Below are 55,016 nucleotides of genomic sequence, written 5' to 3'. Positions count from 1 at the left end.
CGGCTCACCCACGGCCGGCTCGCGGCCGCCGGGGTGCCGGTCCCGGAGTCGCCGACCTCGGGCCCCGGCGGGGCGCCGGTGCGGGGCTGGGACGAGCTGGTGGCGCTGATGGCCGCGACCGGGCTGCGCCGGGTCTTCGTCAAGCCGGCCCACGGCTCCTCCGCCTCGGGGGTGCTCGCCGTGGAGACGGCCGGCGCGGGCCGGGTGCAGGCCGCCACCTCGGTCGAGCGGGACGACGCCGGACGGCTCTTCAACTCGCTGCGGGTGCGCCGCTACACGGGCGAGCGGGAGGTCGGCGCCCTGGTCGACGCGCTCGCGCCGGACGGGCTGCACGTGGAGCGCTGGCTGCCGAAGGCGGTCCAGGGCGGCCGGGCGGCCGACCTGCGGGTGGTGGTGACCGGCGGGCGCGCCACGCACGCCGTCGTCCGCACCAGCCGCTCGCCGCTGACCAATCTGCACCTCGGCGGGGCCCGGGGCGACCTCGCCGCCGCGCGCACCGCGATCACCGCCGCCGGAAGCCGCTGGGAGGACGTCCTCGCCGTGTGCGAGCGGGCGGCGGCGGCCTTTCCCGGCACCCGCTGCGTCGGGGTGGACCTGCTGCCGGGCGCCGGCTGGCGCCGCTTCGCGGTCGGCGAGGTCAACGCCTTCGGGGACCTGCTGCCCGGCCTCACCGGCCTCCCGGGCAGCGGCGCCGAGGGCCTGGACACGTACGGCGCCCAGGTCGCCGACCTGCTGCGGAACCCGCCCGCGCCCGCCCCCGCCCCCACGGGCGCCCCCCGCACAGGCACACGCACCACAGGAACGAGCACCCTTCCGTGAACCGGCCCGACGAGAACCCGCCCCACATGAACGCCCCCGACGAGAACCCGCCCGACGTGAACCCGCCCGACATGAACGCGATCGTCGGCAGCCACGACCTGCTCCTGCTCACCCTCGACACCCTCCGGTACGACGTGGCCGCCGAGCTGGCCGCCGCCGGCCGCATCCCGAACCTGGCCCGCCACCTCCCGGACGGCCGCTGGGAGCGGCGGCACGCCCCCGGCAGCTTCACCTACGCCTCCCACCAGGCGATCTTCGCGGGCTTCCTGCCGACGCCGGCCGCGCCGGGGCCGCACCCGCGGCTCTTCGCGGCCCGGTTCGCGGGCAGCGAGACCACCGCCGGCGGGACCTACGTGTACGACGCCCCGGACCTGGTGTCGGCGCTCGCCGCCGACGGCTACCGGACGGTGTGCGTCGGCGGCGTCGGCTTCTTCAACCGGCAGCCGCCGCTCGGCTCGGTGCTGCCCGGCCTCTTCCAGGAGAGCCACTGGGAGCCGTCCTTCGGGGTCGCCTCGCCGACCTCCTTCGAGGCGCAGGTGGCGCGGGCCGAGGAGGTGGTGGCCGCGCTCCCGGCCGGCCGCCGGCTCTTCCTCTTCGTGAACGTGGCCGCCCTGCACCAGCCCAACTGGTTCCACCTGCCGGGCGCGACCCGCGAGGCGGGCGACTCCCGGGCCAGCCACGCGGCGGCCCTGGAGTACGTGGACCGGCACGTCGGCCGCCTCTTCGCGGCGATGAGCAGCCGCCGGCCCTGCTTCGCGATCGTCTGCTCGGACCACGGCACGGCGTACGGGGAGGACGGCTTCACGGGCCACCGGCTCGGCCACGAGGTGGTCTGGACGGTGCCGTACGCGCAGTTCGTCCTGGACGGCCCGGCGGCGGCACCGTCCACGCCTGCGGTCCCCCGGGAAGGAGCCGCCGCGTGACCGGCGCCCCGCTCCCCCGCCCGTACGGCGCGTACGTGTACGCCTACCCGCACAAGACGGCCTACCGCCCGCTGCCGGACCGGCCAGAGCTGGCCGCGCTCTGGGCGGACGAGCCGAAGGACGCCCTCTCGCTCTACGCGCACGTCCCGTTCTGCGAGGTCCGCTGCGGCTTCTGCAACCTCTTCACCCGGATCGGCGCCCCCGACGGGCTGACGACCCGCTACCTCGACGCGCTCGACCGGCAGGCCGCGGCCGTCCGGGAGGCGCTGGGCGACGCGGCGCCGGTGCGGTTCGCGGCCGCGGCCTTCGGCGGCGGCACCCCGACCTTCCTCACCGCCGCCGAGCTGGAGCGGCTCTGCGACATCGCCGAGCACCGCATGGGCGCGGACCTGCGGGCGGTGCCGCTCTCGGTGGAGACCTCGCCGGCCACCGCCACCGCCGACCGCCTCGCGGTCCTCGCCGCGCGGGGCGCGACCCGGCTCAGCATCGGGGTGCAGAGCTTCGTGGACGCCGAGGCGCGGGCGGCGGTCCGGCCGCAGCGCCGGGCGGACGTGGAGGCGGCGCTCGGCCGGATCCGGGACGCGGGCGTCCCGGTGCTCAACATCGACCTCATCTACGGCATCGACGGGCAGACCGAGGAGTCCTGGCGGTACTCGCTGGACGCGGCGCTCGCCTGGCGGCCCGAGGAGCTGTACCTGTACCCGCTGTACGTGCGGCCGCTGACCGGGCTCGGCCGCTCGGGCCCCGCCGAGTCGGACCGGGAGTGGGACGCGCGGCGGCTGCGGCTCTACCGGCTCGGCCGCGACCACCTCCTCGGGGCGGGGTACGAGCAGGTGTCGATGCGGATGTTCCGGCGGTCCGGCGCGGCCCCGGCCGGTCCGGACGACCACGCCTGCCAGACGGACGGCATGATCGGCCTGGGCTGCGGCGCCCGCTCGTACACGGCCGCGCTGCACTACTCCTTCGACTACGCGGTCGACATGCGGGAGATCCGGTCGATCGTCGACGCCTACACGGAGACCCGGGACTTCTCCCGGGCCGAGGTGGGCCGGTGGGTGGACGGGTCGGAGGCGCGCCGCCGCCACCTCCTCCAGTCGCTGCTCCAGGCGGAGGGCATGGAACTCGCCGGGTACGAGGAGCGGTTCGGGTCCTCGGCGCACGAGGACTTCGGCGCGGAGCTCGGCCGGTTCGCGGAGCGCGGCTGGCTGGACGCGACGGCGCCGGAGGGACTGCTGAGGCTGTCGGCGGAGGGGCTCGCGCACTCGGACGGGCTCGGTCCCGAGCTGTTCTCCCCGGCCGTGCGGGCCGCGATGGCCGCGTACGAGCCGAAGTAGGGGCGGGCCGTGGACCTGACGCTGCTGTACCGGGGGCCGCTCGCGTCCTGCGACTACGACTGCCCGTACTGCCCCTTCGCCAAGCGCCGGGACTCCCCGGAGACGCTGCGCGCGGACCGGGCGGCGCTGGAGCGGTTCGCCGGCTGGGCGGCGGGGCGGACCGGGGACCGGCTGCGGATCCTCTTCACCCCCTGGGGCGAGGGCCTGGTCCGCTCCTGGTACCGGCGGGCGCTGGTGGAGCTGTCGCGGCTGCCGCACGTGGAGCGGGTGGCGATCCAGACCAACCTGAGCTGCCGGACCTCGTGGCTGGACGGGGCGGACCTCGGATCGCTGGCCCTGTGGTGCACGTACCACCCCGGCCAGACGCCGTACGACCGCTTCCTCGGCAAGGCGCTCGACCTGGCGGCCCGGGGCGTCCGGTTCAGCGTGGGCGTGGTGGGCCTGCCCGAGCACCACGGGGAGGCGGTGCGGCTGCGGGCGGCGCTGCCGGACCACGTCTACCTGTGGGTGAACGCCGCCGAGGGGCACGCGTACACCGACGCGGAGGCGGCGGCCTGGACGGAGATCGACCCGCTCTTCGGCTACAGCCGGCATCCGCACCGCTCGGCGGGGCTGCCCTGCCGGACCGGCGAGTCGGTGGTGTCGGTGGACGGCGCCGGGACGGTGCGCCGCTGCCACTTCGTCCGGACCGAGCTGGGCAACCTGTACGACGGTTCGTACCGTGCCGCGCTGCGGCCGCGGGCCTGCCCGCTCGCCGTCTGCGACTGCCACATCGGCTACGTCCATCTGGAGACGCTGCCGCTGTACGACGTCTTCGCCGGCGGGGTCCTGGAGCGGATCCCCGCCGGCCGGACGGGTGCTACAGGGGCATGAGGTCGGGGCGCTTGGCCTCGACGTGGTCGCCGGAGCTCTCGCCGCGCAGCCGCCGCCCGATCCACGGCACCAGGTACTCGCGCGCCCAGTGGATGTCGTCGCGGCGGACCTCCAGCGGACCGCGGGCGGGCAGCGGGGGCCACGCCTGGTCCGGGTCGGCCGGCACCGGGAGGCCGAGGACCTGGGCGGCGCGCAGCGCGACCCGGGTGTGGCCCTCGGGCGAGAGGTGCAGCCGGTCGTCGTCCCAGGCGCGCCGGTCCTGGACGGACCGCAGCGACCACAGGTCGAGGACCGGGCAGTCGTAGCGGTCGGCGATGGCGCGGACGTGGGCCGTGTAGGTGGCGATCTTGCCGCGCAGGTGCTTGAGCACGGGCACGTCGCGCGTGTCGAAGCCGGTGGTCACCATGACGGTGCCGACGGCGGAGGTGAGGTCCCGCACGGCCCGCTCGAAGCGCTCGGCGACGTCGTCGGGGTCGGTGCCGGGGCGGATGATGTCGTTGCCGCCCGCGCAGAAGGTGACCAGGTCGGGGGCGAGCTCCTTCGCCCGGGGGACCTGCTCGGCCACGATCTGGTCGAGGAGGCGGCCGCGGACCGCCAGGTTGGCGTAGCGGAACTCCTCGTGGTCCGGCAGCTGGTCGGCGAGGAGCACCGCGAAGCGGTCCGCCCAGCCGACGTAGGTCCCGTCCGGTCCCGGGTCGCCGACGCCCTCGGTGAAGCTGTCACCGATCGCCGCGTACGACCCGAATCCCCCGACCGCCCCGAACACGTTCTTTTCTGTTGCTCTCGAATCGTCTGCCACGGAAGCACATCCTTCCTTTTCGGATGTGACCTACGCGACCGTAAGGAGGGGTTGACGGCGGGTGATATATGCCACCGATAAAGAGTTTGCCAAGCCGGAATAGGGCGAAGGCCCGGCACGGTGTGCCGGGCCTTCGCCCCGGGGCGTTACGCCGGACGGATCAGATCGAGACGCCGTGCTGGCGCAGGTAGGCCAGCGGGTCGACGTCCGAGCCGTAGCTCGGCGAGGTGCGGATCTCGAAGTGCAGGTGCGGGCCGGTCGAGTTGCCGGTGGAGCCGGAGAGGCCGATCTGCTGGCCGCCGCTCACCGACTGGCCGGCGGAGACGGCGAGGGAGGAGAGGTGGGCGTACTGCGAGTAGTTGCCGTCGGCGTGCTTGATGACGACCTCGTTGCCGTAGGCGCCGCTCCAGCCGGCGGAGACGACCGTGCCGGCGCCGACGGCGCGGACGGTGGTGCCGGAGGAGGCGATGAAGTCGGTGCCGGTGTGGTAGCCGGAGGACCACATGGCGCCGGCGGTGCGGTACGAGGTGGAGATGCCGCCGGCGACCGGGGCGACCCAGCCGGAGGAGGCGGCCTGCGCGGAGGAGCCGGAGGACTGGGCGGCGGCCGGGGCCGCGGCGCGCTCGGCGGAGCGCGAGGCGCGGGTCTGCTCACCGGCGGGCGCGGCCTTCTTCGTGGCCTTCGCCTTGGCCTTGGGGGCGGTCTGGGCGGGGGCGGCGGCCTTGGGGGCGGCCTTGGCGGTGTTCTTGCCGCCGAGGGTGAGCTTCATGCCCGGGAGGATGAGCGAGGGGTCCTCGCCCACGACCTGGCGGTTGTCGGCGTAGAGCTTCTGCCAGCCGCCGTCGACGTCGTGGTCGGCGGCGATCTTGGACAGGTAGTCGCCGGCGACGACGGAGTACGTCGTCGGGGCGGCGGTCTGCGCGGCCGGGGCGGCGGCGGCCTGGGCCCGGACCTGCGAGGCGGCGGTCACCACGGCGCCGGAGGCGGCGGCCGGGGCGGCCTGCTCGGCGGCGTGGGCGCCGGTGGCGCCGATGAGCGGCAGGGCGACGACGGCGCCACCGGTGCCGGCGGCGACGAGGCCACGGGTGAGGAAGGTGGACTTCTTGCGGCGGTGCTTACCGTTCGCGGGCATGGCGAATTCCTCTCCGGCGCCTGCGAGGTGAGCTGTCGGGTTCGGACTGGAGATGTCCGGCCGCGTTCTCACGCGGCTTCACCCCTAGCCGTCCTGCGTCGCGGGACCGGCGTACTTCCCTGGGTCCCCCGCTCCTGCCACGTCGGGATGGGATCGAATTCCGGGCGGTGGCAGGACTAGGCGGTCCGACCGGATTGACGGCGACGCTAGACGAGCGGGGTCGGCGCGAACAAGCCGCGGAATTCCCCGGGCATTCCGGGGCGATCTTCGGGCCCGGAATTCCGGTCACCCTCCGTCGATGACGGACCCTCGAATCCCTTTTCGGGGAGGGGGATTGGACCGGGCGGTCGGGCACGATCCGTCACTTCTATGACCCTGCTCACGCGGAGAATCCCATCTCCCCCTCAACCAGGGCGGCTTACGCCAAGTCACTCCAATACGGACAGATCGCCCATTACCGGTCAGGGGGGTGCGCCGCGCCCCGCGCGCCGGGATGATTGCGAGGGGAACCGATCCCGTCCCGGCCCCCCGAACGCCTACCCCCAGGAGCATCCGTGACGCAGCAGTTGCCGCAGGTCCAGCCCCTCGAACCCGGCGAGCCCGAGCTCGCGGAGGTCCGCAACTTCCGGGACGTGGGCGGCCTGCCGACGACCGACGGGCGGACGGTCCGGCCCGGCACCCTCTTCCGCAGCGGCCACCTCGCCGACGCCACCGAGTCCGACGCGGCCTTCCTCGCCGGCCTCGGCCTGCACACGATCTTCGACTTCCGCAACGCGGCGGACGCCAAGGTGGAGGGGCCGGACGTCGAGCTCCCGGGCGTGCGGAACGTGAACATACCCCTGAGCGACCCGGCCGACGGCAAGGAGTTCTGGCGGATGGTCCGCGAGGGCGACCTCGACACGCTGCGGGGCCTGCTGGGCGACGGCAGGGCGGCGGAGCGGATGACCTCCTCGTACCGCCGGATGGTCGTGGAGCGGACCGCCGAGCACAGCCGGGTCCTGCACGCGCTCGCCGAGGACTCCGTCCCGGCCCTTATGCACTGCGCGGCCGGCAAGGACCGCGCCGGGCTCTCCATCGCGATCACCCTGCTCGCGCTCGGCGTGGAGCGCGGCGCCATCGAGGCGGACTACGTGAAGTCCGACGCGCCGCACCGCCGCTACAAGGTGCGCCGCAGCTCCACCGCCCGGGACGCGATGGCGCCCGAGGTGATGGAGCTGCTGAGCCCGCTCTTCGACGCGCGGGTGGAGTACCTGCGGGCCGCCTTCGAGACGATCGACGCGACCTGGGGCTCCGTGGACGTCTACCTCGCGGAGGGGCTGAAGCTGGCGCCCGGCACCCGCGAGCGCCTGCGGGAGCGGTTCCTCACCGAGGGGTGAGCCCGCGCGTCCCGGCCGCGGCGGCTACTGGTTCTGGCCGCCGAGCATGAAGAGCAGGTAGAGGAACCCGGCGAAGAGGTGACCGGCGATCAGGTAGGCGAAGAGGCGGAGCACCAGCCCCTTGGGGAACTTCCCCTCGCCGCGCTCCTCGCCGGTGACCGGGGCGGACTTCTCGGACTTGACTGACTTCTCGGACATCTCGGCCAACCCTTCGGGGCTCAGCGGGAGTGCGGGGCGCCGCCGCCCAGGCACAGCTCGGCGGCGGGGCTCTGCAGGAGCGTGTGGACGAACAGCACCTCGGCGCCGGCGCGGCCGGCCGCGCCGATCCGGTGCGGGGTGAGGGAGTCGAAGTGCGCGCTGTCCCCCGGGTCGAGGAGGTGCACGGTCTCGCCGAGGGCGAGCCGGACCTGCCCTTCGAGGACGTGCAGCCACTCCTCGCCGGGGTGGACGCGCACGATGTCGGCCCGGGTGGCGTACGGCACGTGGACGCGCAGGCACTGCATGGCCCGGCCGGCGCCGCCGGCCTGCCGGTAGATCCAGCCGTCGGCCTCGACCGGGTCGGAGCGGTCGGCCCGGATCACCGGGTCGCGTTCGAGCGGGGTCTCCCCCAGCAGCTCGGCGACCGTCGTACCGTAGATGCGGGCGAGGGCCAGCAGCATCGGCAGCGAGGGCTGCCGGTTGCCGGTCTCCAGGCGCGAGAGGTGCGCCGGGGAGAGCCCGGCCCGCTGGGCGGCCGCCTCCAGGGTGAGCCCCCGGCGCCGGCGCAGGGCCCGCAGCTGCGGGGCGACGTCCGGCACGATGTCGGGAGCGGCGGTTTCCGGGGTGGAGCCCCGGGGGACGTGGTCCATGCGTCCATTCCGCCAGGAACGTGCCTCTGAGGCAAGTTTCTTGCCCCAGAGGCAAAACCCGCGGCGGCGCGACGGCTCAGCGCTGGGCGACCGCCTGCTTGACCAGCGTCTTCCCGAAGTCCCACAGCAGCCCGCCGCCGCCGTGGGCGTCCTCCATGACCGCCGTGAAGGCGGTGACGAAGCGGTCCACGTCCGCCTCGTCGATCACCAGCGGCGGGATCAGCTTGATCACCTCCAGGTGGTCCCCGGAGACCTGGGTGAGGATCCGGTGCCGCTGGAGCAGCGGGACCACCACCATCTGGGCGAAGAGCCCCTTGCGGGCCGCCTGGAGCATCGCCCACCGCCCGCGCAGCCCCAGCGAGCTGGGCCGGCCGAACTCGATGCCGATCATCAGCCCCCGGCCGCGGACCTCGTGCAGCAGCTCGTAGCGGGGCACCAGCGCCTCCAGGCGCCCCTTCAGGAGCCCGCCGACCCGCCGCACGTGCGCGACGGTCCCCTCGGACTCCATCACCGACAGCACCGCGAGCCCCGCCGCCATCGCCTGGGCGTTGGCCCCGAAGCTGGCCGAGTGGACCAGGACCCGGTCCATGGAGGAGTAGACCTTCTTGAAGATCCAGTCCTTGCCGAGGGTGGCGCCGACCGGCACGTAGCCGCCGGAGAGCGCCTTCGCCACGCACACCAGGTCCGGCTCGACGCCCTCCTCGTGCTGGTACGCGTAGAAGTCGCCGGTCCGGCCGAGGCCGGTCTGCACCTCGTCGGCGATCAGCAGCGCCCCGTGCCGGTGCAGCAGCTCCTGCGCGGCGGCGAGGAAGCCGGGCGGCGCCTCCCGCACGCCCTTGCCCTGGATCGGTTCGACCACGAAGGCGGCCACGTCGCCCCCGCGGAGCTCGCGCTCCAGCGCGTCGAGGTCGCCGAGCGCGATCGGCGTGTCCGGCAGCAGCGGGTCGAAGCCCGCCCGGAAGCCCTTCTCGCCGTTGACGGAGAGGGCGCCGGTGGTGAGCCCGTGGAAGGCGTGGTCGCAGTAGACGACCCTCGGCCGGCCGGTGGCGTACCGGGCGAACTTCAGCGCGGTCTCGACGGCCTCGGTGCCGCTGTTGCCGAAGAAGACCCGGTCGAGGTGGGGGCTGTGGGCAAGCAGCCGCTCGGCGAGGAGGCCGGGCAGCGGCGGGCAGTCGAAGCGGGTGAGGTCGGGGAGGTCCGCGTCGAGGACGTCGTGCAGGGCCTTGCGGACGACGGGGTGGTGCCGGCCGAGGCCCATGACGCCGAAGCCGGCGAGCATGTCGAGGTGGTCGTTGCCCTCGGCGTCCCAGAAGTGGGCGCCCTCGGCCCGCTCGTAGACCTTGTCGAAGCCGATGGTGTGCAGCATCCGCGGCAGCTGCGGGTTGAGGTGGCGCTCGTGCAGCCCGTACCGCTCGCCGCCGCGCTCGGCGAGCAGTGCCCGCAGGTCGAAGCCGTCGGTCATGGCCCGTCCCTCAGCTCCCCTGGACGGTCTCGCGGACCGCCCGCAGCGACTCCTTGAGCGAGCCCATGGTGGCGAGCACGGCGGTCGGTTCGTAGCCGCAGTGCGCCATGCAGTTGGCGCAGCGCGGGTCCTTGCCGCGGCCGTACTTGTCCCAGTCGGTCTCCTCGACGAGTTCCCGGTAGGTGGGGACGTAGCCGTCGCTCATCAGATAGCAGGGGCGCTGCCACCCGAAGAGGGAGTAGTTGGGGATCGCCCAGGCGGTGCAGGGGAAGTCGGCCTTTCCTTCGAGGAAGTCGAGGAAGAGCGGCGAGTGGTTGAGCCGCCAGCGGCGCCTGTTCCCGCCGGCGAAGGCCTTCTTGAAGAGTTCCCTGGTCTGTTCGACGCCGAGGAAGTGCTCCTGGTCGGGGGCCTTCTCGTAGGCGTAGGCGGGCGAGATCATCATCTCGTCGACCTGGAGGTCGTCGTTGAGGAAGTTCAGCACCTCGATGATGGTCTGCGGGGTGTCGGTGTTGAAGAAGGTCGAATTGGTGGTGACCCGGAATCCGCGCCGCTTGGCCTCCTTGATCGCCGCCACGGCCTCGTCGAACACGCCCTCCTTCGCCACCGATTCGTCGTGGCGTTCGCGCAGTCCGTCGATGTGGACGGCGAAGGCGAAATAGGGGGACGGGGTGAAGTCGCCGAGCTTCTTGCGGAGCAGCATCGCGTTGGTGCAGAGGAAGACGTACTTCCGGCGGGCGACCAGCTGGCGCACGATCTCGTGGATCTGGGGGTGCATCAGGGGTTCGCCGCCGGCGATGGAGACCATCGGGGCGCCGGACTCCAGGACGGCGCCGACCGCCTGGGCGACCGGCATGCGCTGCTTGAGGACGCCGGCCGGGTGCTGGATCTTGCCGCAGCCCTCGCACTTGAGGTTGCAGGCGTAGAGCGGCTCCAGTTCGACGATGAGGGGGAACTTGTCCCGCTTGCGGAGCTTCTGTTCGAAGAGATAGGTCCCGACCCGGACGGACTGACGGAGCGGCATGGCCATGACCGGCTCACCTCCTGGGGAGCAGCAGAGAACGGTGCCATTCGAAGAAAGCGGGAAGGACGGCACGAAGGACGCGGAAGGCCGATATTCCCCCGCGTACGGTGCCGATCCGGACGAGTTCGTGTTCGGGGGCGTCCACGACCACCCGTACGGCCGCAAGCGGGCGGGATCCGGCCGCCCGTGCGGTACGGAGGGTGGCGGCGGACTCCATGTCGACGGCGATCGCCCCGCCGGCGGCCAGCGCGGCCCGCTCGGGGCCCCGCACCACGTGGTCGGATCCGGTCAGCGGGCCGGTGTGGACGGTCCGGCCGGGCACCGCCCTGGCCAGCGCCTCGACGAGGAGCTCGGTGCCGTCACAGGCGATCGGGCCGCCGGGGTCCCTGGTCTCCCCGGCGACGACCAGGTCGCCGGGGTGCATGCCGGGGGCGAGTCCGGCGCAGAAGCCGGAGGCGATGACGGCGGCGCCGCCCCAGCCCTCGCGGGCCAGCGCCCGGGCCACCCCGCGGGCCGCGTGGGCGGGCCCCATGCCGGTGCGCACCACCCGGACCGGCCCCGGGGCCCCGCCGCGCTCGCCGCCGCGCAGGGCGAGGCGCTCGATGCCGAGGGCGCAGGCGACGAGGAGCGGCGGCACGGACTCCCCCGGCGGGCGGTCGCGGTCCATCACGGTCTCCGGCCGGGGACGGGCTCGCCGTGCACGTACCGGCCGAGCGCGGTGAGCGGGAAGACCTGCCGGTAGAGGTGGTAGTTGATGGAGAAGTCCCAGGGGAAGCCGGTGCCGGTGAAGTACGGCTCGTCCCAGGAGCCGTCCTCGCGCTGGGTCTCCACCAGCCAGGCCACGCCTCGCCGGGTGGTCTCGGAGTCGCGTTCCCCGGCGGCGATGAGCGCGATGAGGGCCCAGGCGGTCTGCGAGGCGGTGGAGGCGCCCCGGCCGATCCAGGAGCGGTCGTCGTACGAGCGGAGGTCCTCGCCCCAGCCGCCGTCCGGGTTCTGCGCGGCGGCGAGCCAGGCGACGGCGCGGCGGATCGCGGGGTGGGCGGTGGGGAGGCCGGCGGCGGTGAGGGCGGGGACCACCGAGCCGGTGCCGTAGACGTAGTTGACGCCCCAGCGTCCGAACCAGGCGCCGTTCGGATCCTGTTCGGCGAGGAGCCAGTCGATGCCCCGGAGGGTGCGCGGGTCTCGGGACCGGCCCTCGTGGGCGAGCATCTCGACCACGTGGGCGGTGACGTCGGCGGAGGGCGGGTCGATGACCTCGCCGAAGTCGCAGAAGGGCAGTTTGTTCGGCAGGACGCTGGTGTTGTCGGCGTCGAAGGCGGCCCAGGCGCCGTTGCCGGACTGCATCCCGGCGGTCCAGCGGACGGCCCGGGCGACGGCCGCGTCGACCCGGGCGGGGTCGGGGTGGCGGACCCGGCGCAGGGCGAGGACCACCTCGGCGGTGTCGTCGATGTCCGGGTAGTTGTCGTTGTGGAACTCGAAGGCCCAGCCGCCGGGCGGGAGTCCGGGTCGCCGGACCGCCCAGTCGCCGGCCTTGGTGATCTCCTCGTCGAGCATCCAGTCCACGGCCTTCACCAGCGCCGGGTGGTCGGCGGGCAGGCCGCCGTCGGCCAGGGCGATGGTGGCGAGGCAGGTGTCCCAGACGGGCGACTGGCAGGCCTCGACCATGCGGACCGGACCGTCGGGCTCCTCGCGCCAGACGGCGAAGCGGTCCAGGGACTCCAGGCCGGCCCGCATGACGGGGTGCTCCAGGTCGTAGCCGAGGAGGTGGAGGGCGATCACCGAGTAGACGGCCGGCGGCTGGATGCCGCCCCAGCAGCCGTCGTTCTCCTGCCGTTCGACGATCCAGCGGGCGGCGGTGTTCATGGCCGTCCGGCGCAGCCCGCGCGGGGCGACGCGGTGGTAGAGGTGGAGGGCCTTGTCGAGGCGCTGGAAGAGTCCGTCCCAGCCGGTGAGCGGGGCGAGCGGACGCCTGGGCGCCGGGCGGGCGGGGTCGGTGTGGAGTTCGTCGAGGGGGAAGGGCGCGGGGCGGACCGGGCGCTTGGCGGAGACGACGGTGAGCGGCACGATCGTCTGCCGGGCCCAGCAGCCGAAGTCGTAGATGTTCAGCGGGAACCACTTCGGCAGGAAGATCAGCTCGGGCGGCAGCTCGGGCAGGTCCTCCCACCGCCACCAGCCGAAGAGGGCCAGCCAGATGCGGGTGAAGACGCGGGCGGAGGCGATCCCGCCGGCGGCCCGGACGAAGGAGGCGGCGCGGGCCATGTGCGGGGCCTCGGGCCGGTCCCCGGCGAGCCGGAGCGCGACGTAGGCCTCGACGGTGGCGGAGAGGTCGCCGGGGCCGCCGTGGAAGGTGGGCCAGGCGCCCTCCTCGTACTGCCGGCTCCGGATGTGCCGGGCGGCGGCGGCGAGGGTGTCGGGGTCGAGGATGCCGAGGAACTGGCGGAGCAGGAGGTCCTCGGCGTCCATGGTGACGTTGGTCTCCAGGTCGCCCTTCCACCAGCCCTCGGGGGCCTGGCGGGCGAGGAGGTAGTCGGCGGCCCGGCGGGCGGCGCGGGCGGCGGCCTCGTCGAGGCGGGTGGGGACGGTCGTGGCGTGCTGTGGAGTGGTGCTGGCCGCGGGCGCGAGGGGGCCGAGAGCCCCGGCGTTTCCGTCGGTCGTCGCTGTCATGGCTTCCCCTTCGTGGCAGTCGGTTCCTTCTGCTCCTGCGGGTCTGCCGTCGGCCGGCGCCGGGTGGCACCGGCCGGCGACTGCGCACTCATATCTGGCTGTGGATGATCATTTCTTCCGTACGACGACGAAGTCGGCGAGGGCGATCAGCTGGTCGCGCACCCGGGCGGGCATGTCGACCTCGTGCAGGGCGCGGAGGGCCTTCCCGTGCTGACGGCGGGCCTCCTCGGCGGTCCACTCGCGACCGCCGGCCTCCTCGATGAGGGCGGCGCGGTAGGCGAAGTCCTCCTCGGAGAAGGAGTCGAAGGCGGTGGACTTGGCGTCCTCGGCGAGCAGCCGGCCGAGCCGCTCGGACGCCTCCCCGCCGGCCGCGAGGGCGGCGACGACCGGCAGCGACTTCTTCCGCTGCCGCAGGTCGCTCCAGGTCTGCTTGCCGGTGGCGTCCGGGTCGCCCCAGATGCCGAGGAGGTCGTCGACGGCCTGGAAGGCGAGGCCCAGGTGGTGGCCGTACTCCTCCAGCTTGTCGGCGGTGCGGTCGTCGGCCCCGCCGAGGACGGCGCCGATGGAGACGGCGCAGGCGAGGAGGGCGCCGGTCTTGTTGCCCTCCATCTCCAGGCACTCCTCGACGGTGACCCGCTCGCGGTGCTCGTAGGAGATGTCCTGGGCCTGGCCGTCGATGAGCTTGCGGTTGGCGGTGGTCAGCCGGCGGGTGGCGCGGCCGGCCTCGACGGTGCCGAGCTCCAGGAGGATCTCGTTGGCGAGGGCGGAGAGCGCGTCGCCGACCAGGATCGCCTGGGCGGGGCCGAACACCTTCCACACGGTGTCGCGGTGGCGGCGCTGCTCGTCGCCGTCCATCAGGTCGTCGTGGAGGAGCGAGAAGTTGTGCACGAGTTCGACGGCGACGGCGCCGGGGACGCCGACCTCGGGCGCGGCCCCGGCGGCCTCGGCGGAGAGCAGGGCGAGCGCGGGGCGCACGGCCTTCCCGCTGTCGGCGTCGGTGGGGTTGCCCTGGGCGTCGATCCAGCCGAAGTGGTAGGCGGCCACGGTGTCCATGGGCGGTGCGAGCCGGGCGACGGCCGCCCGCATGACGGGGGTGGACAGGGTCCGGCCCCTCTCCAGCAGGGCGGTCACGTCCGCGGTGTCGACGGCCGGGGTCCCCGGGGGCACGGTCGGCACGGTCTCTCCTCTAGTTCCTGTGATCACACTCATGCCGCCTCCTGCAGCGGGTGGTCGTGGCGGCGGCCGAAGGCGGAGAGCGCGGCGCCGGCGGCGCTGAAGCCGCTTCGGACGGCACCCTCCATGGTCGCGGGCCAGCCGGTGGCGGTCCAGGCGCCGGCCAGGTAGAGGCCGGGCGCACGGGTGCGGGCGCCGGGGCGCAGGCGCCCCACTCCCGGTGTGGGGGCGAAGGTCGCGGTCCGCTCGCGGGTGACGAAGAAGTCGCGCACCCCGGCGCCGCGGGCGGCGGGCAACAGCCGCTCCAGCTCCGGAAGGTAGCGCGCGCGGAGCGCGGCGACGGGCTCGTCGATCTCGTCCTGGGCGGCGGACTGCGAGACGGCCAGGTACTGGCCGCCGCCGGTGAGTCCCGAGGACTCCGTGCGGTCGAAGACCCATTGGACCGGGGAGCCGAGGGCGGTGAAGAAGGGCCGCCTCAGCACCTTGCGGTCGTAGACGACGTGCAGGTCGAGGATGGGCGCGGTGCCGATGTCGAGGAGCCGGTCGGCGTCGTCGAGGGCGCCCTCGGGGAGCAGGCCGTGGGTCTCGGTCTGCGGCACGGCGAGGACGACGGCGTCGGCGTCGAGGGTCTCGCCGGGCACCTCGACGGTCCAGCGGCCGTCGTCGGCGCGGGAGATCCGCTCGGCCTTGGTGCGCAGCAGGGTCCGTACGCCGAGCCCGTCGAGGGCCTTGCCGGCGAGGGTGTCGTGGAGGTGGCCGAGCGGCACGTGGGCCCAGCCGATGTCGGCGGCGCCGGGGTCGGTGAGCAGCCCGGTCTTGAAGACCATGGCGGCGAGCCCCATGGAGGCGTCCGGGGCGGGGGCGTTGAGGGTGGGGATGCCGACCAGGTCCCACAGGGCCTCGATGGCGCGGGGGGACTGGCCGTGCCGGCCGAGCCAGGTGGCGAAGTCGATGCCGTCGAGGGCCGGGTCGGCGGGGTCGAGCTTCTTGAGGGCGAGGGCGGCGCGGCCGACGGAGGCCCGCTCGGCGAGGGAGAGGTGGGGGTACGTGGCGAGGCTGCGGGCCAGGTGGAAGGGGACCGGCAGCGGGTCGCGGCGGATCCGGCCGAGGCGGGGGCCGCGGGGGTGAGCGACGTCGAGGACGGGCACGTCGAGCCGGTCCTGGAGGGGGGCGAGGCGGGCGCCGTCGACGCGGTCGAGGAACCAGCGGTAGGCGGTGCAGCAGCGCAGGTAGACGTGCTGGCCGTTGTCGACGGTGAGGTCGCCGCGCCGGAAGGAGAAGGCGAGGCCGCCGAGCCGGGGCCGTCCTTCGAGGAGCGTGACGGCGACGCCGGCGTCGGCGAGCCGGAGCGCGGCGGTGATGCCGGCGAGCCCGCCCCCGACGACGACGGCGTGCGGGCGCGCGCCGCCGGGGCCCCGGCCGTCGTCCCGCCCGGGCCGCGTGCCCGGCCGGGCCGCGCCGGCGGGCGGCGCGGCGGCCTCCGGAGCGGCGCCGTCCGCGCCCGGGCGGGTGCTCCCGGCGCCCTCGTGCGGGCCTGCGGGGGGCATCAGCCCTGCCTCCTGACGGTGTGGCGGGCGATGTGGCGGGCGTCGAAGCCGGAGAGGCCGCGGACGGCGACGTACGCCTTCTCGGGGCCGGGGAGCGAGACCCGGCCGCGGAGCACGGCTCCGGGGTCGCGCTCGATGCGGTCGAGGAGCCGGCGGTAGATGCCGGCCATGGCGGCGACGCAGGCGCCGCTGCGCCGGTCGAGCATCGGCAGCAGGCGGTAGCCCTCGGCGAAGAGGGCGCGGGCCCGGCGGACCTCGAAGTGGACGAGGCCGGCGAAGTCGGCGCCGGGCGCGGGGGCGGCCGAGCGGAAGCCGTCCTGGCAGCCGAAGCGGGCGAGGTCCTCGGCGGGCAGGTAGGTGCGGCCGTTGCCGGCGTCCTCGCGGACGTCGCGGAGGATGTTGGTGAGCTGGAGCGCGAGGCCGAGGGTGTCGGCGTACTCGGCGGCGCGTTCGGACCCGGCGGCGCCGGGCTGGGTGCCGAAGACGCCGAGGGAGAGCCGGCCGATGGCGCCGGCGACGCAGCGGCAGTAGACCTTGAGGTCGTCCCAGGTGCGGTAGGTGGCGCCGCGGACGTCCATGAGGACGCCGTCGATCAGCTCGTCGAGCCCTTCGAGCGGGATCGGGAAGCGGCGGGCGGAGTCGGCGAGGGCGACCGCGACGGGGTCGGTGTCGTCCTCGGCGACGTCGCCCTTGCGGACCCGGTCGAGCAGGGCCCGGGTGGTCTCCAGGCGCTCGTGCTTCTCCTCGGGGGCGAGGGTGCCGTCGCCGATGTCGTCGACCCGCCGGGAGAAGGCGTACAGGGCCGACATGGCCTGGCGCTTGTCGGCGGGCAGCAGGCGGATGCCGTAGGCGAAGTTGCGGGCCTGCTGTCCGGTGACGGCCTCGCAGTAGCTGTACGCGGCCTGTACCGGCGCGGACGGCCGGGTCAGTTCCTCCACGGTCACGTTCCCCCCTCTCCGCGCGCCCGGAGCAGGACCGCTCCCGCCCGGCGCGCCAGACTCGGCTTGGTGGGCTTCGGCGGTCCGGCGAGGACGTCGAAGCCGGCGGCGGCGATGGCGTCGAGCGCGGAGAGTCCGCCGCCGGCGAAGCCGGCCAGGAGCAGGCGCAGGCGGCCGTGGACGCTGCCGACGAGCGGCAGGCCGGCGTGGAGCAGGGCGCGGGCGCGCTCGGCCTGGAAGGCGACGAGGGAGCGGACGGCGGCGCCGGCGGTGGGCCGGGCGAGCTCCTCCTCGGTGACGTGGAAGCGCTTGAGGTCCTCGGCCGGGAGGTAGATCCGGTCGCGGGCGAGGTCCTCGGCAACGTCCTGGAGGTGCTCGACGATCTGGAGGGCGGTGCAGATCTCGTCGGAGCGGCGGATCCGCTCGGGGGTGGCGGTGCCGGTGATGCCGAGGACGAGCCGGCCGACGGGGTTGGCGGAGAGCTCGCAGTAGGCGAGGAGGTCGTCGTACGTCTCGTACCGGCTGACCAGCTGGTCCTGGCGGTTGGCCTGGATCAGGCCGAGGAACGGGCCGGGGGTGAGACCGCGGCGCCGGACGGTGGGCCGGAGGGCGCGCAGCAGCGGGTGGCGGGGGGTGCCGTCGAAGACCCGGTGGAGGTCCTCCTCCAGGGCGTCGAGGAGGGGGAGCGGGCCGGCGCCGGGCCCGAGGCCGAAGGCGTCGGCGCCGCCGGGGGCGAGGTCTCCGTCGCCGATGTCGTCGACGAGGCGGGCGTAGCCGTAGACGGCCATGAGGTCCTCGCGCCAGTCACGGGGCAGGAAGAAGGGGGCCACGGGGAAGTTCTCGTCCGCGGCCTTGCCGAGTGTGGTGCGCGAGGGTTCGTCGGCGCGCACGTGCCGGGGAGCCGTCACCGGGCGGCACCCGGCGCGGGGACGGCGACACCCACGTGAAGCTGGAGATTCTGCGTCATGGCCGTCATATCTCCCGTTCTACACTGCCGATCCAATCCATCCTATTTCGGACACGCCGCCGCGCACGGAGCACGCGCCCGCCGGGCACTCCCGGGGGCGCTGGGGACGGTGTTGATCAGACCGGTACAGCTTACGTTGTACGAGGGATGTCGCCATTCGGGGGGTCTGCTGCCGGGTCGGGCCGCCGGGGCGGGGCTGACCAGTGGCGATGCGGGGACCGCCGCGGGGTCACCGGGTGCGGGCCCCGGAGACGACCATGGCGAGGGTGGTCTCGACGACGTCGTCGCGCCGCCGCGCGGAGAGCCGGCGCAGCGGGCCTTCCAGGAGGAGCAGCGAGAGGCCGTGCACGGCCGACCAGGCGGCGGCCCCGGCGGCGGGCCGGCGGCCGCCGGTCCGGTCCAGCGCCTCCAGGCTCTCCCTCAGGAGGGTGAAGGCCCGGATCTCGGGCTCCGGGGGCGCGGGGACGAGGGCGGGCGGCTCCCCCGGGGCGGGCCGACCGGCGCAGAAGGCGGCGCGGTAGAGGCCGGGGTGCTCGACGGCGAAGCCGACGTAGCCGCGGCAGAGGGCGGCGAGGCGGCGCTCGGCGGCGAGTGCGGGGTCGTCGGCGCCCGGCTCGCGGGCGGCGGCCCGCTCCATGGCCTCGGCGAGCCGGGCCCGGGCGTGGGCGCGGACGGTGCGGAGCAGTTCGCCGCGTCCGTCGAAGTGCCGGTAGGCCGCGGTGGGCGAGACGCCGACGCGGCGGGCCGCCTCGCGCAGGACGACCCGCTCGGGACCGCCTTCGGTGGCGAGGTCGACGGCCGCGCGGATCAGGGCGTTGCGCAGGTCGCCGTGGTGGTAGTTCTTTCCGCCCGAGATCCCTGCCATGGGCTCATCCTGCCCGATGTTGACCGCATGAACATTCCGCGTCCGGTCCCGACCGGCGAAAACCGGAAGCGCCCCCGCCGGTGGGGGGGGGGCGCTGCGGCGGGGGTGCGGCGCGGAACTCAGCGGGCGGTCTCGCGCTCGTACGCCTTGAGGACCTCGTCGGTCGGGCCGTCCATCAGGAGCTGGCCCTTCTCCAGCCAGAGCACCCGGTCGCAGGTGTCCCGGATGGACTTGTTGCTGTGGCTGACCAGGAAGACCGTGCCGGCCTCCTTGCGCAGCTCGCGGATGCGCGCCTCGGACCGGATCTGGAACTTGCGGTCGCCGGTGGCGAGCGCCTCGTCGATGAGGAGCACGTCGTGGTTCTTGGCGGCGGCGATGGCGAAGCGGAGCCGGGCGCCCATGCCGGAGGAGTAGGTCCGCATGGGCAGGCTGATGAAGTCGCCCTTGTCGTTGATCCCGGAGAAGTCGACGATGTCCTGATACCGCGTCTGGACCTCCTCGCGGCTCATGCCCATGGCGAGGCCGCCGAGGATGACGTTGCGCTCGCCGGTGAGGTCGTTCATCAGGGCCGCGTTGACGCCGAGGAGCGAGGGCTGGCCGTCGGTGTAGACCTTGCCGCTCTCGGTGGGGAGCAGGCCGGCGATGGCGCGCAGCAGGGTGGACTTGCCCGAGCCGTTGGTGCCGATCAGGCCGATGGCCTCGCCCCGGTAGGCGGTGAAGGTGACGCCGCGGACCGCGTGCACCTTGCGCACGCCCCGGGTGACCTCGGCCTTGCCCTTGCCGATGATCCGGCTGAGGGCCGCGGTGGCGCTGCCCTTGCCGCCGCCGCCGGCGTTGACCCGGTAGACGATGTGGACGTCGTCGCAGATGACGGTGGGCGCCAGCGGGTTCTGGGAGGTGTCAGCCACGTCCGTACCTCTCCTCGGCCTTCCAGAAGTAGACGAAGCCGCCGATGCCGAAGAGCAGCGCCCAGCCGAGGGCGGTGGCCCAGACGTGGGCGGGCAGGTTCGAGGCGGCGTAGCCGTCGATGAGGGCGAAGCGCACGAGGTCCATGTAGACCGCCGCCGGGTTGTACATGAGGATGTCCGCGATCCAGGCCGGCTTGTCCTCCAGCATCACGGGGATCGAGAACATGACGCCCGAGGCGTACATCCAGGTCCGCATGACGAAGGGCATCAGCTGGGCGAGGTCGGGGGTCTTGGAGCCCGCCCGGGCCATGACCATCGCGAGGCCGACGTTGAAGACGAACTGGAGGAGGAGCGCCGGGACCAGCAGCAGCCAGCTGAGCGAGGGGTAGCTGCCGAAGGCGATCGCGACCGCGGCGAGCACGATCATCGAGAAGAGCAGCTGCTGGAGCTGCTGGAGCGAGAAGCTGATCGGGAGGGTGGCGCGCGGGAAGTGCAGGGCCCGGACGAGGCCGAGGTTGCCGGAGATCGCGCGGACGCCCGCCATGACCGAGTTCTGGGTGAAGGTGAAGACGAAGATGCCGGTCACGAGGAAGGGGATGTAGACCTCCTTGCTCATGCCGCGGCCCGCGCCCAGGATCAGCCCGAAGATCAGGTAGTAGACCAGGGCGTTGAGCAGCGGGGTCGCCACCTGCCAGATCTGGCCGAGCTTGGCCTGGCTGTACTGGGCGGTCAGCTTCGCCGAGGAGAACGCCAGGATGAAGTGGCGTCGGCTCCACAGCTCGCGGACGTACTCGAACAGTCCGGGCCGGGCGCCGCTGACGGACAGGCCGTACTTGGCGGCGAGGTCGCCCGGGGCCAGGCCCTCGTCGACGGAGGACGGGGGCGCGCTCATCGCGACCGCCCCGCCCTGGTGAATGTCACTCACAGTCGAAACTTTCGTGTTCAAGATGTGCGGCACGTCGGATTACCACGATGTCGGACGGCCGGCGGGCGACCGATCGGGTCGCCACACCGTACGCCATCCCGGTGACCGGCCGGTGACGCGGGAGCCACGGCCGGCCCTCCTCACTTCAGTCTGCTGGACGCCAGGATCGAGACGAGGTGCAGGACGGTCTGGAGCAGGGCGATGCCCGCGAGGACCGCGACGCCGAGCCGGGAGGCGAAGAGGTCGCCCCGCGCCTGGTCGACGAAGGCCAGCACCAGGATCAGCAGGGAGGCCTCGATGCCGAGGATCAGCCGGTGGAACTTGAGCGCTCCGGCGGCCCGGCGGGCCAGCGCCATGCCGGAGGAGCGCGGCTCCGAGGCCGCCTCCTTGACCGGGGGCATCCCGTTCTGGTGGCGGGCGACGCCGACCAGGTCGGTCTCGGCCTTGATCAGGATGGCGCCGAGCGCGGCCAGGGTGCCGAGGAAGGCCCACAGCCAGTCGATCCGGCCCTCGCCCCAGAGGTCGGCGGCGCGCAGGCCGAAGCCGACGAGCACGGCCGCGTCGCACAGGTAGGCGCCGACCCGGTCCAGGTAGACGCCGGCCAGCGAGTACTGCTTCTTCCAGCGGGCCAGCTCGCCGTCGACGCAGTCGAGCAGCAGGTACATCTGCACGGCGACGACGCCGAGGACCGCGCCCCAGACCCCCGGCACGAGGAGCGCCGGGGCGGCGAGCACGCCGAAGAGCGTCATCAGGTAGGTCAGCTGGTTGGGCGTGACCCTGGTGTTCGCCAGCTGGCGGGTGATGCGGAGCGAGATCTCCCGCATGTAGAGGCGGCCGCCCCAGTGCTCGCCGCTCCGCCGGTCCTTGACGCCCGGCGGGTGGACGACGGGGCGGAGTTCAGCTACCGATGGCTTGGGCATAGTCGGCGTACGCGTCCCTGATCTGGTCGGTGGAGAGGTCGAGGTGTTCCAGGATGGTGAAGCGGCCGGGCCGGGTCTGCGGGGCGAAGTCGACCGCCCGCACGAACTCGTCGACCGTGAAGCCCATCTCCTCCGGCCGCACGGGCAGGCCGTGCCGGCGCAGGGTCTCCACGATCGCGCCGGACTCCTCGCGGGCACCGCGCAGGTGCATCGCGAAGGCCGCGCCGAGCCCGCACTGCTCGCCGTGGCTGGCGGCGCGGGCCGGGTAGAGCAGGTCGAAGGCGTGGCTGATCTCGTGGCAGGCGCCCGAGGAGGGCCGGGTGTCGCCGCTGATCGACATGGCGATGCCGGACATCACCAGGCCTTCGGAGAGGGTGACGAGGAAGTCGTCGTCGCCGACGCCGCCGGGGTGCCGGAGCACCGCCTCGCCCGCGCTGCGGGCCATGGCGGCGGCGAGGCCGTCGATCTTCTCGCCGGTCTCCCGGTGGGAGAGCTCCCAGTCCGCGAGGGCGGAGAGGTTGGAGACCGCGTCGCCGATGCCGGAGCGGACGAAGCGGACCGGGGCGTCCCGGATCACGTCGAGGTCGATGACCAGCGCGATCGGGGTGGGCACCCCGTAGGAGCCGCGCCCGTTGTCGTTGTCCAGGGTGGACACCGGCGAGCACAGGCCGTCGTGCGAGAGGTTGGTGGCGATGGCGACCAGCGGCAGGCCGACCCGGGCCGCCGCGTACTTCGTCACGTCGATGATCTTGCCGCCGCCGAGCGCGACCACGGCGTCGTACCGCTTGCCGCGCATGGCGTCGGCCAGCCGCACGGCGGCGTCGATGGTGCCGCCGTCGACGGTGTACCAGTCGGCGCCCGGCAGCTCGTCGGCGAACCGGTCGCGCAGCTTGAGCCCGGACCCGCCGCTGATCGCGACGGCGATCTTGCCGTTGCTGGAGATCCTCTCGTCCGCCATGAGCGCGGAGAGTCCCTCCAGCGCGCCCCGGCGGATGTCGACGACGACCGGCGACGGGATCAGTCGGGTCAGTACCGGCACGCGATCTCCCGGCCCTTGGCGAGGTCGTCGTGGTTGTCGATCTCGACCCAGGAGACCTCGCCGATGGGCTCGACGTCGACGGTGAAGCCGCGGTTCACGAGCTCCTGGTAGCCGTCCTCGTAGTAGAGGTCGGGGTCGCGCTCGAAGGTGGCCTTCAGTGCGTCGGCGAGCTCCTCGGCGGCCTCGGCCTCGATGAGGGTGACGCCGATGTACTCGCCGGTCGCGTCGGCCGGGTCCATCAGCTTCGTGATCTTCCGGACGCCGGCGGCTCCGTCGGCGACGACCTTCATCTCCTCGTCGGCGAGCGACTTCACCGTGTCGAGGGCGAGGATGATCCGCTTGCCCTCGCCGCGGGCGGCGAGCAGCGTCTTCTCGACGGAGACCGGGTGCACGGTGTCGCCGTTGGCGAGGATCACCCCGCGCTTCAGGACCTCGCGGGCGCACCACAGGGAGTAGGCGTTGTTCCACTCCTCGGCCTTGTCGTTGTCGATCAGGGTGAGGGAGAGGCCGTACGTCGCCTCCAGCTCGGCCTTGCGGGCGTAGACGGCCTCCTTGCGGTAGCCGACGACGATCGCGGCCTCGGTGAGGCCGACCTCGGCGAAGTTCTTCAGCGTGAGGTCGAGGACGGTGGTGTCGCCGTCCACGGGCACGAGGGCCTTCGGGAGGGTGTCGGTGTAGGGGCGCAGTCGCCGTCCGGCACCGGCTGCCAGAACGAGGCCGATCATGCTGTTTCTCCTTCGTCATGAACAGCGGGCGCTCCGGAGGAGACCCAGAAGCGGATGGACTCCACGAGCACCACGAGGGCGAGCGCGCCGGCCAGGGCCGTCAGCGCCGTGGTGAAGTCGTCGCCGCGGTCCGCCAGGAGGGCGGCGAGGACGGTCACCAGGAGCGTGCGCCCCTCGTGTCCGCCGGTGATCCGCACCAGCCAGGCGGGCGGCGCGCCGGTGCCGCCGCGAATGCGGTACACCGTGTCGTAGTGATGGTAGGCGACCGCCGCGACCAGGCCGAACGCCGCGGGGACGGCCTGCGGCACGTCCGAGCGGGCGGCCAGCAGCAGCACGGTGGTGTACTCGGCGGCGCGGAAGAGCGGCGGGACGAACCAGTCGAGGGGGCCCTTGAGGGGGCGGGCGACGGCGATCCCGGCGAGGGCCGCGTAACCGCCCGCGGCGCCGACGGTGGCCCAGCTCCCGACCGGGGCGGTGGCCGCGACGGAGATCATCAGGGCGGCGCCGAGGAGGGCCGCGAGCGGGGCGGGCGCGGGGAGGCGGCGGGTGATCCGGGCGACCAGGAGCGCGAGCGGGCCGGAGTCCGCGAGCTCGGCCAGGGCCCGGGCGGCGCGGTCGGTGCGCGGGCCGCGCCGCTTCACCGAGCGCAGCACCCGGCCGGCGGTGGTGTAGCAGGCGGCGAAGGAGCAGCCGGCGATCAGTGCCCAGAAGACGGTCCGGGGGCTGGTGGCGGCGGTGAGGACGGCGATCATCGCCCAGCGCTCGCCGATCGGCAGGATGATCATGCGCCGGGCCCAGACGGTCCAGCCGACGCCGTCGAGCCTGCTGGAGAGGGCCAGGCTGGTCTTCGCGGTGGAGCCCGCCGCCGCGGTGTCGGCGACGTTCGACTCGTTGAAGGAGAAGTCCACGACGTGCCGGCAGGTCATGACGACCATGGCGGCGAGCGCGAGGGTCCAGACGTCGTCGCCGTCGCGGGCCGCGCCGAGGGCGAGGCCGGCGTAGAAGGCGTACTCCTTGGCCCGGTCGAAGGTGGCGTCGAGCCAGGCGCCCATCGTCGAGTACTTGAGCGCGTACCGGGCGAGCTGCCCGTCGGTGCAGTCCAGGACGAAGGAGACGAGCAGGAGGACGCCGGCGGCGATGTAGCCGCCGCGTTCGCCGGTGGCCGCGCAGCCGGCCGCGATCAGGGCGGTGAGCAGCGAGGCGGTGGTGACCTGGTTGGGGGTGAGGCCCCGGCGGGCGCACCAGCGGGCGATGTACCGCGAGTAGGGGCTGATGAAGAAGGTGGTGAAGAAGCCGTCGTGGGCCTTCACCGCGGAGCGGAGGCGGACGGCCTCGTCGTCGACGGCGGCGACGGCGGCACGGGCCTCGTGGGCGGCCGCGGCGTCGGCGGGGACGGCGGCGACGAGGGTGCCGAGGGCGGGCCGGTGCACGGCGACGCCGTCGGCGTCGAGGGCGTCGGCGAGGGTTCCGGCGAGGCCGTCGGCGGACTCGGGGGCGCCCGGGGCGGCGGTCAGCGCGCGGGCGAGGGCCGGGCGGGCCTCGGGCTGCGCGGCGAGCGCGCCGGGCACGGCCGCGGCCGGGAAGCGGGGGTCGGTCAGCGCGAGCCGCAGGGCGTGCCGGTGGCCGACGAAGCGGGAGTCGACGAGGGCGACGCGCTCGCCCGCGGGGACCGCGTCCAGGAGGGCGCGGGCCTCCTCGGCGCCGGTGGCCCAGCGGACGTGGAAGCCGAGCGACCGCAGATCACCGTCGAGCGAGGATCCGGGTGCCGGCGGGCCGGTGAGGATGGCGGTCGACAGACGAACTCACTCCTTGGGACGGGCAGGGGGGCCGGCGGGGCCTGACGGTCCCGGGCGCGACGGTGCGGCCCGGCACCGGGCGGCGGCACGTCGGCTGAGGCTATCGGATGGACGGAGCGCGAGTTCACCGAGGCTTCGCGCACCGGACTCCCCCCGGTCCGCCCCTCGCCGCCGGGGTGGGCGGGGCTCCGCGTGATCATCATCGGTGATCGGCGGCCCGGCCTCCAAACCGGTGCCCGCAAGGGCTCGGAGGGCATTCCGGCAGGTGATCGCACGAATGGCGGCACGCAGGGCATCGTCGCAGGTCAGAGCAATGACAACGGTGTTCAGTACCGTGTTGCACATACCCCCCACCCGTAGTTCACTGACGTCTCGGGGCACCGACGGAACAGGACTTGGGAGGCCATGTCATGGGGGCTGGACACGACCACGGGCACAGCCACGGGGGGACGCCGCCGACCGGCACCGCGGGGGCCGCGTACCGGAGCCGGTTGCGGATCGCGCTCGGGATCACGCTCTCCGTGATGGTGGTCGAGATCGTCGGCGGCCTCGTCGCGGACTCGCTCGCGCTGATCGCCGACGCGGCGCACATGGCGACCGACGCGATCGGCCTGGCGATGGCGCTGCTCGCGATCCACTTCGCCAACCGGCCGCCGTCCGGGAACCGCACCTTCGGCTTCGCCCGGGCGGAGATCCTGGCGGCGCTCGCCAACTGCCTGCTGCTCCTCGGCGTCGGCGGGTACGTGCTGTACGAGGCGGTCCAGCGGTTCATGGAGCCGGCCGAGACCAAGGGCGGGCTCGCCATCGCCTTCGCGGTGGTCGGCCTGGTGGCGAACGTCGTCTCGCTGTCGCTGCTCATGCGGGGCCAGAAGGAGAGCCTGAACGTCCGCGGCGCCTATCTGGAGGTGATGGCCGACGCGCTCGGCTCGGTGACCGTGATCGTCTCCGCCGCGATCATCCTGGCGACCGGCTGGCAGTACGCCGACCCGATCGCCTCCCTGGTCATCGGCCTGATGATCGTGCCGCGCACGGTGAAGCTGCTGCGCGAGACGCTGGACGTGCTCCTGGAGGCGGCGCCGAAGGGCGTGGACATGGCGGAGGTGCGGGCGCACATCCTGGCCCTGCCGGGCGTCGAGGACGTGCACGACCTGCACGCCTGGACGATCACCTCGGGGATGCCGGTGCTCTCCGCCCACGTGGTGGTGGACGCGGGGGCGCTGGACTCGGTCGGCCACGAGAAGATGCTCCACGACCTCCAGGGCTGCCTGGGCGACCACTTCGACGTGGAGCACTGCACCTTCCAGCTGGAGCCGGCCGGGCACGCCGAGCACGAGGCCAAGCTCTGCCTGTGAGCGCCGCCCGGCCGGGACGGCCGGGCCCCGGCTGCTAGGCTCGCCGTACGAACACGTGCGTGAGAGGAGCTGAGGTAGATGACCGTCGCGAAGGAGGCCGCCCCGCGCGGCCGCACCCGGTCCAGCCTCAGCTCCCGGGTCTCCGGCTGACCTGATCCCGGTTCTCCCACCGGTCCGTCACGTCGTCGGCCGGGACCCTTTCACACCAAGGGTTTCCACGTTGTCCGACAACGACATCCAGAACGCCTCCGCGTCCCACGACGCCTTCTTCGCCCTGCACCACGGCCTGCCGCGGCAGGGCCCGGGCTCCGACGACACCACCCGCCGGCTCCTCGCGCTCGCGGGCCGGCTCCCCGCGCGTCCGCGCGTGCTCGACCTGGGCTGCGGCCCGGGCCGCTCCGCGCTGCTCCTGGCCGCCGAGGCGGGCGCCGAGGTGACCGCCGTCGACACCCACGAGCCGTTCCTCGACGAGCTGCGGGCGGCGGCCGCCGCGCGCGGTCTCGGCGACGCGGTCCGCGCGGTCCGCGGCGACATGGGCGCACTGCCCTTCCCCGACGGCTCCTTCGACCTGGTCTGGGCCGAGAGCTCGGTCTTCGTGATCGGCTTCGACCGGGCGCTCGCCGAGTGGCGCCGGCTGCTGGCGCCGGGGGGCACCCTGGTCCTCACCGAGTGCGTGTGGACCACCGGCACGCCCTCCGGGGAGGCCCGCGCCTTCTGGGACGAGCACTATCCGCTGCGCACCGTCCCGGAGCTGTCCGCCGCCGCGGTCGGCGCCGGGTACCACGTGCTGGGCACCTTCACCCAGCCCGACGGCGACTGGGACGAGTACTACGTCCCGCTCGCCGCGCACGCCGACGCCGCCGACACCTCGGCGCCGGGCATGGCCGAGGCCGTGGCGGCCGCCCGGGCCGAGATCACGCTGCGCCGCGCCCACGGCGGCGACTACGGCTACGCGGGCCTGGTGCTCCGCCCGGCCGACCCCCGCTGGCCCACCCGCGCCGAGCGGGAGGGCGACCGCGCGGCGGTCCGCCGGCTGACCGGGGCGGCCTTCGGGTCGCCGGCCGAGGCGGACCTGGTCGACGCCCTGCGCACCGACCCGGACGCCTGGCTGCCGGGGCTCTCGGTGGTCGCCGAGGCCCCGGACGGCTCGGTCGCCGCGCACGCGCTGATCACCCGCTGCCGGGTGGCCGGAGCGCCGGCGGCGGCGCTCGCGCCGGTGTCGGTGGCGCCGGAGCACCAGCGGACGGGCGCCGGTCAGGCCGTCACCCGGGCGGTGCTCGACGCGGCGCGGCTGGCCGGCGAGCGGCTGGTCCTCGTGCTGGGCCATCCGGAGTACTACCCCCGGTTCGGCTTCGTACGGGCGTCCGAGTATGGAATCAAGCCAGGTTTCGAGGTTCCGGACGACGCGATGATGGCCCTCGTCCTGGACGGTTCCGGGCCGGTGCCGTCGGGGACCATCGCCTATCCGGCGGCTTTCGGGGTCTGACCTGCCCCTGACGGCCCTCCCCCGGCCCCGCCGCTCCCCCGCGCCGGTGTACTCCGGTGCGGTGGGAGCGGCGGGCTCCGGCCGACGAAGTGCGGACAAGCCGCTTTTGTACGGCAGACTGGGGTCGCCCCCAGGGGCCGAGGACCGAAGCGAAGGATGGGTATGCCGACCACACAGGGCACCACGGCCGAGATCGCGCCGGGGCTTGCGTCTCAGCTCGCGTCGGACGGCGCGGAGCCGTCCGCCACCCCGGAGCCGATCATGCTGGAACTGGTCGACGAGGCCGGGAACACCATCGGCACGGCGGAGAAGCTCGCCGCCCACCAGGCCCCCGGGCGGCTGCACCGCGCCTTCTCGGTCTTCCTCTTCGACGAGGAGGGCCGGCTGCTGCTCCAGCGCCGGGCGCTCGGCAAGTACCACTCCCCCGGCGTCTGGTCCAACACCTGCTGCGGTCACCCCTACCCGGGCGAGGCGCCCTTCGCGGCGGCCGCCCGGCGCACCTTCGAGGAGCTGGGCGTCTCCCCCACCCTGATGGGCGAGGCCGGCACGGTCCGCTACAACCACCCCGACCCGGCGTCGGGCCTGGTGGAGCAGGAGTTCAACCACCTCTTCGTCGGCCTGGTGCAGGCCACCCCGAAGCCGGACCCGGAGGAGATCGGGGAGTACGCCTTCGTCACGCCGGCCGAGCTGGCCGAGCGCCACGCGGCCGCGCCGTTCTCCGCCTGGTTCATGACGGTGCTCGACGCGGCGCGCCCGGCCATCAGGGAGCTGACGGGTCCTGCCGGGGGCTGGTGACCCGGCCGTCCGCCGTCCCCGGCCCCGGTGCCATCGGGGCCAGGGGCAGCGCCGCCCAGATGATCTTCCCGCCGCCCGCGGTGTGCTCGACGTCGCAGGCGCCGCCCGCCTCCAGGGCGATCTCCTTGACCAGGAGCAGTCCCCGGCCGCCGGTCTGGCCGTAGTCCGCCTCCAGCGCCTTGGGCCGGTAGGGGTGGTTGTCCTCGACGGACACCCGGACCCACTCCGGCCCGATGGCGACCTCGACCGCTATCTCCGGGGAGAGCAGCGCCGCGTGCCGCACGGCGTTGGTGACCAGCTCGGAGACGATCAGCAGCAGCCCGTGCCGGATGTCCTCGTGGACCGGGACTCCCTGGCGGGCCAGCAGGTCGCGTACCGCGTGCCGGGCCTGGGGGACGGAGACGTCGACCGCGGGAGCGGTGAAGCGCCAGACTCCTTCGTAGGACGGTGGCCGGGCGGGGACACCTCCGCGGGCATCCATGATCCGGTTCCCACCCTCGTGCTCGATTCTCGCCACACGGGGAGTCTTGGCAATCCGGAGGGGTCTCCCGACCTACTGACCAGAAGTCGACACTTATCGGCCGCCTTCTGATCGATGGAGCATGCCGACGTCAGTTGTTCGACTGATCCTGTGCGTTTTCCGTCGGGGTGGTCGGGGCCGGTTCCTTGGCCGGTTCGGGCTGCGGAGTCACCAGGCCGACGATCCGCCGGCCGCCGACGCCGACCGCGATCAGGCCGAGGCCGTCGAAGAGCAGCGCGAGCGAGAAGAAGCAGCCGATGACGTACCGGCTGCTGTCCGGCCAGTCGAAGAGGACCAGCAGGCCCAGGAGCACCCCGAAGGCGCCCTGGATCAGGGTCCAGCCGAACTGCGGGCCGCGCACCACCACGCTGCCGACCAGCCGGAAGACCCCGCCGGTGAGGAAGAGCAGGGCGGCGAACATCGTCAGCGCCTCGGCGGAGCCCTCCGGGTGGCGCAGGACCACGCAGCCGGCCGCGAGGTTCACCGCCGCGACCACCGCCGCCAGCCAGAAGTAGCTGGTGCCCCGCGACTGGAAGGCCTGGAGGAGGCCCACCAGGCCGCCGACCAGCAGCAGCCAGCCGAAGAGCCACATGGAGGTCAGGGTGGCGAGCCCCGTGTAGACCAACCCGATCACGCCGCAGATCACGAGGATCACGCCGAGCGCGGCCAGCCAGCCGAAGCTCCGTCCGAGCCGCTTGCCCTCGCGGGCCGTCTCGCGCACGGGATCGCTCGTCTCGTCCCGGGTCTTCCTGGCCATCGTGCCTCCTCGCGGCTGCCTGACGACCCCCTCGCCGATCGTACGTTCGGCCCCGGTGGATAGCATCCGGCCCATGGAGACCGTGGAGCCCCGGCTCGTCGACAGCGTCACGGACGGGGTCGCGACCCTCGTCATCAGCAACCCCGCCAAGCGCAACGCCATGACCGCCGCCATGTGGCGCGCGCTGCCCGCCGTCCTCGGCCGCCTCGCCGCGGACCCCGCCGTCCGGGTCCTCGTGCTGACCGGAGCGGGCGACACCTTCTGCGCCGGCGCCGACATCTCGACGCTGCACGAACCGGGCGACGAACAGCAGGCGCTGGCGGTCCGCGCCGAGGAGGCGCTCGCCGCCTTCCCCAAGCCGACCCTCGCCGCCGTCCGCGGCTACTGCGTCGGCGGCGGCAGCCAGCTCGCCGGCGCCTGCGACCTGCGCTTCGCCGCGGAGGGCGCCCGCTTCGGGATCACCCCGGCGAAGCTCGGCATCGTCTACCCCTCCTCCTCCACCCGGCGGCTGACCGCCCTGGTCGGCCCGGCCACCGCCAAGTACCTGCTCTTCTCCGGCGAGCTGATCGACACCGAGCGGGCGCTGCGGACCGGCTTCGTGGACGAGGTGCACCCGCCCGAGGGCCTGGCGAAGCGGGTCGGGGAGTTCTGCCGGATCCTCGCCTCCCGCTCGCTGCTCACCCAGGCGGCGGCCAAGGAGTTCGCCGACGGGCGGCTCGACCGGGACGCGCACTGGGCCGAGCGGGCGCGCGGCAGCGGCGACACCGCGGAGGGGGTCGCCGCCTTCCTGGAACGCCGGGCGCCCCGCTTCACGTACGGGCTCTGAGGCTCATCGGCTCTGCGGGAGCTCCTCGGTGCGCGTGCCGCGCCAGTGCTCCACCAGGTGGGCGGGGGCCTTGAGCGGGGAGCCCGCGTCGTACGGCGGCTGGGGGTCGTACTCGGTGAGCAGCTGGACGGTCATGGCGGCGTCGTCGCCGGCGATCCGGCCGAACAGGTGCAGTCCCATGTCGATGCCGGAGGAGACCCCGGCGGCGGTCACGTACTTGCCGTCGAAGACGACCCGCTCGCCGGTGGGCTCGACGCCCAGCTCGCGCAGCTCCTCGTAGGCCAGCCAGTGGGTGGTGGCGCGGCGGCCGTCGAGCAGCCCGGCGGCGGCGAGGAGCAGCGAGCCGGTGCAGACGGAGGTGGTCCAGGTGCTGGTGGAGTCGGCGGTGCGCAGCCACTCCCGGATCTCCGGGTCGTGCGCGGCCCGCCGGGTCTCGGGGCCGCCGGGGACGAGGACGAGGTCCGGGTGCGGGACCTCGGCGAGGGACCTGTCGGCGACGAGCGCGAGGCTGCCCTGGTCGTTGCGGACCGGGCCGGGCTCCTTGGCGACGAGGACGGTCTCCGCCCCGGGCAGCCGGGAGAGGATCTCGTACGGGCCGACGGCGTCGAGCGTGGTGAAGCCCTCGAAGAGCAGGACGGCGATCTGCATGGGTGTGATCCCTCTCAGCTGGCGGGTCCGGTGACGGGTGCGTGGAAACGGCGGCGGTAGTCGGCGGGGGCGGTGCCCAGCGCCCTGGCGAAGGCGCGGCGCATCGCCTCGGGGGTGCCGTAGCCGGCGGCGCGGGAGACCTCCTCGACGCCGCGGGTGGTCTCCTCCAGGAGCCTGCGGGCGTGTTCGAGGCGGATCCGGTCGACGTACCGGCCCGGGGTGACCCCGGTCTCGGCCTGGAAGGCGCGGGCGAAGTGGCGGGGCGAGAGCCGGGCGCGGGCGGCGAGCCGGTCCACCGACAGGTCCCCGTCCGGGTGCTCGGCGATCCACGCCTGGACGTCGCGCAGCGGTTCGCGGCGCGCGGTCTGGGCGGCGAGCTGGGCGCTGAACTGGGCCTGGTTGCCGGGCCTGCGGAGGAAGACCACGAGCAGCCGGGCGATGGCGAGGGCCGCCTCCCGGCCCAGGTCCTCCTCCACCAGCGCGAGGGCCAGGTCGATGCCCGCGGTGACCCCGGCGGAGGTCGCGATCCGGCCGTCCCTGACGAAGATCGGGTCGGGGTCGACCTCGACCTCCGGGTGGCGGCGGGCCAGGTGCTCGCAGGCGATCCAGTGGGTGGTGGCCCGGTGTCCGTCGAGCAGGCCCGCCTCGGCGAGCCGCAGCGCCCCGGTGCAGACCGAGACGAGCCGCTCGGCGCGCGGACCGTGGGCGCGCAGCCAGCCGACGAGCTCCGGGGCGGCGCCCCGGGTGCCCTCGCCGCCGGGGACGAGGAGGGTGTGCGGGGGCCCGTCGGCGACGGCCTCGTCGAGACTCGTGTCGGGAAGGATCCGCAGGCCGCTGCTGGTGCGGAGCGGTCCGCCGTCCAGGGAGGCGGTACGGATCGGGTACGGGTCCCGGTCCGCGCCCGAGGCCCATGCCGCGGCGTGGAAGACCTCGACGGGGCCGGTGACGTCGAGGCTCTGCACGCCGTCGAAGAGGACGACGAGGACGGGGCGGGGGGTCATGGCCCCATCCTTCGGGCCCCGCGGCGGCGTCCGCAAGGACGCGCACCCCACCTTTCCTGCCATCCCCGCGCACGCCGGCGGTTCCCTCCATACCAAGCAGTCGGTTAGGTTCGGGGCATGACCACCACGCTGCCCCCGAAGGCCGGGCGCCACTGCCAGGGCGTCCTCAACCCGATCCACTCGACGCTGTACTTCTCCCCGGACCTGGACCGGGAGTTCGGCGCGCTCGGCTTCACCGACGCGAACGCCATGCGGCTCGCCGCCCGCAGCGCCCCGCTCGGCGCCGTCGGCCCGGGCCCGGTCGCCGCGACCTTCTACAACTACAACCCCGAGCTGCTCGCCCGGCACCTGCCGGCCGTCTGGGAGACCGCCTCCCCCGCCGCCGTCCTCGACGCCCGGCTGCGGACCGCCGACGCCACCCTGCGCCGGCTGCTCGGCGAGGAGACGATCGCCTCCCCGGAGCTGGCCGAGGCCGCCGGGCTCGCGCTGGAGGCCGCCGCGGCGTGCACCCCGCACGCCCGCCCGCTGTACGCGGCCAACGCGGACCTGCCGGTGCCCGAGGAACCGCACCTCGCCTACTGGCACGCGGCGACCCTGCTGCGCGAGCACCGCGGCGACGGCCACCTGGCGGCCCTGCTCGCCGCCGGCCTCGACCCGGTCGAGGCGCTGGTCTCCCACACCGCCACCGGCAAGGGCATGGCGCCGCGCTGGGTCCTCGGCACCCGGGGCTGGGGCCGGGCCGACTGGGAGGCCGCCCGGGAACGGCTGCGCGGACGCGGGATCCTCGACGCGGACGGCGAGCTGACGGAGAGCGGCGTCCGGCTGCGCGCGGAGCTGGAGGAGACCACGGACCGCCTGGACACGGCGCCGTACGAGCACCTCGGCGCGGCCGGCGTCGCGCGGCTGACCGAGCTGGGCCGGGGGCTGCTGATCACCGCCGCGGGCGCGGGCGCCTTCCCCGCCGACCTCCTCGGCAAGGGCTGACCGTCCCCGGCGCCGGCTCCGGCCCGGTTCCGCGCCCGGCTCCGGCGCGCGGAACCGGGCCGGTTGCCGCGTCCGGGTGACGGACGCGGCAGAATGCACGGGCAAGCCAGTGGTACGAGCAGACGGGTCGGGACACGGTGACGACGTCCATCGAAGCAAGGATCGCCGAGGAGCTCGGCGTACGCGAGCGACAGGTCAAGGCGGCGGTCGAGCTGCTCGACGGCGGCTCCACCGTGCCGTTCATCGCGCGCTACCGCAAGGAAGCGACCGAGATGCTCGACGACGCGCAGCTGCGCACCCTGGAGGAGCGGCTGCGCTACCTGCGGGAGCTGGAGGACCGGCGGACCGCCGTGCTCGACTCGGTGCGCGAGCAGGGCAAGCTCACCGAGGAGCTTCGGGCCCGCATCCTGGCCGCCGACACCAAGGCGCGCCTGGAGGACATCTACCTGCCGTTCAAGCCGAAGCGGCGGACCAAGGCGCAGATCGCCCGCGAGGCCGGCCTCGCGCCGCTGGCGGAGGGGCTGCTGGCCGACCCGTCGGTGGAGCCGGCCGCCGCCGCGGCGGCCTTCGTCGACGCGGACAAGGGCGTCGCCGACGCCGCGGCCGCCCTGGAGGGCGCGCGGGCGATCCTCACCGAGAAGTTCTCCGAGGACGCCGACCTCATCGGCGAGCTGCGCGAACGGATGTGGGGCCGGGGCCGGCTGGTCGCCCGGGTCCGGGAGGGCAAGGAGCAGGAGGGCGCGAAGTTCTCCGACTACTTCGACTTCGCCGAGCCGTTCACCGCGCTGCCCTCGCACCGGATCCTCGCGATGCTGCGCGGCGAGAAGGAGGACGTGCTCAGCCTGGAGCTGGAGCCGGAGGAGGCCACCGACGGCCCCTCGTCGTACGAGCCGATGGTCGCGAGCCGCTTCGGCATCGCCGACCGGGGGCGTCCGGGCGACAAGTGGCTCCAGGACACGGTCCGCTGGGCCTGGCGCACCCGGATCCTGGTGCACCTCGGGATCGACCTGCGGCTGCGGCTGCGGACGGCCGCCGAGGACGAGGCGGTCCGGGTCTTCGCGGCGAACCTGCGGGACCTGCTGCTGGCCGCCCCGGCCGGCACCCGGGCGACGCTGGGCCTCGACCCCGGCTTCCGCACCGGCGTGAAGGTGGCGGTGGTCGACGCGACCGGCAAGGTCGTCGCCACCGACACGATCCACCCGCACGTCCCGGCCAACAGGTGGGACGAGTCGCTGGCGAAGCTGGCGCGGCTGGCGAAGGAGCACGCGGTCGAGCTGGTCGCCATCGGCAACGGCACGGCCTCCCGCGAGACCGACAGGCTCGCCGCCGAACTCCTCGCCAAGCACCCCGAGTTGAACCTGACGAAGGTGATGGTCTCGGAGGCCGGCGCCTCGGTCTACTCGGCCTCCGCCTTCGCCTCCCAGGAACTCCCGGACCTGGACGTGTCGTTGCGCGGCGCGGTGTCCATCGCGCGCCGCCTCCAGGACCCGCTGGCCGAGCTGGTGAAGATCGACCCGAAGTCGATCGGCGTCGGCCAGTACCAGCACGACCTCGCGGAGACGAAGCTGTCCCGCTCGCTCGACGCGGTCGTCGAGGACTGCGTGAACGGCGTCGGCGTGGACGTCAACACCGCCTCGGCGCCGCTGCTTTCGCGGGTCTCCGGGATCAGCTCCGGCCTCGCCGAGAACATCGTGGCGCACCGCGACGCCCACGGCCCCTTCCGCTCCCGCCGGGCGCTCAAGGACGTGGCCCGGCTCGGCCCGAAGGCGTACGAGCAGTGCGCGGGCTTCCTGCGCATCCGGGGCGGCGACGACCCGCTGGACGCCTCGGCGGTGCACCCGGAGGCGTACCCGGTGGTGCGGCGGATGGCGAAGACCACCGGCGGCGAGGTCGCGGCGCTGATCGGCGACACCGGCACGCTGCGGTCGCTGCGGCCGGCCGACTTCGTCGACGACTCCTTCGGTCTGCCGACCGTCACCGACATCCTGCGCGAGCTGGAGAAGCCGGGCCGGGACCCGCGGCCCGCCTTCAGGACGGCCACCTTCAAGGAGGGCGTCGAGAAGATCGGCGACCTGGCGTCCGGGATGGTCCTGGAGGGCGTGGTGACGAACGTGGCCGCGTTCGGGGCGTTCGTGGACGTCGGTGTGCACCAGGACGGTCTGGTGCACGTCTCGGCCATGTCGAAGACCTTCGTCAAGGACCCGCGGGACGTGGTGAAGCCGGGTGACGTGGTGAAGGTGAAGGTGCTCGACGTCGACATCCCGCGCAAGCGGATCTCGCTGACGCTGCGGCTGGACGACGAGGCGGCGGCGGAGGACGGCTCCGGCGAGCGCGGCCCGCGGCGCGAGCGGGGCGGGCGGCCGCCGCAGCAGCGGCAGGGCGGCCAGGGCCGCGACCGGGGCCAGGGACGCCAGGGCGGCGGCCAGGGCCGGGGCCAGAACCAGGGCCAGGGCCGCGGCCAGGCCCCCGCGCCGGCGAACAGCGCGATGGCGGACGCCCTCCGGAAGGCGGGCCTCTTCGGCGAGGGCGGCGGCAAGCGCCGCTGACACCCCGCCGCGACGCCCCCGCTCCCGCCCGCGCGGCGGGACCGGGGGCGTCGCCCGTACGGACCGGGGCACCGCGCGCACGAGCCGGCGACGGCCTCCGGCGCGCGGTGGACGGGCGGCGCCTCCCCCGCCGGGGTGCGGGCACGGGGGAGCCGGCCGGGGTTACGGCAGGAAGCGCAGGGCCCAGTCGGCGCGGTTGGCCACGGTCAGGTCGTCGTCGCCGGTCAGCGGGCGCAGGACCTTCTCGGCGGTCTTCGGGTCGGCCTGGACCAGGTCGACGATCTCCGCCGCCAGGCCGTCCTGGTCGTCGCCGAGGTCGACCGCGGAGGCGCGGACGAGGACCGGGAGGGTGGTGGGGCCGCCGAGCGCGGCCACGAGCCCGCCGAGGAGTTCGCGGGCGTAGCCGTTGCGCTCGTCGACGGCCCGGTCCAGCTCGGACTCCAGGCGCGGCAGCAGCGCCCGGTCGCCGCCGGCCGCGATCTCGTCGGCGAGGTCGATCGTGGCGTCGACGTCCGCGTCGAGGTCGTCCAGCATCGCGAGGAGCCGGGTCACGCTGTCGTCGGTCATGGTGCCTCCTGGAATGCGCCGTCCCCGTCCCGCGGACGGCCGTACGCGTACAGTTCACGACCCGGTCCGCCGCCGTGCAAGGCGGCGGCCGGGTCCTCCGTGGCCGACCGCGGCGTGGCCGCCGCGGTCGCCTCCGGGGTCGGGGGGAGCCCCGGCGCGAGGGCGCGCGGGGCGTCGGGGACCGCACCGGGCCCGGGCGGGGCCTCCGGGGCGGGGCGCGGGAAGCCGTCGGGCCGCCGCCCGCCGGGGGCGGCCACGGCGGGCGGACGCTCCTCGACGGGGCCCCGCCCGGGGGCGGCGCCCATCAGACTTCGGTGACCTTGCCGTCGGCGACCTCGACGCGGCGGTTGACGCGGATCGCGTCGAGCATGCGGCGGTCGTGTGTCACCAGGAGCAGGGTGCCCTCGTAGGCGTCGAGGGCGGACTCCAGCTGTTCGATGGCGGGCAGGTCGAGGTGGTTGGTCGGCTCGTCGAGGACGAGGAGGTTGACGCCCCGGCCCTGGAGGAGGGCGAGCGCGGCGCGGGTCCGCTCGCCCGGGGAGAGGGTGGTGGCGGGGCGCAGCACGTGGTCGGCCTTGAGGCCGAACTTGGCGAGCAGGGTGCGGACGTCGGCCGGTTCGGTGTCCGGGACGGCGGCGCAGAAGGCGTCGAGGAGGGTCTCGGTGCCGTGGAAGAGCCTGCGGGCCTGGTCGACCTCGCCGACGACGACGCCGGAGCCGAGGGCGGCGTGGCCGGAGTCGAGCGGGAGGCGGCCGAGGAGGGCGGCGAGCAGGGTGGACTTGCCGGCGCCGTTCGCGCCGGTGACGGCGACCCGGTCGGCCCAGTCGATCTGGAGGGTGACGGGGCCGAAGGAGAAGTCGCCGCGGCGGACCTCGCCGTCGCGGAGGGTGGCGACGACGGCGCCGGAGCGGGGGGCGGCGGCGATCTCCATCCGCAGCTCCCACTCCTTGCGGGGCTCCTCGACCACGTCCAGGCGCTCGATCATGCGCTGGGTCTGGCGGGCCTTCGCGGCCTGCTTCTCGCTGGACTCGCCGCGCAGCTTGCGGCCGATCTTGTCGTTGTCGGTGGCCTTGCGGCGGGCGTTGCGGACGCCCTTGTCCATCCAGTTGCGCTGCATGAGCGCGCGGCTCTCCAGGGCGGACTTCTTGTCGGCGTACTCCTCGTACTCCTCGCGGGCGTGCCGGCGGGCGGTGGCCCGCTCCTCCAGGTAGGCGTCGTAGCCGCCGCCGTAGAGGGTGATCTGCTGCTGGGCGAGGTCGAGTTCGAGGACCTTGGTGACCGTGCGGGTGAGGAACTCGCGGTCGTGGCTGACGACGACGGTGCCCGCCCGCAGCCCCTTCACGAAGGCCTCCAGCCGCTCCAGGCCGTCGAGGTCGAGGTCGTTGGTCGGCTCGTCCAGGAGGAAGACGTCGTAGCGGGAGAGGAGGAGGGAGGCGAGGCCGGCCCGGGCGGCCTGGCCGCCGGAGAGGCCGGTCATCGGCTGGTCGAGCCCGACGGTGAGGCCGAGGGAGGCGGCGACCTCCTCGGCGCGCTCGTCGAGGTCGGCGCCGCCGAGGTCCAGCCAGCGCTCCAGGGTGGTGGCGTACGCGTCGTCCGCACCGGGGGTGCCGTCGACGAGGCCCTGGGTGGCCTCGTCCATCGCGGCCTGGGCGGCGGCGACGCCGGTGCGGCGGGCCAGGAACTCCCGCACGGTCTCGCCGTCACGCCGCTCGGGCTCCTGCGGGAGGTGCCCGACGGTGGCGGTGGGCGGCGAGAGCCGGACCTCGCCCTCCTCCGGGGCGTCGAGCCCGGCGAGCAGCCGCAGCAGGCTGGACTTGCCGGCGCCGTTGACGCCGACGAGGCCGATGACGTCGCCGGGGGCGACGACGAGGTCGAGCCCGGCGAAGAGGGTGCGTTCGCCGTGGCCGGCGGCGAGGTCCTTGGCGACGAGAGTGGCAGTCATCAGACCACGCATCCTACGTGGGCGGCGGGGGCCGCACGGGTACGGTCCCGGGCATGGACAGCGACGTGATCGTGGTGGGCGGCGGGGTCGTCGGGCTGACGACGGCGGTGGTGCTGGCGGAGCGGGGGCTGCGGGTGCGGGTGTGGTCCCGGGACCCGGCGGAGGCGACGACCTCGGCGGTGGCGGGCGCCCTGTGGTGGCCGTACCGGATCGAGCCGGCCGAGGATACGGGGGTCTGGGCGCTGGAGTCGCTGCGGGTGTACGGGGAGCTGGCCGGCGCGCCGGAGCGGACCGGGGTGCGGTGGGTGGCGGGCGTCCACGCGGACACGGCCCTGGACGGGCTCGGGGCGTGGGCGGCCGGGGTGGAGGGGCTGCGGCAGCTGCCGCCCGGGGAGGTGCCGGGCCCGTACGCGACGGGGCTGGCGGCCCGGCTGCCGCTGATCGACATGCCGGTCCACCTGGCGTGGCTGCGGGCCCGGCTGGAGGCGGCCGGCGGGGTGGTCGAGCGGCGGGCGGTGACGGGCTGGGAGGAGCCGGCCGCGGCGGCGCCGGTGGTCGTGAACTGCGCGGGGCTCGCGGCGCGGGAGCTGGCCGGGGACGGCGGAGTGCGGCCGGTGCGGGGGCAGTTGGTGCTGGTGGAGAACCCGGGGGTCGAGGAGTGGTTCACGGCGGCGGACCCGGGCGCCGCGGAGACCACGTACTTCTTCCCGCAGCCGGGGCGGCTGGTGCTGGGCGGGACCGCCGAGGAGGGGGCGGAGGGCCTGGTGCCCGATCCGGCGACGGCGGCGGGGATCGTGGCGCGGTGCGCCCGGGTCCGGCCGGAGATCGCGGGGGCGCGGGTGCTGGGCCACCGGGTGGGGCTGCGTCCGGCCCGGGAGGGCGGGGTGCGCGTCGAGGCGGAGCGGCTGCCGGGCGGCGGGCTGCTGGTGCACCACTACGGGCACGGGGGCGCCGGGGTCACGGTGGCGTGGGGGTGCGCGCGGCGGGCGGCGGAGCTGGTGACGGGCTGAGGGGCCCGCCCTGGAGCGGGAGGGGGGAGGAGGCGGGCGAAGGCGGAAGGCGGGGAGGCGGAAGGCCCCCGCCCCGGGGCGGGGCGGGGGCCTTCCGGTGCCGGACGGGCGTCAGGTGCCCGGTCGGGTCACGGGCGCGATCACCTCGGGAACGGCGGGGCCACCACGTCGTCGGCGTGGGCGCACTGCTTGGCGCGGCGCTCCAGGGCCTCGGCGCGGGCGTAGGCGCGGCGGGACTCCTCGCGGGCGCCGAGACGCTTGAGCTGGGCCGCGCGGTCGCGCTCGTCGCGGGCCTGCTTCTGGAGCTGGCTGACGTTGCAGGTGCCGGTGCGGGCCGCCTCGGCGGCCGGGGCGGCGGCGGTCTGCCCGAGCAGCAGGCCCCCGGCCAGCAGCATCGTGGCGAACAGGGCGGGCAGGGCGCGGCGCGCGGGCGTCGCGTGGGTCATGTGGTTCTCCAAGTCCGGGCCGTGGGGGCCCGTGTGAGGCATGGTCAGTACCGACCGGTAACTTTACGTGCCCCGCGGGGACCGGCCGGACGCGACCCACCGGTTCCACCCGATCGTCAACACTCCTCCACGGGAAGCCCACTGACGAGGTGGTGGGTCGCCCGGGCGTCCAGGAGCAGCGGGACCAGGAGCCGCTGCTCCTGGCGCAGCGGGACGTACGCCCCGCCCCCTGGCTCGCGCACCACCGTCACGCCGTGCAGGGCGAGTTCGTCGCCGGCCTCGGCGTACCGGGCGGCGTCGAGGCGGTAGCCGCAGGGCGGGTCGGCGAGGATCTCGGCGGGCTCCGGCGGGTCGTTGTCGGCGCCGCCGAGGTGGACGGGGCCGCGGTCGGCGAGACCGGCGAGCCGGGCGGCCGCGGTGCTAGCGGCGAGCGGGCCGCCGCGCTCGGAGACGTACGCGAAGACGTCCCCGATCGCGGTGAGGTGGGTGGCGACCCTGCGCCACCGCACCAGCGCGGGGTCGCGCTCCTCGGCGGCGCCGAGCGGGTCCTCGCGGGTCTCGGCGAGGAGGGCGACCATGTGCTTGATCCCGGCCGTGTTGCGCAGGATCCGCTCCTGGCCGTCGCCGGCGACCTGGCGGACCGGCCGTCCGGTGAAGGGGTCGGTCCAGATGCCGTAGACGCCGTGGGTGCGGCCGGCGAGGGCGGCGCCGGGGCGGACGTACTCCTCCACGAGGGTGCGGGACTCGGCGCGGACGCGGGCGTCGGCGTCGAGGCTGCGCGGCCAGAGCGCGAGGAGGTCCTTGTCGTAGGAGCCGGGGGTGGCCTCGTACTCGTGGAGGTCGTGGACGAGGTCGGGCCGGCGGTCGCGGAGCACGGCGGCGAGGGCGCGGGCCTCCGCGGTGCGCAGCGCGAGGTGGTCGCGGTTGACGTCGATGCCGGCGGCGTTGCCGCGGGTGCCGGCCTCGCGCCCGTCGGGGTTGGCGTCGGGCACGACGAGGACGGTGGTGCGGGCGAGCAGGCGCAGGAGCCCGGGGTCGCGGGGGCGGGCGAGGTCGCGGACGGTGGTCAGGCACGCCTCGCGGCCGGCGGGCTCGTCGCCGTGCTGGCCGCAGACGAGCAGCACCGTGAGGGCGCCGCGCCGGGGGCCGAGGGCGACGAGCCGCAGCGGCCGGCCCTGCTCGGTGGTGCCGATGGTGGTGACGGTGACCCGGTCGCCGTCCCGGGCGACGGCGGCCAGGAAGTCCCGCTCCTCCGCCCCGGTGGTCCAGCGGGCGCCGCCGCTCGCCTCGAACCCGGTCCGGGGCGGGGCCGGCCGGCCGGCGGGGGCCGCCTTCGCCGGGACGGCGGCGAGGGGCAGGCCGAGCAGGGCGGTTCCGGCGGCGAGGGCCAGGGCACGGCGCGCGGCGCGCAGACGCATCGGCATGGCCCGGAAGGTACCCGCCGGGTCCGGCGGGACGGAAGACCGTGTGCGGGAAACGGGTGAACCGGTGCTTCGTGTCGGCCGAATGGCGATCGTGTGACGGAAGGCGCCCTTTACGTGACGCTCCGTCGCGTGGTTCATAGAGTCCGAACTAAGGACCGACGCCCACCCACGCGTCTTACTCCGTTGACGACTTGGAGAGCATCCGTGCACCGCAGAATGATCGTTCCGAGCGCCCTCGCGGCTTCCCTGCTGCTGGCGATCCCGGCATCGGCGGCCGACTACGTCCCGGGCGCGCCGGGCATCGGCGACTCCTACTACCCCGCCAGCGGCAACGGCGGCTACGACGTCTCCCACTACGACCTGCGCCTGAAGTACCAGCCGGCGACGGACCTCCTGGAGGGGACCGCGACGATCCTGGCGACGACCACGCAGAACCTCTCGCGCTTCAACCTGGACCTGGGGCTGAGGGCGAGCGAGGTGCGGGTCGACGGCCGGCTCGCGAAGTTCGCCGCCACCGGCGACCACGAGCTGGAGATCGTCCCGGCCGTACCGCTGCCGAAGAACAAGCAGGTCACGGTGGTGGTGCGGTACGCGGGCAAGCCCTCCGAGTTCAAGGTCGACGGCTGGTCGGCCTGGCACCGCACCCCGGACGGCGGCGTCGCCGCGCAGGAGCCGGACTCGGCCGCCTGGTGGTTCCCCTCCAACGACCACCCGCGCGACAAGGCGACCTTCGACGTGTCGGTCTCGGTGCCGGACGGCACCCAGGCGATCAGCAACGGCGTGCTCCAGTCGCAGTCGTCCCGGCTCGGCTGGACGCGCTTCAACTGGCGCTCGAACAAGCCGCAGGCGACGTATCTGGCCACGCTCGCGGTCGGGAAGTTCGACATCACGACGGGCACGACCGCCAACGGGCTCCCCGTCCTCAACGCGTACAGCAAGGACCTCGGCGACAACGCGGGCGCGGCCCGCGCCTCGATCGAGCGGACCGCCGAGGTCGCGGAGTGGCTGGAGGGGGTCTTCGGCCCGTACCCGTTCAACGCGCTCGGCGGCTACGTTCCCAACGTGACCAGCGGTTACGCGCTGGAGACGCAGACCCGGCCGTTCTACAGCCCGCGCCAGTTCGCGAACGGCGCGAACGTGTCCGTCGTCGTGCACGAGCTGGCCCACCAGTGGTACGGCGACAGCGTCTCGGTGCGCGACTGGAAGGACATCTGGGTCAACGAGGGCTTCGCCCGCTACAGCCAGTGGCTGTGGTCGGAGAAGGAGGGCGAGGGCACGGCCCAGGAGCTGGCGGACTACGTGTACGCCACGCGCACGGCCGAGGACCCGTTCTGGACGGTGCGGCCGGGCGACCCGGGCCCGGACAACCAGTTCCACATCGCCGTCTACGACCGGGGCGCGCTGGCGCTCCAGGCGCTGCGCAACGAGATCGGCGACGAGGACTTCTTCGCGGTCCTGAAGGGCTGGCCGCAGCGGTTCGCGCACCGCAACGCGCGGGTCGCGGACTTCGTGCGGTACGCGGAGGAGGTTTCCGGCCGGCCGCTGGCGGCGCTCTTCGACACCTGGCTGTACGAGCCCGCCAAGCCGGCCGCCGGGCCCTCGCCCGCCACCGGGGCGGCCCTGGCGGCCCCGTCGGCCGGGGCGGCCCGGACCGCGGCGAAGCCCGTCCCGCCGAAGTCCTGGAAGAAGATCGCGGCGACGAACACGGTCCACGAGCACGGGGACCACTGAGCCACCGCCCGGGAGGCCGTCCGTCAGCGCCCGGCGCGGCGGGCGGCCTCCCGGGCGCGGCGGGCGAGCGGCAGGTAGCGCAGCCGCTCGGGGAGGACCGGGACGACGGCGCGGACGATCCGGGCGAGGCGGCGCAGCCGGCGCTCCTGCTCCGGCGTCCACTCCAGGCCGATCGCGGCGCGGGCGTCCGGCGGCATCAGGCCGACGGTGAGGAAGGCGCGGATCCGCTGGAAGGGGCGGCGGAGCAGCGGCCACAGGGGGCGGAGGACGATCCGGAGGAGCAGCGGGCACCGGTCGGGGGCGGGCACCGGCGCGTCCGGGTCGAGGAGCTCGCGGACGACCGCGGTGGCCTCCAGCTCCTCGGCGAGGACCGTGCGGTAGTAGGGCCAGAACTCCTCGACGGTCTGCGGCATGTCCCGGTCGTGGATGCCGAGGATCCGGCCGACCTGGAGCCACTCGGCGTACAGCCGGCGGTCCTGGGCCTCGGTGAGGGGCCGGTGGAGCAGGGCCAGGCCGTGCCGGTAGACGGGGTAGCCGGTGGCGTGGACCCAGGAGTAGTAGGCGGGCGTGAGGGCGTGGTAGCGGCGTCCGCGGGCGTCGGTGCCCCGGATGTCCCGGTGCAGCGCGCGCAGCCGGCGTCCCTCGGCGGCGGCGTCCTCCCCTCCGTACACCCAGAGCTGGACGGAGCGCAGCGAGCGCTCGCCGCGGCCCCAGGGGTCGGTGCGGAAGACCGAGTGCTCGTCGACGCCGGCGCCGATCGCGGGGTGGGCGACCTGCATGGTGAGGGCGGCGGGCAGCATGAGCAGCGCACGGACGTCCCCGGCGACGCTCCACAGCACGCCGCCGACGGGCGGCGGAGCGGGATCGGCCGGTCCGGGGCGGCCGGCGGGGCCGGGGCGGCCGGCGGGGCCGGGGCGGCCGGCCGGGGTGCCGGCGGTGGCCTCGCTGCGGGTGCTCATACGGGGGTCCCCCTGCCTCTCGCGTCGGTGACCGCCCCTCCAGGGTGCACCCCCGGGGGCGGTACGACGACGCCGGGGCCGCTCCGGGGGCTCTCGCCCCGGGAACGGCCCCGGCGTGGTGTCGTGCGGGTCGGTCGCGGTCAGGCGCGGTCGGCGCCGACCGGCTCGCCGACGATGCGGCCGGCGAGGGCGCGGGCCCAGGCGTCGACGTCGGCGTTGAGCTCGCGCTCGGCGGCGTCGCGCTCGGCGGCGATCTTCGCGCTGCCGGCGGCGAGGATGGAGTCGCGCTCGGCCTGGCCCTCGGCGCGGGCGGCGGCGATGGCGGCGGAGCCCTCCTCGACGGCCTTGGAGCGGATCCGGGCGGCCTCGTGGCGGGCCTCGGCCAGCTCGGCCTCGTACTGGGCGCGGATGTCGGCGGCCTCGGCACGCAGGTCGTCGGCACGGCCGGTGGCGCCCTCGGTGGCGTCCTCGCGGAGCTCCAGCGTGCGCTTGATCTTCGGGAGGATCACCTTCGCCAGGAAGAAGAAGGTCAGGAAGAACACGGCGAAGCCGAGGATGAGCTCGGCCCAGACCGGGTTGAGCGGGCCGAGGTCCATGTCGAAGATCTTGGCGTTGGAGGCGAGGGTCGTCATGGCGCGCATCCTACCTGGTCCCGGGAGCGGCGGATCGTACACCCCCGTGATCGTTGGCGCGCTCGTACGACGCGGGCAAGATTCCCGGCACCTGAAGGCTACCGGAAGGTAACTACGACTGGTTGTATGGCCCGCGCCGAGTCCAACCCCCCACCCATCGTCGGGAGTTCACGTGTCCCTCAGCACGCTCCGCCGCATCCCCGGGGCCGCCGTGTCCCTCGCGCTCGCCACCGCCACCCTGGCGGCGACCGCGCCCGCGGCCTCCGCCGCCCCCGAGGCCGCGACGCCGCGCCTGAAGGTGCTCACCTACAACACCTTCCTCTTCTCGAAGACCCTCTACCCGAACTGGGGACAGGACCACCGGGCCCGGGCGATCCCCGCCGCCCCGTACTTCCAGGGCCAGGACGTCGTGGTGCTCCAGGAGGCCTTCGACAACTCCTCCTCCGACGCGCTCAAGGCGAACGCGGCGGCGGCCTACCCGCACCAGACGCCCGTCGTGGGCCGCTCGAAGACCGGCTGGGACGCCACCGGCGGGGCCTACTCGGCCACCACCCCGGAGGACGGCGGGGTGACGATCCTCAGCAAGTGGCCGATCGTCCGCAAGGAGCAGTACGTCTACAAGGACGCCTGCGGCGCCGACTGGTACTCGAACAAGGGCTTCGCCTACGCGGTCCTCGACGTGAACGGCAGCCGGGTGCACGTCGTCGGCACCCACGCCCAGTCCACCGACCCGGGCTGCTCGGCGGGCGAGGCGGCGCAGATGCGCAGCCGCCAGTTCAAGGCGCTGGACGCCTTCCTCGACGCGAAGAACATCCCGGCGGACGAGCAGGTGATCGTCGCGGGCGACATGAACGTCGACTCCCGCACGCCCGAGTACGCCACGATGCTCGCCGACGCGGGCCTCGCCGGGGCGGACGCCCGCACCGGCCACCCGTACTCCTTCGACACCGAGCTGAACTCGATCGCGGCGGAGCGCTACCCGGACGACCCGCGCGAGGACCTGGACCACGTCCTCTACCGGGCCGGCAACGCCCGCCCGGCGAACTGGACGAACCACGTGGTCCTGGAGTCGACCGCGCCGTGGACGGTCTCCAGCTGGGGCGTGAAGTACACCTACACCAACCTCTCGGACCACTACCCGGTGACCGCCTTCTGACCTTCCGGGTCAGAAGGCGGGTCCGCCGAAGACGCCGTACGCCCAGGCGGCCACGGCGATCCCGACGAGCACCAGCACCACCCAGGAGCCGGCACCCGTGTGCCGGCTCCTGGGCTTGGGGGCCTTGGGTTCCCTGGGGGTCTTGGGTTGCTTGCGCGCCCCGCGTCCCGCCCGCCCCCTGCCCGGCCGTCCGGCCCGGGACGGGCCCGCGTCCGGCCCGGGGGCCGGGCCGGCCGACGCGGCGACCTCGGCGAGCATCCGCCGGCAGACCGTGGCCAGCTCGGCGACCGGCGCCGTCAGGTCGACGACGACCTCGGTGCGGGCCGGGGCCGTCGTCCCCCCGTCGAGGATCCGACCGGCCCGCAGCAGCGCCCGGTCCTTGCCGCCCGTCGGCGCGAGGCTGATCCACCGCCGCACGTGCTCGCCGCGGATCACGACGCCCCCGCCCCGCTCCCGGTACACCGTGTGCTCCCGCCACAGGACCTCGGCCAATTCCGCTGCCGTCTCCCTGAGTTGCGCGTACATCCCACTCCCCTGTTCCCGCCCGCCGACGCGGACCGGCCGCCGACTCTAACCCCCGCGCCGCCGCCCGGCCGGGCCGCCCCTGAGACCCGCCCCTTACGCGCCGAAGTCGTACACGGTGACCGGTATCCCCCGCCCCGCCAGCCGCTCCCGCACCAGCGGCTCCACCCGCTCCCACTTCCCGCCCGCGAGCCCGCAGCCGATCCGCGGCATGTGGACCGAGGCGTCCAGCTCGACGGCCTTCTCCGCGAGGAGTCCCAGGGCCCGGTCGATCGCCTCGTACCGCACCGGGACGCCGGTGCTCCGGCCGGTGCGGATCCCCCGCTGGCCCACCAGGTTCGCCACCCAGAGCTGCGGCGAGACCTGGACGAACTGCGCGGCGCCGAGGCCGAAGTCGTTGGCCGCGCGCTCCCGGTGCCAGCGGCGGAAGGCCGCCTCCGGCTCCGGCCAGCGGCGCGAGACGGCGAGCACGAAGCCCTTGCCCCAGCCGCCCAGGTCGTTGCAGACGTGGGCGACGATCCGGACGCCCTTGCCGTGCGGCGCGGTGGCGTCGCCGCGTACGTACTCGATCTCGGTCATGGGGTCACCGTAGGAGCAGGGTCCGACACCGCCGCATGTCAACCATGGTTGACAGTCTTCGCGTGTCAACCTACATTGACAGCATGACCGATGCGACCGATCTCGCCGCGCGGGCCGGTGACCGTGATCCCCGGGTGGGGCTGCGGGCCGTGGCCGCCCTGCGGCGGCTGCTGGAACAGCTGGAGGCCGTCCAGGTGCGCAGTGCGCGCGCCCGGGGGTGGTCCTGGCAGGAGATCGCCACCGAGCTGGGGGTCAGCCGGCAGGCCGTTCACAAGAAACACGGGAGGCATTGATGTTCGAGCGGTTCACGAAGGCGGCGCGGAGCGTGGTGAAGGGGGCGGTCGAGCACGCGGAGCGCGGCGGGGCCGAGGCCGTGACCCCCGAGCACCTGCTGCTGGCGCTGCTCGACCGGGAGGACACCCGCGCGGCGGCGGTGCTGGCCCGGCTGTGCCCGCGGGACCGCCGCCCGTCCCTGGTCTCCGCGCTCTCCGACGCGCGGCGGCGGGCCGGGCTGTCCCGGGCCGAGACGGAGGCCCTCGCCGGCCTGGGCATCGACGTCGACGCGATCGTCGCGCGCGTCGAGGAGACCCACGGGACCGGGGCCCTCTCCGGCGGCCGCAGGGCGCTCGGCCGGCGCCCCTTCTCCCGCGAGGCGAAGACCGTCCTGGAGAAGTCCCTCCGGGTGGCCCTGGCCCGCAAGGACCGGGAGATCGGCGACGAGCACCTGCTCCTGGCGCTCACCACCACCGGCGGCGCCGTCGCCGAGACGCTGGCCGACCACGGCGTCACCTTCGCCTCCGTCGAAACCGCGCTCTGAGGGGCCCGAGGGCTTTTACAGTGCTGGTGAGACAGCAATACTGTTGAACCATGGAGGACGAGAGCGACGAGGGACGGCTGCCCGGCTACACCGTCGACGAGCTGGCCGCCCGCGCCGGGGTCACGGTGCGGACCGTGCGGTTCTACGGGACGCGGGGGCTGCTGCCGCCGCCGGTGATCGGGCCGCGGCGGGTCGGGCGGTACGGCCCCGAGCACCTGGCGCGGCTGGCGCTCATCGAGGAGCTCCAGCGGCAGGGCATGACGCTCGCCGCGATCGAGCGGTACCTGGAGCAGCTGCCGCCCGACCTGAGCGCGCAGGACCTCGCGGTGCACCGGGCGCTGGTGGCCTCGTGGGCGCCGGAGTCCGCCGAGACCATCACCCGGCGGGAGCTGGAGCGGCGCGCCGGGCGGGAGCTGGCCGACCGTGACGTCGAACGGCTCGCCGCGATGGGGGTGCTGGAGGCGGGCGAGGACCCGGCGGTGTTCCGGCTCGACGGGTCGCTGCTGCGGCTCGGGGTCGAGATGCTCGACGTGCCGATCGAGCACGACACCATCCTCGCCTCCCGGACCGTGCTGCTCGACCACGCCCGGTCCGCCGCCCAGGAGCTGGCCCGGCTCTTCCAGGAGGAGGTGTGGAACCCGTACCGGGAGAGCGGGGAGGACCCGGACCACCTGACCGCCATGAAGTCGCTGTCCGCGCACATGCAGCCGATCGTGGTCCAGGCCCTCGTCACCGCGTTTCAGCGGTCGCTGAGCGAGGAGTTGCGCTCCGCCTTCAGGAGTCCGTGAAGGTCTCGCCCCGCTCGGCCTTCTCCACCAGGAGGGCCGGCGGGTCGAAGCGCTCGCCGTACGTCTCCGCCAGCTCGCGGGCGCGGGCGACGAAGCCGGCCACGCCGCCCTCGTAGCCGTTGACGTACTGGAGGATGCCGCCGGTCCAGGCCGGGAAGCCGATGCCCATGATGGAGCCGATGTTGGCGTCGGCGACCGAGGTCAGGACGCCCTCCTCCAGGAGCCGGACGGTGTCCAGGGCCTCGGAGAAGAGCATCCGCTCCTGCATGTCGCGGAAGGGGATCTCGTACCCGGGCTTGGTGAAGTGCTCGCGCAGGCCCGGCCAGAGCCTGCCGCGCTTGCCGGACTCGTCGTAGTCGTAGAAGCCGGCGCCGCCGCTGCGGCCGGGGCGGCCGAACTCGTCGACCATGCGGTCGATGACGGTCTCGCCCGGGTGGGTGACCCAGGTGCCGCCGGCCTCCTCGATCGCCTTCTTCGTCTCGTTGCGGATCTTGCGCGGGAGGGTGAGCGTCAGCTCGTCCATGAGGGAGAGGACCTTCGCCGGGTAGCCGGCCTGGGCGGCGGCCTGCTCGACGGAGGCGGGCTCGATGCCCTCGCCGACCATCGCCACGCCCTCGTTGATGAAGTGGCCGATGACGCGGGAGGTGAAGAAGCCGCGCGAGTCGTTGACGACGATCGGCGTCTTGTTGATCTGGCGGACCAGGTCGAAGGCGCGGGCCAGGGCCTCGTCGCCGGTGCGCTCGCCCTTGATGATCTCGACCAGCGGCATCTTGTCGACCGGGGAGAAGAAGTGCAGGCCGATGAAGTCGGCCTGGCGCTCGACGCCTTCGGCGAGGACGGTGATCGGGAGGGTGGAGGTGTTGGAGCAGAGCAGCGCGTCGGCGTCGACGACGTGCTGGATCTCCTGGAACACCTTGTGCTTGAGCGCGGTGTCCTCGAAGACGGCCTCGATGACGGCGTCGCAGCCGGCCAGGGCCTGCGGGTCGGCGGTCGGGGTGATCCGGGCGAGGAGGGCGTCGGCCTTCTCCTGGGTGGTGCGGCCCCGGGAGACGGCCTTGGCGCAGAGCTTCTCCGAGTACGCCTTGCCCTTGGCGGCGGCCTCGTCGGTGACGTCCTTGAGGACGACCTCGATGCCGGCGCGGGCGCAGGAGTAGGCGATGCCGGCGCCCATCATGCCGGCGCCGAGCACGGCCACCTTGCGGACCTGGCGCTTCTCGACGCCCTTGGGGCGGCTGGCGCCGGAGTTGACGGCCTGGAGGTCGAAGAAGAACGCCTGGATCATGTTCTTCGCGGTCTGGCCGGTGACCAGCTCGGTGAAGTAGCGGGACTCGATGACCTGCGCGGTCTCGAAGTCGACCTGGGAGCCTTCGACGGCGGCGGCCATGATGTTGCGCGGGGCCGGGTAGGGGGCGCCGTTCAGCTGCTTGCGCAGGTTGGCGGGGAAGGCCGGCAGGTTCGCGGCGAACTTCGGGTTCGACGGGGTGCCGCCGGGGATCCGGTACCCGGGGACGTCCCAGGGCTGGGCGGACTCCGGGTGCGTGTCGATGAAGGCGATGGCCTTGGCCATCATCTCCTCGGGCGTGGACGCCAGTTCGTGGATCAGGCCGCTGTCGAGGGCGCGCTTCGGCGTGTACTGGGTGCCCTGGAGGAGCACCTTCAGGAGGGCGTCGGTGATGCCCATGAGGCGGACGGTGCGGGTGACGCCGCCACCGCCGGGCAGCAGGCCGAGGGTGACCTCGGGCAGGCCGATCTTGGAGCCGGGCGCGTCGAGCGCGATCCGGTGGTGGGAGGCGAGCGCGATCTCGTAACCGCCGCCCAGGGCGGCGCCGTTGAGGGCGGCGACGACCGGCTTGCCGAGGGTCTCGATGCGGCGCAGGGCGCGCTTCATGTCCATCGCGGCGTCGAAGATGTCCTGGGCGTGCTCGGGGCCCGCCTGGATCATGTCCTTGAGGTCGCCGCCGGCGAAGAAGGTCTTCTTCGCGGAGGTGTAGATGACGCCCCGGATCGAGTCCTTCTCGGCCTCCAGACGGTCGGCGACGGCCGCGATCGACGCGCGGAACGCCTGGTTCATGGTGTTGGCGGACTGGTTCGGGTCGTCGAGGACGAGGGTGACGATCCCCGTGTCGTCCTGCTCCCAGCGGATGGTGGTGCTCTCGCTCATGCTGATGCTTCTCCGGTTGAGGGGTGCGGACGGGGAGGTCAGACGCGCTCGACGATGGTGGCGATGCCCATGCCGCCGCCGACGCAGAGGGTGGCCAGGCCGTAGCGCTTGTCCTGGCGCTCCAGCTCGTCGACGAGGGTGCCCAGGATGATCGCTCCGGTGGCGCCCAGCGGGTGGCCGAGCGCGATGGCGCCGCCGTTGACGTTGACCTTGTCCAGGGAGACGCCCATGTCCTTGACGAAGCGCAGGACGACCGCGGCGAAGGCCTCGTTGATCTCGATCAGGTCGATGTCGTCGATGGTCAGGCCGGCCTTGGCGAGCGCCTTGCGGGCGGCCGGGGCGGGGCCGGTGAGCATGATGGTGGGCTCGGAGCCCGAGACGGCCGCCGCGACGATCCGGGCGCGGGGCGTGAGCCCGTACCGCTCGCCGATCTCCTTCGAGCCGACGGCGACGAGGGAGGCGCCGTCGACGATGCCGGAGGAGTTGCCGGCGTGGTGGACGTGGTCGATCTCCTCGACCCAGTGGTACTTCTGGAGCGCGACCGCGTCGAAGCCGCCCAGCTCGCCGATGTCCTTGAAGGACGGCTTGAGCTTCGCGAGGGAGTCGGCGGTGGTGCCGGGGCGCATGAACTCGTCGTGGTCGAGGACGGTCAGCCCGGCCCGGTCGACGACGGGCACGACCGAGCGGGCGAAGCGGCCCTCCTTCCAGGCGGTCGCGGCGCGCTCCTGGGAGAGGGCGGCGTACTCGTCGACGTCGCGGCGGCTGAAGCCCTCGATGGTGGCGATGAGGTCGGCGCCGATGCCCTGGGGGACGAAGTTGGTCTCCAGGTTGGTCATCGGGTCGGCGAACCAGGCGCCGCCGTCGGAGGCCATCGGGACCCGGGACATCGACTCGACGCCGCCGGCCAGGACCAGGTCCTCCCAGCCGGAGCGGACCTTCATCGCGGCCATATTGACCGCTTCGAGGCCCGAGGCGCAGAAGCGGTTCTCCTGGACGCCGGCGACGGTCTCGGGGAGGCCGGCGGCGATGGCGGCGATCCGGGCGATGTCGGAGCCCTGGTCGCCGACCGGGCCGACGACGCCGAGGACGATGTCGTCGACGGCGGCCGGGTCGAGGCCGGGGTTGCGGGTCTGGATCTCGCGGATCAGGCCGGTGACGAGGTCGATGGGCTTGGTGCCGTGCAGGGCGCCGTTGGCCTTGCCGCGTCCGCGCGGGGTGCGGATCGCGTCGTACACGTACGCTTCGGTGCTCACGGGAAGCCTTTCGCGGTGAGGGTTTTCTCGGAAGGGTGCGGGGGGCGGGAGTCAGCCGAGGAGGGAGCGGCCGATGATCTCCTTCATGATCTCCGTCGTGCCGCCGTAGATGGTCTGGATGCGGCCGTCGGTGAAGGCCCTGGCCACCGGGAATTCGCTCATGTAGCCGTATCCGCCGTGCAGTTGCAGGCAGCGGTCGGCGACCCTCTTCTGGAGTTCGGTGGCCCACCACTTGGCCATGGAGGCGTTGACGGGGTCGAGACCGAGGCCGGTCGGGTCGGCGTGCTCGGCGATGCAGCGGTCGACGAAGGCGCGGGTGACGGCGCACTCGGTGGCCATCTCCGCGATCTCGAAGCGCACGTGCTGGAGCTTGGCCAGCGGCCGGCCGAAGGCCTCGCGCTCCTTGACGTAGCGGGTGGTGAGCTCCAGCAGGTGCTCGGCGCCCGCGATGCCGGCGACGGCGATGGCGAGCCGCTCCTGGGCGAGGTTGGTCATGAGGTGGACGAAGGCGCCGTTCAGCTCGCCGAGGAGGTTCTCCTTGGGGACGCGGACGTCCTCGAAGAAGAGTTCGGCGGTGTCCTGCGCCTTCTGGCCGATCTTGTCGAGGTTCCGGCCGCGCTCGAAGCCCTCCATGCCCCGCTCGACCACGAGCAGGGAGAGGCCGTGGGCGCCGCCCTCGGGGGTGGTCCTCGCGACGACGATCACCAGGTCGGCGAGGATGCCGTTGGAGATGAAGGTCTTGGAGCCGTTGAGGACCCAGTGGTCGCCGCGGTCCTCGGCGGTGGTGCGGATGCCCTGGAGGTCGGAGCCCGCGCCGGGCTCGGTCATCGCGATGGCGGTGACGATCTCCCCGGAGCAGAAGCCGGGCAGCCAGCGGCGGCGCTGCTCCTCGGTGGCGAGCTTGGTGAGGTAGGGGCCGATGATGTCGTTGTGCAGGCCGATGGCGAGGCCCGGGGCGGCGGCCTTGGTGAACTCCTCGGCGAGGACGGAGGCGTACCGGAAGTCGGGGTTGCCCCCGCCGCCGTGCTCCTCCTCGACGGCGATGCCGAGGAGGCCCTGGCGGCCGGCGGCGCGCCAGGCCTCGCGGGAGACGATGCCGTCCTTCTCCCACTGCTCGTAGTGGGGCAGCACCTCCTTCTCCAGGAAGGTGCGGACGACCGCCCGGAAGGCTTCGTGGTCCTCGGTGTAGAGCGTGCGCTTCATGCGGTCCTCGACTCCTGGGTGGGCGGGGCGTCCTGGGCGGTGAGCAGGGCGGGAACGGCCCAGTCGCGGGCGACCTCGTCGGTGTCGGCGCCGGGCAGGGCGGGTCCGGTACGGAGCGTGCCGGGGGTGGCGGAGAAACGGGGCGCGGGGGCCGGCTGGACCAGTCCGCCGTGCTCGGCGAAGGTGGCGCGGGCCGCGAGGTGCGGGTGGGAGGGGGCCTCGCGGAGCGAGAGGACGGGGGCGACGCAGGAGTCGGTGCCCTCGAAGACCGCGGTCCACTCGTCGCGGGTACGGCTCCGGAAGCGCGCGGCGACGGCCTCGCGCAGCTCGGGCCAGCGGGCGAGGTCGCCCCGCAGGCCGTCGGCGTCGGGGAGGCCGAGGAGGCGGGCGAACTCGGCGTAGAAGCGCTGCTCCAGGGCGCCGACCGCCATGTGGCCGCCGTCGGAGGTCTCGTACACGCCGTAGAAGGGGCAGCCGCCGTCGAGGAGGTTCGACCCGCGCCGGTCCTGCCAGCCGCCGGCCGCGAGCATGGCGTGGATCATGCTGGTGAGGTGGGCGGTGCCGTCCACGATGGCCGCGTCGACGACCTGGCCCTCGCCGTGCGTCCGCGCGTGCTGGAGGGCGGCGAGGACACCGACGACCAGGTAGAGCGAGCCGCCCGCGTAGTCGCCGACCAGGTTGGCGGGGACGGTCGGCGGGCCGTCCGGGTCGGGGCCGATCATGCCGAGGGCGCCGGTGACGGCGATGTAGCCGATGTCGTGGCCCGCCGTGTGGGCGAGCGGGCCGTCCTGGCCCCAGCCGGTCATCCGGCCGTAGACGAGCCGGGGGTTGCGGGCCAGGCAGGCGTCGGGGCCGACGCCGAGGCGTTCGGCGACGCCGGGGCGGTACCCCTCGACCAGGAGGTCGGCGCGCTCGACGAGGTCGAGGACGGCGGCGCGGCCCCCGGGGGTCTTGAGGTCGAGGAGGACCGAGCGCTTGTTGCGGTTGGTGAGGTCCTTGGCGGGGTCGACGCCGAGGCCGGCGCCGCCGGGGCGGTCGACGCGGACGACGTCGGCGCCGAGGTCGGCGAGGAGCATGGCGGCGAAGGGGCCGGGGCCGATGCCGGCGAGCTCCACGACCCGGACACCGGCGAGCGGGCCCGTCCGCTCGGTCTGCCTCGTCTTCATCGAGCCCCCAGAAGTGTGTGACACCAATGATGTAACACCGGAGATGCTAGGAACGTGTTCCACTCGGCACAAGCCCCCCGGCCGAGCAAGCGCTTGGAAATTCGGCGGGGCGGCCGGGTCCGCTATCCTCCGCCGACGACGACGCCGAGGGACGGGAGTGGGGCTCGATGGAGACAGGGGCGGGCGCGGGGCGGGAGACCGGCCGGGAGACGGCGGAGCGGCCGTACGACGTGGTGCTCTACGGGGCGACCGGGTTCGTCGGCGAACTGACCGCGGAGTACCTGGCCGAGCACGCCCCCACCGGGTGCCGCTGGGCCCTCGCCGGGCGCTCGCCCGCCAAGCTGGCGGCGCTGCGGGACCGGCTCGCCGCCGGCCGGCCGCACCTCGCGGACCTCCCGCTGCTGGTCGCCGACTCGGGCGACCCCGCCTCCCTGCGCGCACTCGCCGGCGCGGCGCGGGTGGTGGCCTCCACCGTCGGCCCGTACGTCTGGTACGGCGAGGGCCTGGTCGCTGCCTGCGCGGACGCCGGAACCGACTACCTCGACCTGACCGGCGAGGCCGAGTTCGTCGACCTCGTGTACGTCCGCCACGACGCCCGCGCCCGGGAGACCGGCGCCCGGATCGTGCACGCCTGCGGCTTCGACTCGGTGCCGCACGACCTCGGCGTGCTCTTCACGGTGGAACAGCTGCC

General features: G+C 74.2%; 53 protein-coding genes and 1 riboswitch (2 of these 54 running past the window's edge). Of the genes, 18 read left to right on the top strand and 35 right to left on the bottom strand.

Going from position 1 to position 55,016, the window contains the following annotated elements; genetic code table 11:
* The 4 genes from ACFW6A_RS11265 to ACFW6A_RS11250 all read left to right on the top strand — a co-directional run.
* On the top strand, positions 1-819 hold the 3' portion of the coding sequence (locus ACFW6A_RS11265) for an STM4014 family protein (RefSeq protein WP_351855368.1). The gene continues 357 nt to the left of window position 1, outside the view; only the last 819 of its 1,176 coding nucleotides appear in the window; its start codon lies beyond the left edge, outside the window; it ends in the stop codon at positions 817-819.
* A 71-nt stretch (positions 820-890) separates the two neighbouring features.
* On the top strand, positions 891-1,742 hold the full coding sequence (locus tag ACFW6A_RS11260) for an STM4013/SEN3800 family hydrolase (protein ID WP_386640007.1): 852 nt from the start codon (positions 891-893) through the stop codon (positions 1,740-1,742).
* On the top strand, positions 1,739-3,076 hold the full coding sequence (locus tag ACFW6A_RS11255; RefSeq protein ID WP_386639988.1) for an STM4012 family radical SAM protein: 1,338 nt from the start codon (positions 1,739-1,741) through the stop codon (positions 3,074-3,076). The genes ACFW6A_RS11260 and ACFW6A_RS11255 overlap by 4 nt, the downstream gene beginning before the upstream one ends.
* A 9-nt stretch (positions 3,077-3,085) precedes the next feature.
* A complete protein-coding gene (locus ACFW6A_RS11250) occupies positions 3,086-3,949 on the top strand; it encodes an STM4011 family radical SAM protein (protein ID WP_351855373.1) in 864 nt (287 codons plus the stop codon).
* Here the strand turns inward: ACFW6A_RS11250 and ACFW6A_RS11245 are convergent.
* Together ACFW6A_RS11245 and ACFW6A_RS11240 are read right to left on the bottom strand one after the other, a co-directional pair.
* On the bottom strand, positions 3,936-4,748 hold the full coding sequence (locus ACFW6A_RS11245) for an SGNH/GDSL hydrolase family protein (RefSeq protein ID WP_351855376.1): 813 nt from the start codon (positions 4,746-4,748) through the stop codon (positions 3,936-3,938). The two genes, ACFW6A_RS11250 and ACFW6A_RS11245, sit on opposite strands and share 14 nt — an antisense overlap.
* A gap of 160 nt (positions 4,749-4,908) precedes the next feature.
* A complete protein-coding gene (locus ACFW6A_RS11240) occupies positions 4,909-5,880 on the bottom strand; it encodes a peptidoglycan DD-metalloendopeptidase family protein (RefSeq protein WP_386476883.1) in 972 nt (323 codons plus the stop codon).
* A gap of 4 nt (positions 5,881-5,884) precedes the next feature.
* Positions 5,885-6,042, bottom strand: a riboswitch (cyclic di-AMP (ydaO/yuaA leader).
* Positions 6,043-6,434: 392 nt separating this feature from the next.
* Between ACFW6A_RS11240 and ACFW6A_RS11235 the strand changes: the two genes are divergently transcribed.
* Positions 6,435-7,256, top strand: a complete 822-nt coding sequence (locus ACFW6A_RS11235; RefSeq protein ID WP_351855381.1) for a tyrosine-protein phosphatase — start codon at positions 6,435-6,437, stop codon at positions 7,254-7,256.
* A 24-nt stretch (positions 7,257-7,280) separates the two neighbouring features.
* Here ACFW6A_RS11235 and ACFW6A_RS11230 read toward each other — a convergent pair whose 3' ends face one another.
* From ACFW6A_RS11230 to ACFW6A_RS11150, 17 genes are all read right to left on the bottom strand, one after another.
* Positions 7,281-7,454, bottom strand: coding sequence for a DUF6126 family protein (locus ACFW6A_RS11230; RefSeq protein ID WP_351855383.1), 174 nt, complete (start codon positions 7,452-7,454; stop codon positions 7,281-7,283).
* A gap of 20 nt (positions 7,455-7,474) precedes the next feature.
* Positions 7,475-8,104 (bottom strand): helix-turn-helix domain-containing protein, encoded by a 630-nt coding sequence (locus ACFW6A_RS11225; protein WP_351855385.1) that lies wholly within the window; start codon positions 8,102-8,104, stop codon positions 7,475-7,477.
* 76 nt (positions 8,105-8,180) lie between these two features.
* The gene (locus ACFW6A_RS11220; RefSeq protein WP_351855387.1) at positions 8,181-9,566 is read right to left on the bottom strand and encodes an aspartate aminotransferase family protein; all 1,386 of its coding nucleotides are present in this window, start codon (positions 9,564-9,566) and stop codon (positions 8,181-8,183) included.
* 10 nt (positions 9,567-9,576) lie between these two features.
* Positions 9,577-10,593: an adenosyl-hopene transferase HpnH gene (gene hpnH / locus ACFW6A_RS11215; RefSeq protein WP_351855391.1), complete on the bottom strand. Its 1,017-nt coding sequence runs from the start codon at positions 10,591-10,593 to the stop codon at positions 9,577-9,579.
* Positions 10,594-10,600: 7 nt separating this feature from the next.
* Entirely contained in the window at positions 10,601-11,254 is a 654-nt protein-coding gene (locus ACFW6A_RS11210) for a 1-hydroxy-2-methyl-2-butenyl 4-diphosphate reductase (protein WP_386482852.1), read from the bottom strand.
* On the bottom strand, positions 11,254-13,251 hold the full coding sequence (gene shc / locus ACFW6A_RS11205; protein ID WP_386639983.1) for a squalene--hopene cyclase: 1,998 nt from the start codon (positions 13,249-13,251) through the stop codon (positions 11,254-11,256). Before shc ends, ACFW6A_RS11210 begins: the two co-directional genes overlap by 1 nt.
* 108 nt (positions 13,252-13,359) lie before the next feature.
* A complete protein-coding gene (locus ACFW6A_RS11200) occupies positions 13,360-14,460 on the bottom strand; it encodes a polyprenyl synthetase family protein (protein ID WP_351855399.1) in 1,101 nt (366 codons plus the stop codon).
* Positions 14,457-15,971 carry a hydroxysqualene dehydroxylase HpnE gene (gene hpnE, locus ACFW6A_RS11195; RefSeq protein WP_386639981.1) on the bottom strand — a complete coding sequence of 505 codons (1,515 nt, stop codon included), beginning with the start codon at positions 15,969-15,971 and terminating at the stop codon, positions 14,457-14,459. The genes ACFW6A_RS11200 and hpnE overlap by 4 nt, the downstream gene beginning before the upstream one ends.
* Positions 15,971-16,909 (bottom strand): presqualene diphosphate synthase HpnD, encoded by a 939-nt coding sequence (gene hpnD / locus ACFW6A_RS11190; protein WP_386482857.1) that lies wholly within the window; start codon positions 16,907-16,909, stop codon positions 15,971-15,973. The genes hpnE and hpnD overlap by 1 nt, the downstream gene beginning before the upstream one ends.
* A gap of 2 nt (positions 16,910-16,911) precedes the next feature.
* On the bottom strand, positions 16,912-17,817 hold the full coding sequence (gene hpnC / locus ACFW6A_RS11185; protein ID WP_386639979.1) for a squalene synthase HpnC: 906 nt from the start codon (positions 17,815-17,817) through the stop codon (positions 16,912-16,914).
* 288 nt (positions 17,818-18,105) lie between these two features.
* Complete coding sequence (locus tag ACFW6A_RS11180; RefSeq protein ID WP_351855801.1) at positions 18,106-18,741, bottom strand: TetR/AcrR family transcriptional regulator; 636 nt, start codon at positions 18,739-18,741, stop codon at positions 18,106-18,108.
* 119 nt (positions 18,742-18,860) lie between these two features.
* Positions 18,861-19,649, bottom strand: coding sequence for an ABC transporter ATP-binding protein (locus ACFW6A_RS11175; RefSeq protein WP_351855803.1), 789 nt, complete (start codon positions 19,647-19,649; stop codon positions 18,861-18,863).
* Complete coding sequence (locus ACFW6A_RS11170) at positions 19,642-20,541, bottom strand: ABC transporter permease (RefSeq protein WP_351855836.1); 900 nt, start codon at positions 20,539-20,541, stop codon at positions 19,642-19,644. Before ACFW6A_RS11170 ends, ACFW6A_RS11175 begins: the two co-directional genes overlap by 8 nt.
* Positions 20,542-20,714: 173 nt before the next feature.
* The gene (locus ACFW6A_RS11165) at positions 20,715-21,494 is read right to left on the bottom strand and encodes a CDP-alcohol phosphatidyltransferase family protein (protein WP_351855806.1); all 780 of its coding nucleotides are present in this window, start codon (positions 21,492-21,494) and stop codon (positions 20,715-20,717) included.
* A complete protein-coding gene (locus ACFW6A_RS11160) occupies positions 21,472-22,533 on the bottom strand; it encodes an iron-containing alcohol dehydrogenase family protein (protein WP_043228316.1) in 1,062 nt (353 codons plus the stop codon). Before ACFW6A_RS11160 ends, ACFW6A_RS11165 begins: the two co-directional genes overlap by 23 nt.
* On the bottom strand, positions 22,521-23,258 hold the full coding sequence (locus tag ACFW6A_RS11155) for a phosphocholine cytidylyltransferase family protein (protein ID WP_351855808.1): 738 nt from the start codon (positions 23,256-23,258) through the stop codon (positions 22,521-22,523). Before ACFW6A_RS11155 ends, ACFW6A_RS11160 begins: the two co-directional genes overlap by 13 nt.
* Positions 23,255-25,054 (bottom strand): DUF5941 domain-containing protein, encoded by a 1,800-nt coding sequence (locus ACFW6A_RS11150; protein ID WP_386640004.1) that lies wholly within the window; start codon positions 25,052-25,054, stop codon positions 23,255-23,257. Before ACFW6A_RS11150 ends, ACFW6A_RS11155 begins: the two co-directional genes overlap by 4 nt.
* A gap of 410 nt (positions 25,055-25,464) precedes the next feature.
* Between ACFW6A_RS11150 and ACFW6A_RS11145 the strand changes: the two genes are divergently transcribed.
* The 3 genes from ACFW6A_RS11145 to idi all read left to right on the top strand — a co-directional run bounded on the left by ACFW6A_RS11145 (position 25,465) and on the right by idi (position 28,687).
* Complete coding sequence (locus ACFW6A_RS11145) at positions 25,465-26,406, top strand: cation diffusion facilitator family transporter (RefSeq protein WP_351855809.1); 942 nt, start codon at positions 25,465-25,467, stop codon at positions 26,404-26,406.
* Positions 26,407-26,626: 220 nt separating this feature from the next.
* Positions 26,627-27,892, top strand: coding sequence for a GNAT family N-acetyltransferase (locus ACFW6A_RS11140; protein ID WP_386639976.1), 1,266 nt, complete (start codon positions 26,627-26,629; stop codon positions 27,890-27,892).
* A 162-nt stretch (positions 27,893-28,054) separates the two neighbouring features.
* Positions 28,055-28,687, top strand: a complete 633-nt coding sequence (idi, locus tag ACFW6A_RS11135) for an isopentenyl-diphosphate Delta-isomerase (RefSeq protein WP_386482309.1) — start codon at positions 28,055-28,057, stop codon at positions 28,685-28,687.
* On the opposite strand, the gene ACFW6A_RS11130 is transcribed toward idi, so the two are convergent.
* Both ACFW6A_RS11130 and ACFW6A_RS11125 read right to left on the bottom strand, forming a co-directional pair.
* Positions 28,653-29,168 carry an ATP-binding protein gene (locus tag ACFW6A_RS11130; RefSeq protein WP_351855812.1) on the bottom strand — a complete coding sequence of 172 codons (516 nt, stop codon included), beginning with the start codon at positions 29,166-29,168 and terminating at the stop codon, positions 28,653-28,655. The genes idi and ACFW6A_RS11130 overlap by 35 nt on opposite strands.
* A gap of 130 nt (positions 29,169-29,298) precedes the next feature.
* On the bottom strand, positions 29,299-29,964 hold the full coding sequence (locus ACFW6A_RS11125) for an HdeD family acid-resistance protein (protein WP_386639973.1): 666 nt from the start codon (positions 29,962-29,964) through the stop codon (positions 29,299-29,301).
* Positions 29,965-30,037: 73 nt separating this feature from the next.
* On the opposite strand from ACFW6A_RS11125, the gene ACFW6A_RS11120 reads away from it, so the two are divergent.
* Positions 30,038-30,790 carry an enoyl-CoA hydratase/isomerase family protein gene (locus tag ACFW6A_RS11120; RefSeq protein ID WP_386639970.1) on the top strand — a complete coding sequence of 251 codons (753 nt, stop codon included), beginning with the start codon at positions 30,038-30,040 and terminating at the stop codon, positions 30,788-30,790.
* A 3-nt stretch (positions 30,791-30,793) separates the two neighbouring features.
* Here ACFW6A_RS11120 and ACFW6A_RS11115 read toward each other — a convergent pair whose 3' ends face one another.
* Both ACFW6A_RS11115 and ACFW6A_RS11110 read right to left on the bottom strand, forming a co-directional pair.
* Positions 30,794-31,438 carry a DJ-1/PfpI family protein gene (locus ACFW6A_RS11115; RefSeq protein ID WP_351855820.1) on the bottom strand — a complete coding sequence of 215 codons (645 nt, stop codon included), beginning with the start codon at positions 31,436-31,438 and terminating at the stop codon, positions 30,794-30,796.
* Positions 31,439-31,452: 14 nt separating this feature from the next.
* Complete coding sequence (locus ACFW6A_RS11110) at positions 31,453-32,439, bottom strand: GlxA family transcriptional regulator (protein ID WP_386639966.1); 987 nt, start codon at positions 32,437-32,439, stop codon at positions 31,453-31,455.
* A gap of 117 nt (positions 32,440-32,556) precedes the next feature.
* Between ACFW6A_RS11110 and ACFW6A_RS11105 the strand changes: the two genes are divergently transcribed.
* Together ACFW6A_RS11105 and ACFW6A_RS11100 are read left to right on the top strand one after the other, a co-directional pair.
* Complete coding sequence (locus ACFW6A_RS11105) at positions 32,557-33,423, top strand: hypothetical protein (RefSeq protein WP_386482298.1); 867 nt, start codon at positions 32,557-32,559, stop codon at positions 33,421-33,423.
* A 137-nt stretch (positions 33,424-33,560) separates the two neighbouring features.
* Entirely contained in the window at positions 33,561-35,969 is a 2,409-nt protein-coding gene (locus ACFW6A_RS11100; protein ID WP_351855828.1) for a Tex family protein, read from the top strand.
* 162 nt (positions 35,970-36,131) lie between these two features.
* Here the strand turns inward: ACFW6A_RS11100 and ACFW6A_RS11095 are convergent, their stop codons facing one another.
* Positions 36,132-36,536, bottom strand: coding sequence for a hypothetical protein (locus tag ACFW6A_RS11095; protein WP_351855831.1), 405 nt, complete (start codon positions 36,534-36,536; stop codon positions 36,132-36,134).
* 304 nt (positions 36,537-36,840) lie between these two features.
* Positions 36,841-38,478 carry an ABC-F family ATP-binding cassette domain-containing protein gene (locus ACFW6A_RS11090; protein ID WP_351845404.1) on the bottom strand — a complete coding sequence of 546 codons (1,638 nt, stop codon included), beginning with the start codon at positions 38,476-38,478 and terminating at the stop codon, positions 36,841-36,843.
* A gap of 53 nt (positions 38,479-38,531) precedes the next feature.
* Between ACFW6A_RS11090 and ACFW6A_RS11085 the strand changes: the two genes are divergently transcribed.
* Entirely contained in the window at positions 38,532-39,488 is a 957-nt protein-coding gene (locus ACFW6A_RS11085; protein WP_386639963.1) for an FAD-dependent oxidoreductase, read from the top strand.
* A gap of 140 nt (positions 39,489-39,628) precedes the next feature.
* Here ACFW6A_RS11085 and ACFW6A_RS11080 read toward each other — a convergent pair whose 3' ends face one another.
* Entirely contained in the window at positions 39,629-39,934 is a 306-nt protein-coding gene (locus ACFW6A_RS11080; protein WP_351845400.1) for a hypothetical protein, read from the bottom strand.
* A 116-nt stretch (positions 39,935-40,050) separates the two neighbouring features.
* Positions 40,051-41,352 carry a M14 family zinc carboxypeptidase gene (locus ACFW6A_RS11075; protein WP_386482315.1) on the bottom strand — a complete coding sequence of 434 codons (1,302 nt, stop codon included), beginning with the start codon at positions 41,350-41,352 and terminating at the stop codon, positions 40,051-40,053.
* 210 nt (positions 41,353-41,562) lie between these two features.
* On the opposite strand from ACFW6A_RS11075, the gene ACFW6A_RS11070 reads away from it, so the two are divergent.
* Entirely contained in the window at positions 41,563-43,089 is a 1,527-nt protein-coding gene (locus ACFW6A_RS11070; protein ID WP_351845396.1) for a M1 family metallopeptidase, read from the top strand.
* A 23-nt stretch (positions 43,090-43,112) separates the two neighbouring features.
* On the opposite strand, the gene ACFW6A_RS11065 is transcribed toward ACFW6A_RS11070, so the two are convergent.
* Together ACFW6A_RS11065 and ACFW6A_RS11060 are read right to left on the bottom strand one after the other, a co-directional pair.
* Positions 43,113-44,048, bottom strand: coding sequence for an oxygenase MpaB family protein (locus ACFW6A_RS11065; protein WP_386639960.1), 936 nt, complete (start codon positions 44,046-44,048; stop codon positions 43,113-43,115).
* A 140-nt stretch (positions 44,049-44,188) separates the two neighbouring features.
* Positions 44,189-44,680 (bottom strand): hypothetical protein, encoded by a 492-nt coding sequence (locus ACFW6A_RS11060; protein WP_351845392.1) that lies wholly within the window; start codon positions 44,678-44,680, stop codon positions 44,189-44,191.
* 172 nt (positions 44,681-44,852) lie between these two features.
* Between ACFW6A_RS11060 and sph the strand changes: the two genes are divergently transcribed.
* A complete protein-coding gene (gene sph, locus ACFW6A_RS11055; protein WP_386639957.1) occupies positions 44,853-45,836 on the top strand; it encodes a sphingomyelin phosphodiesterase in 984 nt (327 codons plus the stop codon).
* A 9-nt stretch (positions 45,837-45,845) separates the two neighbouring features.
* On the opposite strand, the gene ACFW6A_RS11050 is transcribed toward sph, so the two are convergent.
* Positions 45,846-46,361, bottom strand: a complete 516-nt coding sequence (locus ACFW6A_RS11050) for a hypothetical protein (protein WP_386639954.1) — start codon at positions 46,359-46,361, stop codon at positions 45,846-45,848.
* Between the two features lie 93 nt (positions 46,362-46,454).
* Positions 46,455-46,937 carry a macro domain-containing protein gene (locus ACFW6A_RS11045; RefSeq protein ID WP_351845386.1) on the bottom strand — a complete coding sequence of 161 codons (483 nt, stop codon included), beginning with the start codon at positions 46,935-46,937 and terminating at the stop codon, positions 46,455-46,457.
* Positions 46,938-47,020: 83 nt separating this feature from the next.
* On the opposite strand from ACFW6A_RS11045, the gene ACFW6A_RS11040 reads away from it, so the two are divergent.
* The 3 genes from ACFW6A_RS11040 to ACFW6A_RS11030 are packed head-to-tail and all read left to right on the top strand — an operon-like array spanning position 47,021 to position 48,542.
* A complete protein-coding gene (locus ACFW6A_RS11040) occupies positions 47,021-47,230 on the top strand; it encodes a helix-turn-helix domain-containing protein (RefSeq protein ID WP_386639950.1) in 210 nt (69 codons plus the stop codon).
* Positions 47,230-47,754 carry a Clp protease N-terminal domain-containing protein gene (locus ACFW6A_RS11035; protein ID WP_351845382.1) on the top strand — a complete coding sequence of 175 codons (525 nt, stop codon included), beginning with the start codon at positions 47,230-47,232 and terminating at the stop codon, positions 47,752-47,754. The genes ACFW6A_RS11040 and ACFW6A_RS11035 overlap by 1 nt, the downstream gene beginning before the upstream one ends.
* Before the next feature lie 50 nt (positions 47,755-47,804).
* Positions 47,805-48,542: a MerR family transcriptional regulator gene (locus ACFW6A_RS11030; protein ID WP_386480746.1), complete on the top strand. Its 738-nt coding sequence runs from the start codon at positions 47,805-47,807 to the stop codon at positions 48,540-48,542.
* Here ACFW6A_RS11030 and ACFW6A_RS11025 read toward each other — a convergent pair.
* From ACFW6A_RS11025 to ACFW6A_RS11010, 4 genes are read right to left on the bottom strand one after another with little or no spacing between them, the layout of a single operon-like run.
* The gene (locus ACFW6A_RS11025) at positions 48,529-50,703 is read right to left on the bottom strand and encodes a 3-hydroxyacyl-CoA dehydrogenase NAD-binding domain-containing protein (protein WP_351845378.1); all 2,175 of its coding nucleotides are present in this window, start codon (positions 50,701-50,703) and stop codon (positions 48,529-48,531) included. The genes ACFW6A_RS11030 and ACFW6A_RS11025 overlap by 14 nt on opposite strands.
* A gap of 38 nt (positions 50,704-50,741) precedes the next feature.
* Positions 50,742-51,956, bottom strand: coding sequence for an acetyl-CoA C-acetyltransferase (locus ACFW6A_RS11020; protein ID WP_351845376.1), 1,215 nt, complete (start codon positions 51,954-51,956; stop codon positions 50,742-50,744).
* Between the two features lie 51 nt (positions 51,957-52,007).
* Positions 52,008-53,159 carry an acyl-CoA dehydrogenase family protein gene (locus tag ACFW6A_RS11015; protein ID WP_351845374.1) on the bottom strand — a complete coding sequence of 384 codons (1,152 nt, stop codon included), beginning with the start codon at positions 53,157-53,159 and terminating at the stop codon, positions 52,008-52,010.
* A complete protein-coding gene (locus ACFW6A_RS11010; protein ID WP_386639947.1) occupies positions 53,156-54,325 on the bottom strand; it encodes a CaiB/BaiF CoA transferase family protein in 1,170 nt (389 codons plus the stop codon). The genes ACFW6A_RS11015 and ACFW6A_RS11010 overlap by 4 nt, the downstream gene beginning before the upstream one ends.
* A gap of 167 nt (positions 54,326-54,492) precedes the next feature.
* Here ACFW6A_RS11010 and ACFW6A_RS11005 point away from each other — a divergent pair, with 167 nt between their 5' ends.
* Positions 54,493-55,016 carry the 5' portion of a saccharopine dehydrogenase family protein gene (locus ACFW6A_RS11005; protein WP_386639944.1) on the top strand. It continues 694 nt past the right edge of the window, so the window shows 524 of its 1,218 coding nt (coding positions 1-524); its start codon is at positions 54,493-54,495; its stop codon lies off the right edge, out of view.

Origin of the sequence: Streptomyces sp. NPDC058758, assembly GCF_042746075.1 — a bacterium.
Taxonomy (GTDB): domain Bacteria; phylum Actinomycetota; class Actinomycetes; order Streptomycetales; family Streptomycetaceae; genus Streptomyces.
Note: the sequence above shows the minus strand (reverse complement) of the source record. Positions and strands in the feature narration are given on the sequence as shown.

Bases quoted from the DNA above. Each gene is read 5' to 3' on its own strand.
- ACFW6A_RS11260 (WP_386640007.1), top strand. From the start codon at position 891: ATGAACGCGATCGTCGGCAGCCACGACCTGCTCCTGCTCACCCTCGAC.
- ACFW6A_RS11240 (WP_386476883.1), bottom strand. From the start codon at position 5,880: ATGCCCGCGAACGGTAAGCACCGCCGCAAGAAGTCCACCTTCCTCACC.
- ACFW6A_RS11230 (WP_351855383.1), bottom strand. From the start codon at position 7,454: ATGTCCGAGAAGTCAGTCAAGTCCGAGAAGTCCGCCCCGGTCACCGGC.
- ACFW6A_RS11225 (WP_351855385.1), bottom strand. From the start codon at position 8,104: ATGGACCACGTCCCCCGGGGCTCCACCCCGGAAACCGCCGCTCCCGAC.
- ACFW6A_RS11220 (WP_351855387.1), bottom strand. From the start codon at position 9,566: ATGACCGACGGCTTCGACCTGCGGGCACTGCTCGCCGAGCGCGGCGGC.
- hpnH (WP_351855391.1), bottom strand. From the start codon at position 10,593: ATGGCCATGCCGCTCCGTCAGTCCGTCCGGGTCGGGACCTATCTCTTC.
- ACFW6A_RS11210 (WP_386482852.1), bottom strand. From the start codon at position 11,254: ATGGACCGCGACCGCCCGCCGGGGGAGTCCGTGCCGCCGCTCCTCGTC.
- shc (WP_386639983.1), bottom strand. From the start codon at position 13,251: ATGACAGCGACGACCGACGGAAACGCCGGGGCTCTCGGCCCCCTCGCG.
- ACFW6A_RS11200 (WP_351855399.1), bottom strand. From the start codon at position 14,460: ATGAGTGTGATCACAGGAACTAGAGGAGAGACCGTGCCGACCGTGCCC.
- hpnE (WP_386639981.1), bottom strand. From the start codon at position 15,971: ATGCCCCCCGCAGGCCCGCACGAGGGCGCCGGGAGCACCCGCCCGGGC.
- ACFW6A_RS11180 (WP_351855801.1), bottom strand. From the start codon at position 18,741: ATGGCAGGGATCTCGGGCGGAAAGAACTACCACCACGGCGACCTGCGC.
- ACFW6A_RS11170 (WP_351855836.1), bottom strand. From the start codon at position 20,541: ATGAGCGCGCCCCCGTCCTCCGTCGACGAGGGCCTGGCCCCGGGCGAC.
- ACFW6A_RS11165 (WP_351855806.1), bottom strand. From the start codon at position 21,494: ATGCCCAAGCCATCGGTAGCTGAACTCCGCCCCGTCGTCCACCCGCCG.
- ACFW6A_RS11155 (WP_351855808.1), bottom strand. From the start codon at position 23,258: ATGATCGGCCTCGTTCTGGCAGCCGGTGCCGGACGGCGACTGCGCCCC.
- ACFW6A_RS11145 (WP_351855809.1), top strand. From the start codon at position 25,465: ATGGGGGCTGGACACGACCACGGGCACAGCCACGGGGGGACGCCGCCG.
- idi (WP_386482309.1), top strand. From the start codon at position 28,055: ATGCCGACCACACAGGGCACCACGGCCGAGATCGCGCCGGGGCTTGCG.
- ACFW6A_RS11130 (WP_351855812.1), bottom strand. From the start codon at position 29,168: ATGGATGCCCGCGGAGGTGTCCCCGCCCGGCCACCGTCCTACGAAGGA.
- ACFW6A_RS11125 (WP_386639973.1), bottom strand. From the start codon at position 29,964: ATGGCCAGGAAGACCCGGGACGAGACGAGCGATCCCGTGCGCGAGACG.
- ACFW6A_RS11120 (WP_386639970.1), top strand. From the start codon at position 30,038: ATGGAGACCGTGGAGCCCCGGCTCGTCGACAGCGTCACGGACGGGGTC.
- ACFW6A_RS11115 (WP_351855820.1), bottom strand. From the start codon at position 31,438: ATGCAGATCGCCGTCCTGCTCTTCGAGGGCTTCACCACGCTCGACGCC.
- ACFW6A_RS11110 (WP_386639966.1), bottom strand. From the start codon at position 32,439: ATGACCCCCCGCCCCGTCCTCGTCGTCCTCTTCGACGGCGTGCAGAGC.
- ACFW6A_RS11105 (WP_386482298.1), top strand. From the start codon at position 32,557: ATGACCACCACGCTGCCCCCGAAGGCCGGGCGCCACTGCCAGGGCGTC.
- ACFW6A_RS11095 (WP_351855831.1), bottom strand. From the start codon at position 36,536: ATGACCGACGACAGCGTGACCCGGCTCCTCGCGATGCTGGACGACCTC.
- ACFW6A_RS11090 (WP_351845404.1), bottom strand. From the start codon at position 38,478: ATGACTGCCACTCTCGTCGCCAAGGACCTCGCCGCCGGCCACGGCGAA.
- ACFW6A_RS11085 (WP_386639963.1), top strand. From the start codon at position 38,532: ATGGACAGCGACGTGATCGTGGTGGGCGGCGGGGTCGTCGGGCTGACG.
- ACFW6A_RS11080 (WP_351845400.1), bottom strand. From the start codon at position 39,934: ATGACCCACGCGACGCCCGCGCGCCGCGCCCTGCCCGCCCTGTTCGCC.
- ACFW6A_RS11075 (WP_386482315.1), bottom strand. From the start codon at position 41,352: ATGCGTCTGCGCGCCGCGCGCCGTGCCCTGGCCCTCGCCGCCGGAACC.
- ACFW6A_RS11065 (WP_386639960.1), bottom strand. From the start codon at position 44,048: ATGAGCACCCGCAGCGAGGCCACCGCCGGCACCCCGGCCGGCCGCCCC.
- ACFW6A_RS11060 (WP_351845392.1), bottom strand. From the start codon at position 44,680: ATGACGACCCTCGCCTCCAACGCCAAGATCTTCGACATGGACCTCGGC.
- ACFW6A_RS11050 (WP_386639954.1), bottom strand. From the start codon at position 46,361: ATGTACGCGCAACTCAGGGAGACGGCAGCGGAATTGGCCGAGGTCCTG.
- ACFW6A_RS11045 (WP_351845386.1), bottom strand. From the start codon at position 46,937: ATGACCGAGATCGAGTACGTACGCGGCGACGCCACCGCGCCGCACGGC.
- ACFW6A_RS11040 (WP_386639950.1), top strand. From the start codon at position 47,021: ATGACCGATGCGACCGATCTCGCCGCGCGGGCCGGTGACCGTGATCCC.
- ACFW6A_RS11035 (WP_351845382.1), top strand. From the start codon at position 47,230: ATGTTCGAGCGGTTCACGAAGGCGGCGCGGAGCGTGGTGAAGGGGGCG.
- ACFW6A_RS11030 (WP_386480746.1), top strand. From the start codon at position 47,805: ATGGAGGACGAGAGCGACGAGGGACGGCTGCCCGGCTACACCGTCGAC.
- ACFW6A_RS11025 (WP_351845378.1), bottom strand. From the start codon at position 50,703: ATGAGCGAGAGCACCACCATCCGCTGGGAGCAGGACGACACGGGGATC.
- ACFW6A_RS11015 (WP_351845374.1), bottom strand. From the start codon at position 53,159: ATGAAGCGCACGCTCTACACCGAGGACCACGAAGCCTTCCGGGCGGTC.
- ACFW6A_RS11010 (WP_386639947.1), bottom strand. From the start codon at position 54,325: ATGAAGACGAGGCAGACCGAGCGGACGGGCCCGCTCGCCGGTGTCCGG.